This is a genomic window from Alitabrizicola rongguiensis (assembly GCF_021491355.1).
In the GTDB taxonomy this organism is placed as follows: Bacteria; Pseudomonadota; Alphaproteobacteria; order Rhodobacterales; family Rhodobacteraceae; genus Aliitabrizicola; species Aliitabrizicola rongguiensis.
In genome coordinates this window covers 843661-898702 of record NZ_JAKENF010000002.1, presented here as the reverse complement: position 1 = coordinate 898702, position 55042 = coordinate 843661, and the positions used below count along the sequence as shown (strand labels likewise).

At 63.9% G+C, this 55042-nt stretch carries 59 protein-coding genes (1 of these 59 cut by a window edge); 28 read left to right on the top strand and 31 right to left on the bottom strand.

Annotation, left to right across the window (positions count from 1 at the left end):
* The 6 genes from odhB to mdh form a co-directional block, all read right to left on the bottom strand.
* Positions 1-897 carry the 5' portion of a 2-oxoglutarate dehydrogenase complex dihydrolipoyllysine-residue succinyltransferase gene (gene odhB, locus L0V05_RS10305; RefSeq protein WP_234870122.1) on the bottom strand. 624 nt of this gene lie to the left of the window's left edge, so the window shows 897 of its 1521 coding nt (coding positions 1-897); its start codon is at positions 895-897; its stop codon lies beyond the left edge, outside the window.
* 1 nt (position 898) lies between these two features.
* The gene (locus L0V05_RS10300; protein ID WP_234870120.1) at positions 899-3865 is read right to left on the bottom strand and encodes a 2-oxoglutarate dehydrogenase E1 component; all 2967 of its coding nucleotides are present in this window, start codon (positions 3863-3865) and stop codon (positions 899-901) included.
* An 82-nt stretch (positions 3866-3947) separates the two neighbouring features.
* A complete protein-coding gene (sucD, locus tag L0V05_RS10295; RefSeq protein WP_234870118.1) occupies positions 3948-4832 on the bottom strand; it encodes a succinate--CoA ligase subunit alpha in 885 nt (294 codons plus the stop codon).
* A 45-nt stretch (positions 4833-4877) separates the two neighbouring features.
* Positions 4878-5426 (bottom strand): hypothetical protein, encoded by a 549-nt coding sequence (locus L0V05_RS10290; protein ID WP_234870116.1) that lies wholly within the window; start codon positions 5424-5426, stop codon positions 4878-4880.
* Positions 5427-5430: 4 nt separating this feature from the next.
* Positions 5431-6624: an ADP-forming succinate--CoA ligase subunit beta gene (gene sucC / locus L0V05_RS10285; RefSeq protein ID WP_234870114.1), complete on the bottom strand. Its 1194-nt coding sequence runs from the start codon at positions 6622-6624 to the stop codon at positions 5431-5433.
* A 269-nt stretch (positions 6625-6893) separates the two neighbouring features.
* The gene (mdh, locus tag L0V05_RS10280; RefSeq protein WP_234870112.1) at positions 6894-7856 is read right to left on the bottom strand and encodes a malate dehydrogenase; all 963 of its coding nucleotides are present in this window, start codon (positions 7854-7856) and stop codon (positions 6894-6896) included.
* A 192-nt stretch (positions 7857-8048) separates the two neighbouring features.
* Between mdh and L0V05_RS10275 the strand changes: the two genes are divergently transcribed.
* Positions 8049-8798 (top strand): sulfite exporter TauE/SafE family protein, encoded by a 750-nt coding sequence (locus L0V05_RS10275; RefSeq protein ID WP_234870110.1) that lies wholly within the window; start codon positions 8049-8051, stop codon positions 8796-8798.
* Between the two features lie 3 nt (positions 8799-8801).
* Here L0V05_RS10275 and L0V05_RS10270 read toward each other — a convergent pair whose 3' ends face one another.
* On the bottom strand, positions 8802-9089 hold the full coding sequence (locus L0V05_RS10270; RefSeq protein WP_234870108.1) for a hypothetical protein: 288 nt from the start codon (positions 9087-9089) through the stop codon (positions 8802-8804).
* Positions 9090-9264: 175 nt separating this feature from the next.
* On the opposite strand from L0V05_RS10270, the gene L0V05_RS10265 reads away from it, so the two are divergent.
* The 15 genes from L0V05_RS10265 to L0V05_RS10195 all read left to right on the top strand — a co-directional run bounded on the left by L0V05_RS10265 (position 9265) and on the right by L0V05_RS10195 (position 19146).
* A complete protein-coding gene (locus L0V05_RS10265) occupies positions 9265-10119 on the top strand; it encodes an HpcH/HpaI aldolase/citrate lyase family protein (protein ID WP_234870106.1) in 855 nt (284 codons plus the stop codon).
* Positions 10120-10157: 38 nt separating this feature from the next.
* Positions 10158-10715 (top strand): NnrU family protein, encoded by a 558-nt coding sequence (locus L0V05_RS10260; RefSeq protein WP_234870104.1) that lies wholly within the window; start codon positions 10158-10160, stop codon positions 10713-10715.
* Entirely contained in the window at positions 10712-10915 is a 204-nt protein-coding gene (locus tag L0V05_RS10255; RefSeq protein ID WP_234870102.1) for a DUF1737 domain-containing protein, read from the top strand. The genes L0V05_RS10260 and L0V05_RS10255 overlap by 4 nt, the downstream gene beginning before the upstream one ends.
* A 1-nt stretch (position 10916) precedes the next feature.
* A complete protein-coding gene (locus L0V05_RS10250; RefSeq protein WP_234870101.1) occupies positions 10917-11948 on the top strand; it encodes a MaoC family dehydratase in 1032 nt (343 codons plus the stop codon).
* A 228-nt stretch (positions 11949-12176) separates the two neighbouring features.
* Positions 12177-12560, top strand: a complete 384-nt coding sequence (sdhC, locus tag L0V05_RS10245) for a succinate dehydrogenase, cytochrome b556 subunit (RefSeq protein ID WP_234870099.1) — start codon at positions 12177-12179, stop codon at positions 12558-12560.
* Between the two features lie 11 nt (positions 12561-12571).
* Positions 12572-12943: a succinate dehydrogenase, hydrophobic membrane anchor protein gene (sdhD, locus tag L0V05_RS10240; protein ID WP_234870097.1), complete on the top strand. Its 372-nt coding sequence runs from the start codon at positions 12572-12574 to the stop codon at positions 12941-12943.
* 13 nt (positions 12944-12956) lie between these two features.
* On the top strand, positions 12957-14765 hold the full coding sequence (sdhA, locus tag L0V05_RS10235; protein WP_234870095.1) for a succinate dehydrogenase flavoprotein subunit: 1809 nt from the start codon (positions 12957-12959) through the stop codon (positions 14763-14765).
* Positions 14765-15094, top strand: a complete 330-nt coding sequence (locus L0V05_RS10230) for a hypothetical protein (RefSeq protein WP_234870093.1) — start codon at positions 14765-14767, stop codon at positions 15092-15094. The genes sdhA and L0V05_RS10230 overlap by 1 nt, the downstream gene beginning before the upstream one ends.
* Positions 15091-15411, top strand: coding sequence for a hypothetical protein (locus L0V05_RS10225; RefSeq protein WP_234870091.1), 321 nt, complete (start codon positions 15091-15093; stop codon positions 15409-15411). The genes L0V05_RS10230 and L0V05_RS10225 overlap by 4 nt, the downstream gene beginning before the upstream one ends.
* 7 nt (positions 15412-15418) lie before the next feature.
* A complete protein-coding gene (locus L0V05_RS10220) occupies positions 15419-15778 on the top strand; it encodes a hypothetical protein (RefSeq protein ID WP_234870090.1) in 360 nt (119 codons plus the stop codon).
* Positions 15779-15781: 3 nt separating this feature from the next.
* The gene (locus L0V05_RS10215) at positions 15782-16561 is read left to right on the top strand and encodes a succinate dehydrogenase iron-sulfur subunit (protein WP_234870088.1); all 780 of its coding nucleotides are present in this window, start codon (positions 15782-15784) and stop codon (positions 16559-16561) included.
* 263 nt (positions 16562-16824) lie between these two features.
* Entirely contained in the window at positions 16825-17592 is a 768-nt protein-coding gene (locus tag L0V05_RS10210) for an SDR family NAD(P)-dependent oxidoreductase (protein WP_234870086.1), read from the top strand.
* A 74-nt stretch (positions 17593-17666) separates the two neighbouring features.
* Complete coding sequence (locus L0V05_RS10205; protein WP_234870084.1) at positions 17667-18146, top strand: hypothetical protein; 480 nt, start codon at positions 17667-17669, stop codon at positions 18144-18146.
* Positions 18147-18188: 42 nt separating this feature from the next.
* A complete protein-coding gene (locus L0V05_RS10200) occupies positions 18189-18395 on the top strand; it encodes a hypothetical protein (protein ID WP_234870082.1) in 207 nt (68 codons plus the stop codon).
* 34 nt (positions 18396-18429) lie between these two features.
* Positions 18430-19146, top strand: a complete 717-nt coding sequence (locus tag L0V05_RS10195; RefSeq protein WP_234870080.1) for a gamma-glutamylcyclotransferase — start codon at positions 18430-18432, stop codon at positions 19144-19146.
* A 3-nt stretch (positions 19147-19149) separates the two neighbouring features.
* On the opposite strand, the gene L0V05_RS10190 is transcribed toward L0V05_RS10195, so the two are convergent.
* The 6 genes from L0V05_RS10190 to L0V05_RS10165 form a co-directional block, all read right to left on the bottom strand.
* Positions 19150-20127, bottom strand: coding sequence for an aldo/keto reductase (locus tag L0V05_RS10190; protein ID WP_234870078.1), 978 nt, complete (start codon positions 20125-20127; stop codon positions 19150-19152).
* 76 nt (positions 20128-20203) lie between these two features.
* Entirely contained in the window at positions 20204-20908 is a 705-nt protein-coding gene (gene deoD, locus L0V05_RS10185) for a purine-nucleoside phosphorylase (protein ID WP_234870076.1), read from the bottom strand.
* A gap of 167 nt (positions 20909-21075) precedes the next feature.
* Complete coding sequence (locus L0V05_RS10180; protein WP_234870075.1) at positions 21076-21609, bottom strand: SRPBCC family protein; 534 nt, start codon at positions 21607-21609, stop codon at positions 21076-21078.
* On the bottom strand, positions 21606-22028 hold the full coding sequence (locus tag L0V05_RS10175; RefSeq protein WP_234870073.1) for an ArsR/SmtB family transcription factor: 423 nt from the start codon (positions 22026-22028) through the stop codon (positions 21606-21608). Before L0V05_RS10175 ends, L0V05_RS10180 begins: the two co-directional genes overlap by 4 nt.
* 93 nt (positions 22029-22121) lie before the next feature.
* Entirely contained in the window at positions 22122-22481 is a 360-nt protein-coding gene (locus tag L0V05_RS10170) for a DUF1127 domain-containing protein (RefSeq protein ID WP_234870071.1), read from the bottom strand.
* 75 nt (positions 22482-22556) lie between these two features.
* Positions 22557-24524 carry a protein meaA gene (locus tag L0V05_RS10165; RefSeq protein ID WP_234870070.1) on the bottom strand — a complete coding sequence of 656 codons (1968 nt, stop codon included), beginning with the start codon at positions 24522-24524 and terminating at the stop codon, positions 22557-22559.
* Positions 24525-24739: 215 nt separating this feature from the next.
* Here L0V05_RS10165 and L0V05_RS10160 point away from each other — a divergent pair, with 215 nt between their 5' ends.
* From L0V05_RS10160 to L0V05_RS10130, 7 genes are all read left to right on the top strand, one after another.
* Positions 24740-25072, top strand: a complete 333-nt coding sequence (locus tag L0V05_RS10160; RefSeq protein WP_234870068.1) for a hypothetical protein — start codon at positions 24740-24742, stop codon at positions 25070-25072.
* 90 nt (positions 25073-25162) lie between these two features.
* Positions 25163-25588: a hypothetical protein gene (locus L0V05_RS10155; protein ID WP_234870066.1), complete on the top strand. Its 426-nt coding sequence runs from the start codon at positions 25163-25165 to the stop codon at positions 25586-25588.
* Positions 25589-25633: 45 nt separating this feature from the next.
* The gene (locus tag L0V05_RS10150; RefSeq protein WP_234870064.1) at positions 25634-27031 is read left to right on the top strand and encodes a 1-acyl-sn-glycerol-3-phosphate acyltransferase; all 1398 of its coding nucleotides are present in this window, start codon (positions 25634-25636) and stop codon (positions 27029-27031) included.
* 116 nt (positions 27032-27147) lie between these two features.
* Entirely contained in the window at positions 27148-28437 is a 1290-nt protein-coding gene (gene ccrA / locus L0V05_RS10145; protein WP_234870062.1) for a crotonyl-CoA carboxylase/reductase, read from the top strand.
* A gap of 143 nt (positions 28438-28580) precedes the next feature.
* On the top strand, positions 28581-28772 hold the full coding sequence (locus L0V05_RS10140) for a hypothetical protein (RefSeq protein WP_234870060.1): 192 nt from the start codon (positions 28581-28583) through the stop codon (positions 28770-28772).
* A gap of 40 nt (positions 28773-28812) precedes the next feature.
* Complete coding sequence (locus L0V05_RS10135; RefSeq protein WP_234870059.1) at positions 28813-30339, top strand: ATP-dependent DNA helicase; 1527 nt, start codon at positions 28813-28815, stop codon at positions 30337-30339.
* Between the two features lie 143 nt (positions 30340-30482).
* Positions 30483-30719: an Lrp/AsnC family transcriptional regulator gene (locus L0V05_RS10130; protein WP_234870057.1), complete on the top strand. Its 237-nt coding sequence runs from the start codon at positions 30483-30485 to the stop codon at positions 30717-30719.
* A 4-nt stretch (positions 30720-30723) separates the two neighbouring features.
* Here the strand turns inward: L0V05_RS10130 and L0V05_RS10125 are convergent, their stop codons facing one another.
* From L0V05_RS10125 to trpS, 14 genes are all read right to left on the bottom strand, one after another.
* Complete coding sequence (locus L0V05_RS10125) at positions 30724-31500, bottom strand: TIGR02186 family protein (RefSeq protein ID WP_234870056.1); 777 nt, start codon at positions 31498-31500, stop codon at positions 30724-30726.
* Complete coding sequence (locus tag L0V05_RS10120; RefSeq protein ID WP_234870054.1) at positions 31497-32426, bottom strand: sulfite exporter TauE/SafE family protein; 930 nt, start codon at positions 32424-32426, stop codon at positions 31497-31499. The genes L0V05_RS10125 and L0V05_RS10120 overlap by 4 nt, the downstream gene beginning before the upstream one ends.
* Positions 32427-32532: 106 nt before the next feature.
* On the bottom strand, positions 32533-33336 hold the full coding sequence (locus L0V05_RS10115) for a purine-nucleoside phosphorylase (RefSeq protein ID WP_234870595.1): 804 nt from the start codon (positions 33334-33336) through the stop codon (positions 32533-32535).
* 2 nt (positions 33337-33338) lie between these two features.
* Positions 33339-33701, bottom strand: coding sequence for a hypothetical protein (locus tag L0V05_RS10110; protein WP_234870052.1), 363 nt, complete (start codon positions 33699-33701; stop codon positions 33339-33341).
* Entirely contained in the window at positions 33701-34669 is a 969-nt protein-coding gene (locus L0V05_RS10105; protein WP_234870050.1) for an ABC transporter permease, read from the bottom strand. Before L0V05_RS10105 ends, L0V05_RS10110 begins: the two co-directional genes overlap by 1 nt.
* Positions 34669-35763 carry an ABC transporter permease gene (locus L0V05_RS10100; protein ID WP_234870048.1) on the bottom strand — a complete coding sequence of 365 codons (1095 nt, stop codon included), beginning with the start codon at positions 35761-35763 and terminating at the stop codon, positions 34669-34671. Before L0V05_RS10100 ends, L0V05_RS10105 begins: the two co-directional genes overlap by 1 nt.
* Positions 35764-35824: 61 nt before the next feature.
* Entirely contained in the window at positions 35825-37405 is a 1581-nt protein-coding gene (locus L0V05_RS10095) for an ABC transporter ATP-binding protein (protein WP_234870046.1), read from the bottom strand.
* A 1-nt stretch (position 37406) separates the two neighbouring features.
* On the bottom strand, positions 37407-38402 hold the full coding sequence (locus tag L0V05_RS10090; protein WP_234870045.1) for a BMP family lipoprotein: 996 nt from the start codon (positions 38400-38402) through the stop codon (positions 37407-37409).
* 136 nt (positions 38403-38538) lie between these two features.
* Entirely contained in the window at positions 38539-38970 is a 432-nt protein-coding gene (gene rimI / locus L0V05_RS10085) for a ribosomal protein S18-alanine N-acetyltransferase (RefSeq protein WP_234870043.1), read from the bottom strand.
* Entirely contained in the window at positions 38967-39599 is a 633-nt protein-coding gene (gene tsaB, locus L0V05_RS10080; protein WP_234870041.1) for a tRNA (adenosine(37)-N6)-threonylcarbamoyltransferase complex dimerization subunit type 1 TsaB, read from the bottom strand. Before tsaB ends, rimI begins: the two co-directional genes overlap by 4 nt.
* Before the next feature lie 7 nt (positions 39600-39606).
* Positions 39607-40167 (bottom strand): NifU family protein, encoded by a 561-nt coding sequence (locus L0V05_RS10075; RefSeq protein WP_234870039.1) that lies wholly within the window; start codon positions 40165-40167, stop codon positions 39607-39609.
* A gap of 128 nt (positions 40168-40295) precedes the next feature.
* Positions 40296-40751 carry a universal stress protein gene (locus L0V05_RS10070; protein ID WP_234870037.1) on the bottom strand — a complete coding sequence of 152 codons (456 nt, stop codon included), beginning with the start codon at positions 40749-40751 and terminating at the stop codon, positions 40296-40298.
* A 228-nt stretch (positions 40752-40979) separates the two neighbouring features.
* Complete coding sequence (locus tag L0V05_RS10065; protein ID WP_234870035.1) at positions 40980-42011, bottom strand: hypothetical protein; 1032 nt, start codon at positions 42009-42011, stop codon at positions 40980-40982.
* Between the two features lie 40 nt (positions 42012-42051).
* Positions 42052-43098 (bottom strand): tryptophan--tRNA ligase, encoded by a 1047-nt coding sequence (gene trpS, locus L0V05_RS10060; RefSeq protein WP_234870033.1) that lies wholly within the window; start codon positions 43096-43098, stop codon positions 42052-42054.
* A 112-nt stretch (positions 43099-43210) separates the two neighbouring features.
* On the opposite strand from trpS, the gene L0V05_RS10055 reads away from it, so the two are divergent.
* Entirely contained in the window at positions 43211-43897 is a 687-nt protein-coding gene (locus L0V05_RS10055; RefSeq protein ID WP_234870031.1) for a rhomboid family intramembrane serine protease, read from the top strand.
* Between the two features lie 101 nt (positions 43898-43998).
* Here the strand turns inward: L0V05_RS10055 and murJ are convergent, their stop codons facing one another.
* The 3 genes from murJ to L0V05_RS10040 are packed head-to-tail and all read right to left on the bottom strand — an operon-like array spanning position 43999 to position 49473.
* Positions 43999-45546, bottom strand: coding sequence for a murein biosynthesis integral membrane protein MurJ (gene murJ, locus L0V05_RS10050; protein ID WP_234870029.1), 1548 nt, complete (start codon positions 45544-45546; stop codon positions 43999-44001).
* Positions 45546-48344 (bottom strand): [protein-PII] uridylyltransferase, encoded by a 2799-nt coding sequence (locus tag L0V05_RS10045; RefSeq protein WP_406565965.1) that lies wholly within the window; start codon positions 48342-48344, stop codon positions 45546-45548. The genes murJ and L0V05_RS10045 overlap by 1 nt, the downstream gene beginning before the upstream one ends.
* Positions 48304-49473 (bottom strand): penicillin-binding protein activator, encoded by a 1170-nt coding sequence (locus tag L0V05_RS10040; protein WP_234870026.1) that lies wholly within the window; start codon positions 49471-49473, stop codon positions 48304-48306. Before L0V05_RS10040 ends, L0V05_RS10045 begins: the two co-directional genes overlap by 41 nt.
* Before the next feature lie 89 nt (positions 49474-49562).
* Between L0V05_RS10040 and rsmI the strand changes: the two genes are divergently transcribed.
* The 3 genes from rsmI (at position 49563) to gshB (ending at position 51794) form a co-directional block, all read left to right on the top strand.
* Entirely contained in the window at positions 49563-50429 is an 867-nt protein-coding gene (gene rsmI, locus L0V05_RS10035) for a 16S rRNA (cytidine(1402)-2'-O)-methyltransferase (RefSeq protein ID WP_234870024.1), read from the top strand.
* Positions 50426-50779 carry a YraN family protein gene (locus L0V05_RS10030; RefSeq protein WP_234870022.1) on the top strand — a complete coding sequence of 118 codons (354 nt, stop codon included), beginning with the start codon at positions 50426-50428 and terminating at the stop codon, positions 50777-50779. Before rsmI ends, L0V05_RS10030 begins: the two co-directional genes overlap by 4 nt.
* 70 nt (positions 50780-50849) lie before the next feature.
* On the top strand, positions 50850-51794 hold the full coding sequence (gshB, locus tag L0V05_RS10025; RefSeq protein WP_234870020.1) for a glutathione synthase: 945 nt from the start codon (positions 50850-50852) through the stop codon (positions 51792-51794).
* Here the strand turns inward: gshB and L0V05_RS10020 are convergent, their stop codons facing one another.
* Positions 51795-53309, bottom strand: coding sequence for a YifB family Mg chelatase-like AAA ATPase (locus tag L0V05_RS10020; protein ID WP_234870018.1), 1515 nt, complete (start codon positions 53307-53309; stop codon positions 51795-51797).
* Between the two features lie 206 nt (positions 53310-53515).
* Between L0V05_RS10020 and L0V05_RS10015 the strand changes: the two genes are divergently transcribed.
* Positions 53516-54691: a porin gene (locus L0V05_RS10015; protein WP_234870016.1), complete on the top strand. Its 1176-nt coding sequence runs from the start codon at positions 53516-53518 to the stop codon at positions 54689-54691.
* The last annotated feature ends 351 nt before the right edge of the window (positions 54692-55042 follow it).

Here is a 55042-nt window from a genome sequence, read left to right as displayed (position 1 = left end):
GGTGTTCTGCGCATCCTTCAGGCGGCGGGCGATGGTCTGGCGCAGGCGGGTCATCTTGACCCGTTCTTCCCGCGCCGCGTCTTCGGCGGCCACGGCGCCGCGCGGCACCACGACAGGCGCGGGCGCGGCGGCAGGGGCCGGGGCTGCATTGCCGGCGGCGACGGCGCGGGCGACGTCTTCCTTCATCACGCGGCCATCGCGGCCGGTGCCGGTAACGGCGTCACGCGACACGCCAGCCTCGGCCATCGCCTTTTTCGCCGAAGGCGCATCCTCGACGTCCTTCACCGCAGGAGCGGCGGCGGGCGCCGGTGCGGCAGCCGGGGCTTCGGCGGCCGGAGCGGGCGCGGCGGCCTTTGCATCGGTCGAGATCACCGCAAGCTTGGCGTTGGCGGCGACGGTCGTGCCTTCTGGGGCAAGTATTTCGGCCAGCACGCCGGCTGCGGGCGACGGAACCTCGACCGAGACCTTGTCGGTCTCGAGTTCGCACAACATCTCATCCTGCGCCACGGCATCGCCGGGCTTCTTGAACCAGGTGGAGACGGTCGCTTCGGACACGCTTTCACCCAGGGTCGGAACCATCACGTCGATCATCTTGCCCTCTCCCGCGCTGGCCGTGGCCGCTGCGCCTTTGTCAATCTGTGCCGGGGCGGGTTCGCCCGCACCCTCGGCGATCTGCGCCAGCAAGGCGGCGACCCCGACGGTCGTTCCTTCCGGCGCCACGATTTCAACAAGGCGCCCGGCCGCGGGGGCGGGCACCTCTACCGTCACCTTGTCGGTCTCCAGCTCGCACAGCATCTCGTCCTGCGCGACCGCGTCCCCCAGCTTCTTGTACCAGGTGGCGACCGTCGCCTCGCTGACGCTTTCGCCAAGCGTGGGAACCCGAACTTCGACTGCCATCTCAGCCGCCAATCGTCAGCGCATCGTTCACCAGGGCCTCCTGCTCGGCCTTGTGGCGCGAGGCAAGGCCCGTGGCGGGCGAGGCGCTGGCCGCGCGGCCGGCATAGCTCGGCCGGCCGTTCTTTGCGCCGACCTTGCCGAGCACCCATTCGATGTTCGGCTCGACGAAGCTCCACGCTCCCTGGTTCTTGGGTTCTTCCTGGCACCAGACGATCTCGGCCTGCTTGAAACGTTCGAGTTCCTTGACCAGAGACAGGGCCGGGAAGGGATAGAACTGCTCTAGACGCAGCAGATAGACGTCGCTCAGCCCACGCGCATCGCGCTCGGCGAGAAGGTCGTAGTAGACCTTGCCCGAGCAGATCACGACACGGCGGATCTTGGCATCGGGCTTCAGTTTCAGCTCGGAATGACCCTTCTGCGCATCGTCCCAGAGGACGCGGTGGAAGCTGGAGCCTGTGGTGAAATCCTCGACATCCGAGACGCAGAGCGGATGGCGTAGAAGCGATTTCGGCGTCATCAGGATCAGCGGCTTGCGGAAGCTGCGATGGATCTGGCGGCGCAGGATGTGGAAGTAGTTCGACGGGGTCGAGACGTTCGCCACGATCCAGTTGTCATTGGCCGACATCTGGAGGAAGCGCTCGAGACGGGCAGAGGAATGTTCCGGCCCCTGACCTTCGAAGCCATGGGGCAGAAGGCAGACGAGCCCTGACATGCGCAGCCATTTCGACTCGCCCGAGTTGATGAACTGGTCGAACATGATCTGCGCGCCATTGGCGAAATCGCCGAACTGGGCTTCCCAGAGAGTCAGCGCGTTCGGTTCCGCCAGCGAATAGCCGTATTCGAAGCCGAGCACGGCATATTCCGACAGCATCGAGTCTGTGACCTCGTAGCGCGCCTGACCCGCCTTGATGTGGTTCAGCGGGTAGTAGCGGTCCTCGGTCGCCTGGTCGATGAAGGCCGAATGACGCTGGCTGAAGGTGCCGCGGGTTGAGTCCTGGCCCGAGAGGCGCACAGGGAATCCTTCGGAGAGGAGGCTGCCGAAGGCGAGTGCCTCGGCAGTGGCCCAGTCGAAGCCGCGTCCGGTTTCGAACATCTTGGCTTTCGCCTCGAGTTGGCGGGCGACTGTCTTGTGGATGTCGAAACCTTCGGGCACGCGGGTCAGCGCCGCTCCGACCTCGGCAAGCCTCTCGGGCGGGATCGCTGTATCGCCGCGCTGGTAGCTTTCGGCATCTTCGCGGGCGAGGTTCTTCCAGCGGCCATCAAGCCAGTCGGCCTTGTTCGGGCGATAGTCCTTGCCCGCTTCCATCTCGGCATTCAGGGTGGCCTGGAAGGCCGCCTTCATGTCCTCGATTTCGCCTTCGGGGATCAACCCGTCGCGGACCAGACGCTCGGTATAGAGCTGGAGCGTCGTCTTCTGCTTGCGGATGCGGGTGTACATCGCCGGGTTGGTGAACATCGGCTCGTCGCCTTCGTTGTGACCGAAGCGGCGGTAGCAGAAGATGTCGATCACCACGTCCTTGTGGAACGTCTGGCGGAACTCGGTCGCGACCTTGGCCGCGTGTACCACGGCCTCTGGGTCGTCGCCGTTGACGTGGAAGATCGGCGCCTCGACCATCAGCGCGATGTCGGTCGGGTAGGGCGAGGTCCGGCTGAAGGACGGGGCGGTGGTGAAGCCGATCTGGTTGTTGACGACCAGATGGATGGTCCCGCCGGTGCGGTGGCCGCGGATGCCCGAGAGCTGGAAGCATTCCGCCACGACGCCCTGGCCGGCAAAGGCCGCGTCGCCGTGCAGCAGGATCGGCAGGACCTCGTGCCGGTCGGTGTCGTGGAGCTGGTCCTGCTTGGCGCGGACCTTGCCGAGGACGACCGGGTTTACCGCCTCGAGGTGGCTGGGGTTGGCGGTCAGCGACAGGTGGACGGTGTTGCCGTCGAAGGTCCGGTCGGACGAGGCGCCGAGGTGGTATTTCACGTCGCCAGAGCCATCCACGTCTTCGGGCTTGTAGGAGCCGCCCTGGAATTCGTGGAAGATGGCGCGGTAGGGCTTGCCCATCACGTTGGCGAGCACGTTAAGGCGACCGCGGTGCGGCATGCCGATGACGATTTCCTTCACCCCAAGCGCGCCGCCGCGCTTGATGATCTGCTCCATCGCCGGGATCAGCGCCTCACCACCGTCCAGGCCGAAACGCTTGGTACCCATGTACTTGACATGCAGGAACTTCTCGTAGCCCTCGGCCTCGACCAGCTTGTTGAGGATGGCCTTGCGGCCCTCGCGGGTGAAGGCGATTTCCTTGCCGTAGCCTTCGATCCGTTCCTTGAGCCAGGCGGCCTGCTCGGGGTCGGAGATGTGCATGTACTGGAGTGCGAAGGTGCCGCAATAGGTGCGCTTCACGATCTCGATGATCTGGCGCATCGACGCGACCTGAAGACCAAGCACGTTGTCGATGAAGATCGGCCGGTCCATGTCGGCATCGGAGAAACCGTAGGATTTCGGGTCGAGCTCGGGGTGGTTCGAGCGGTCGCGGATGCCAAGCGGGTCGAGGTCTGCGGCGAGGTGGCCGCGGATCCGGTAGGCGCGGATGATCATCAGCGCGCGGATCGAGTCGAGCACGGCGCGCTGCACCTGCGCGTCGGTCAGGCTCACGCCCTGTTCGGTCGCCTTCTCGACGATCTTCTGCGCCGCGGCCTTCGCCTCTTTCGGAGAGGATTGCGGCCATTCGCCGGTCAGCGCCGAGGTCAGGTCGTCGGCGGGCTGCGGCGGCCAGTCGGTGCGGGCCCAGGACGGACCAGCTGCGGCGCGCTTGGCGTCAAGCTCGCTGTCGCCGAGCGCCTTGAAGAACTCGGCCCATCCGGCATCGACGCTTGCCGGGTCAGAGGCAAAGCGGGCCTGGAGCTGGTCGATGTAGTCGGCATTCGCGCCGTCCATGAAGGCCGAAGCGCGGAATTGGTTGTTGGGGGATTGTTCGGTCATCAGTGCCTCCGTGCGGCGGTGTGCACCCCGCCAAGATGACGTAAGTCTTGAGTAGGGCGGGGTTAACCCCGCCCTACGAAAATCACTTGCCGATCGCCTTCATCACGGCTTCGCCCAGATGGGCCGGGCTGTCGGCCACGATGATGCCGGCGGCCTTCATCGCCTCAATCTTCGATTCCGCATCGCCCTTGCCGCCCGCGACGATCGCGCCAGCATGACCCATGCGGCGGCCCTTCGGCGCCGTGCGTCCGGCGATGAAGCCGGCGGTCGGTTTCCAGCGGCCACGCTTCTTTTCGTCGGCCAGGAACTGCGCGGCATCTTCTTCGGCCGAGCCGCCGATCTCGCCGATCATGATGATCGACTGGGTTTCGGGGTCGGCCAGGAACATCTCGAGCACGTCGATATGTTCGGTGCCCTTGATCGGGTCGCCGCCGATGCCCACGGCCGAGGACTGGCCAAGGCCGAGGTCGGAGGTCTGCTTCACCGCCTCATAGGTCAGCGTACCCGAGCGCGACACGACGCCGACCGAGCCGCGCTTATGGATGTGGCCGGGCATGATGCCGATCTTGCAGGCTCCGGGGGTGATTACGCCGGGGCAGTTCGGCCCGATCAGGCGGGATTTCGAGCCTTCCAGTGCGCGCTTGACCTTCATCATGTCCAGCACCGGGATGCCCTCGGTGATCGCCACGATCAGTTCCATCTCGGCGTCGATCGCTTCGAGGATCGAGTCGGCCGCGAAGGGCGGGGGAACATAGATCACCGTGGCATTGGCCTGGGTCTTTTCCTTGGCGTCGTGGACCGAGTTGAACACGGGCAGGCCCAGATGCTCGGTCCCGCCTTTGCCGGGGGTGACGCCGCCGACCATCTTGGTGCCGTAGGCGATCGCCTGTTCGGTGTGGAACGTGCCCTGGCTGCCGGTGATGCCCTGGCAGATGACACGGGTGTTTTCGTTGACGAGTACGGCCATTTGATTCTCAACCTTTGTTGAACAGCCTGCAGCGACAGGCGGTCGTCATTTCACATCCCTGATCAAAGACGCATTCAAAGTCGTCAGAAGCCCGAATTCTTTGGAGTCTTTTGTTTCGACCAAGACATGAAAATTCATTCCATTCACGCTGTACGCCTTCTGAAAGACGACCTTCTCGCGGGAATTGGGAGGGGTATAGGACATGTCTGATTTGCTCTTCAGGGGAAACGCGCCAGACGCGAGGTAGGACTTGATGCTTCGCTTCGCCTGATTGCCGGCGTCTCCGGCTATGACGACTGCGCAGTCAGCGACGACAGGACCGCCGATATTCTTGGACACGATTTTGGGGTCAGTGATTGCGTCCCCGGCTGGGAATGTGGAAGGCATCCCAAGTTTGTTTCGGTTAAGGGACACTATCCCCGCAGCCTTGAATATCGCTTTCCAGTCGCCGTAGGCTGGCGCGCTTGAAAGACATGCCTGCTGGAAAGCAGCAATCGCCCGTGAAGGGTCGACGCCTGCAGCATTCGCAAACCCGCTTCCAGCGCATGCGACCAGAATGATCCCGGCGCAAGCGATCTTGGAGAACTTGCGCAACGAACTACCCCTTCACCGCCTTGACGATTTTCTGTGCCGCGTCGCTGAGGTTGTCGGCCGCGATCACGTTCAGGCCGGAGTTCTGGATGATCTCCTTGCCCAGTTCGACGTTGGTCCCTTCGAGGCGCACGACCAGCGGCACCTGCAGGCCCACTTCCTTGACGGCGGCGATGATGCCTTCCGCGATGATGTCGCAGCGCATGATGCCGCCGAAGATGTTGACGAGGATGCCCTTCACGTTCGGGTCGGAGGTGATGATCTTGAAGGCCTCGGTGACCTTCTCCTTGGTGGCGCCGCCGCCCACGTCGAGGAAGTTCGCCGGTTCCGCGCCGTAAAGCTTGATGATGTCCATCGTCGCCATGGCAAGGCCGGCGCCGTTCACCATGCAGCCGATCTCGCCGTCGAGGGCGATGTAGTTGAGGTCGAACTTGGAGGCCGCGAGTTCCTTGGGGTCTTCCTCGGTCTCGTCACGCAGCGCCAGGATGTCGGGCTGGCGGAAGAGCGCGTTGTTGTCGAAGCCGATCTTGGCGTCCAGCACCTTGAGGTTGCCGTTAGGCATCACGATCAGCGGGTTGATCTCGAGCATCTCCATGTCCTTCTCGACGAAGGCCTTGTAGAGCGTCCTGATGAGGGTGACGCATTGCTTGACCTGGTTGCCTTCGAGGCCCAGGGCGAAGGCCACGCGGCGGCCGTGGAAATCAGACAGGCCCGAAGCGGGATCGACCGAGAAGGACAGGATTTTCTCGGGCGTATGGGCCGCTACCTCTTCGATGTCCATGCCGCCTTCGGTCGAGCAGACGAAGGAAATGCGGCTGGTCTTCCGATCGATCAGCAGCGCGAGATACAGCTCGCGGGCGATGTCGCTGCCATCCTCGATATAGATGCGGTTCACCTGCTTGCCAGCCGGGCCGGTCTGGTGGGTGACAAGCGTGCGGCCCAGCATCTGGCGGGCGAGCGTCGCCGCCTCTTCCACTGACTTGGCAAGGCGGACGCCGCCCTTTTCGCCGGCTTCGGCTTCCTTGAACTTGCCCTTGCCGCGACCGCCAGCATGGATCTGGGCCTTGACCACCCAAAGCGGCCCATCGAGTTCGCCTGCTGCGGTCTTGGCCTCTTCCGCCTTCAGGACGGCGCGGCCGTCGGAAACCGGGGCGCCGTAGCTGCGAAGGAGCGCCTTGGCCTGGTATTCGTGGATGTTCATGGAACCGTCCCGCTACTTGGTTGTGTCGAAATCGCCGTTCGGGGGCCTGATGCCACAGATGTAGGCAGTTTCAAAACGCGATCTGCGGGAAAAGCGCCTTAAATCGCAGAAAAATGAGGTTTGTGATCACAGTTTGGAAAAGTGTGATCACATTTCGCAATTCTGTTATCGCAAACGGTGTTGCGGGTCGCTGCGACTCAGCCCGCGAACGAAAACGGGGCGACCGGATCGCTCCGGTCGCCCCGTGATGGCTGCGCGATCTGCGCGGATCAGGCCAGCGTCGGATCGATGCCCTTGCAGGCCTCGACCAGGCCTTTTACCGCGTCGACCGACTTGGTGAACATGACTTGCTCGTCCTTGTTCAGCTTGATCTCGATGACCTTCTCGATGCCGTTCGCACCGATCACGGTCGGCACGCCGACATAGAGGCCCTTCAGGCCGTAGGCGCCATCGACATAGGCGGCGCAGGGCAGGACGCGCTTCTGGTCCTTGAGATAGGCTTCCGCCATCTCGATGGCACTTTGCGCCGGGGCGTAGAAGGCCGAGCCGGTCTTCAGCAGGCCGACGATCTCGGCGCCACCGTCGCGGGTGCGCTGCACGATCGCATCGAGCCGCTCCTGCGTGGTCCAGCCCATTTCGACCAGGTCGGGCAGAGGGATGCCGCCGACGGTGGAGTAGCGGGGCAGCGGAACCATCGTGTCGCCGTGGCCGCCGAGCACGAAGGCCGAGACGTCCTTCATCGAGACGCCGAATTCGACCGAGAGGAAGTGGCGGAACCGGGCGGAGTCGAGAACGCCCGCCATGCCGACGACTTTGTGGTGCGGCAGGCCGGAGAATTCACGCAGCGCCCAGACCATGGCGTCGAGTGGGTTGGTGATGCAGATCACGAAGGCGTCGGGGCAGTGCTTTTTGATGCCTTCGCCGACAGACTTCATCACCTTGAGGTTGATGCCCAGCAGGTCGTCGCGGCTCATGCCCGGCTTGCGCGGCACGCCAGCGGTGACGATGCAGACATCGGCGCGGCGCAGGAAGGCATAGTCGTTGGTGCCCGACATGTCCGCATCGAAGCCTGCCGACGGACCCGACTGGGCGATGTCCAGGGCCTTGCCCTGCGGCGTTCCCTCGGCGATGTCGAACAGGACGACGTCGCCGAGTTCCTTGAGCGCGGCGAGATGGGCAAGGGTTCCGCCGATCTGACCTGCGCCGATCAGCGCAATCTTGGGTCTGGCCATGGGTGCTGTCTCCGGGTCCGGTTGATTGACGCCGCGATGGGTAGTCCTTCGCAACCCGTCACGCAAGCCTGCCGCGCAGCAGCGAGGCCATAGGGCTGTTTTGCCGCTGTTGTTTGCGCTAAACCTCGCTGCGCTGCCGCGATTTCGGCATGCAGATGTATGCAGAGGCGATTCGCGAGGAGGGGATTCGCGATGGAAGGCCCGCTTTTCTGGTCGCTCGCCGTCCTTGCGGCTGTGCTTGTGGGCATGAGCAAGGGCGGTCTCCCCGTGGTCGGAATGCTCGGGGTCCCGGTGCTGTCGCTGGTCCTCTCGCCGGTCACGGCTGCGGGGTTGCTGCTTCCGGTCTTTGTGGTTTCCGACTGGTTCGGGCTTTATGCCTACCGCCGGGAATTCGACGCCCGGGTACTCAAGCTGATGATCCCCGCAACCACCCTTGGTGTCGGGTTGGGCTGGGCGACAGCGACCGTCGTGCCGGAATGGCTGGTGACCGGCATCATCGGCCTGATCGGTGCCGCCTTTGCCCTGAACGCGATCCTGCAGCGCAACTCGCAACCGCCGGCCCGGCCCCTGAACCGGGGCGCGGGCTGGTTCTGGGGAACTGTGACCGGATTCACCAGCTTCGTCAGCCACTCGGGCGCGCCGCCCTATCAGGTGTTCGTCCTGCCCCTGCGGCTGCCAAAGATGGTCTTTGCCGGAACCTCGACCATCCTGTTTGCCTACGTGAATGCAATCAAACTGGTGCCCTACTGGTTTCTCGGCCAGCTCTCGACCGAGAACCTGCACGTTGCGGCGATGCTGTTGGTTCCGGCGGCAATTGCGGTGTTTCTGGGGGTCAAGCTGGTGCGGATCGTGCCGACCCAGCTGTTCTTCAAGATCGTCGTCTGGGCGCTGCTGCTGATCTCGCTGCGGCTGATCTGGGAAGCGGCGAAGCAGGCCTTGTGACCTTCAGCCCCGCGCCGGAAGGGCGATGGCTGCTTCTCTCCAGTCCCGGCCGCTGGCAACCGGGCAGGCGATCCCGCTTGGCGTCGTGGCGATGAGGGTCCATCCGCCATCTTCCGCCGCGAAAAGCTCCAGAACCGTATGCTCCTGAGTGACCCCAAGGCCCCGCCGCGTCTGGCCGAGCCGCGTTCCGAGATCGGCGACGATGTCCGGGCGCAGGTCGCAGCCACCACTTGCGGCAGCGGGCTGGCCGGCAAGGAAAATCGGGAAGAGGCAAGGCAGGGTTCGCCACATCGTCCAACCTTTCTGGCAGATAACGGCAACAGCCTGCCCAAGGTTCCTGCATCATCGGTTAATTGCTCGGTGCTGCAGTGCGCGACCGAGAATTTCTGCGATGCGGCAAATCAGCCCTTGCCGAAAATGCCAAACCTGCCATTCGTTGCGCAATAAAGTTGCGAAGGTGCGAATCATGATTCAGCAAACGCGTCCCTGGCGTTCGGTGCTTTACATTCCGGGCTCGAAGGAGCGGGCGCTTGAAAAGGCGCGTGAACTGCCGGCAGATGCGATCATTTTCGATCTGGAGGACGCCGTTGCGCCCGATGAGAAACCTGCAGCGCGCGAGCTTCTCGCCAAGGTGTTGGCGGAAGACGACTATGGCGGCCGGGCGAAGATCGTGCGCATCAATGGCTTCGATACCGAATGGGGCCGGGACGACGCTGCCGCCTTCGCAACGGCAAAGATCGATGCGCTGCTTGTGCCCAAGGTCTCCTCTCCAGCCGATCTGGATGCCGTGGCGGCTGTTGCGCCCAACGTCGATCTTTGGGCGATGATGGAGACGGCGGCTGGGATGTTGAACGCCGCCGCGATCGGCGCTCATCCCCGGCTGAAAGGCATGGTGATGGGCACCAACGATCTCGCCAAGGAGCTTGGCAGCCGCTTCCGCCCAGACCGTCTGGCGCTGCAGACCGGCCTCGGGCTGTGCCTGCTGGCGGCCAAGGCAAACAGTCTGATCATTGTCGATGGCGTCTACAACGCCTTCAAGGACGAAGAGGGCCTGAAGGCGGAGTGCGAGCAGGGGCGCGACATGGGGTTCGACGGCAAGACGCTGATCCACCCGGCGCAACTGGCCGTTGCCAACGAGGCTTTCGCGCCGTCGCAGTCTGAAATCGAACTCGCCCGCCGGCAGATAGATGCCTTTCATGCGGCGAAGGCGGCGGGGCAGGGGGTTGCCGTGGTCGATGGTCGGATCGTGGAGAACCTGCATATCGTTACCGCAGAAGCGACCCTTGCCCGCGCGGCGGCGATTGCAGCCATGGCGGAATAGGTGCAGGTCTGGAGCGAGCAACCTGACCGGAGGCAGCAATGACGCTTCTCATTTTCGGCATAATACTGTGGTGGGCGGCCCACCTGTTCAAGCGGATCGCGCCCGCGCAGCGCGCGGCGATGGGAGACCGGGGCAAGGGCCTCGTCGCGCTTGTCCTGATCGTGTCGGTCGTCCTGATGGTGATCGGCTATCGCTCGGCGGATTACGTGCCGGTCTATACGCCAGTCCCCGGCATCGGCCATCTGAACAATCTCTTGATGCTGATCTCGATCTTCCTTTTCGGCGTCGGGGGAACAAAGGGCACGCTGTACACGCGGATGCGTCATCCGATGCTGACCGGCACTGTGCTATGGTCGATCGCGCATCTTCTGGTGAACGGCGACCTTGCCTCGATCCTTCTGTTCGGGGGGCTCGGACTTTGGGCGCTGACCGCAATGGCGGCGATCAATCGCGCCGGTCCCTGGACCCGACCGACCAGCGGCCGGGGCGTGAAGGGCGACGTTATGAACTTCGTGGGGACAGTCGTCCTTTACGCGATCATTGCCGGACTCCACTCCTGGCTTGGCCACAATCCATTTCTGGGAACCTACGCATGAGACTCTACCGTTTCCTGACCGAGGATGACACGTCGGCCTTCTGCCACAAGGTCACCAAGGCGCTGAACGCCGGGTGGGAGCTCTATGGCGGGCCAACCTATGCCTATGACGCTGCGCACAACGTCATGCGCTGCGGGCAGGCCGTCGTGAAAGATGCGCCGGGCGACTACCACCCCGATCTCAAGCTGGGCGAACTGTGACATGAAGACCAATCCCGGCCGTTTCTTCGAGGACTACCGTCTGGGCGAGACCATCGTCCATGCGGTGCCGCGCACGTTGTCGGGGGGCGAGCGGGCGCTTTATCACGCGCTCTATCCAGCACGGCACGCGGTCTATTCCTCGGATGAATTCGCCCGGTCCTGTGGACTTGCGGCCTCGCCCCTGGATGACCTGATCGCCTTTCACACCGTTTTCGGCAAGACGGTGCCCGACATCAGCCTGAATGCGGTGGCGAACCTTGGCTACGCCGAGGGCCGCTGGCTGGCCCCGGTCTGGTCGGGCGACACGCTTCGGTCGGAGTCGACGGTGATCGGCCTCAAGGAGAATTCGAACGGCAAGTCGGGCGTTGTCTACGTGCGCACGCGCGGACTGAACCAGCGTGGCGAGGTCGTGCTCGACTACGTCCGCTGGGTGATGGTGCGGAAGAAGCGGCTCGACGTGGCGGCGCCCGAGGCGGTGGTGCCCAAACTGGCGCCTGCGCTGGCCCCTGAGGCGTTGGTGGTGCCCGAGGGCCTCGACTTCAGCCGCTACGACTTCACCCTAGCGGGCGAGCCGCATCGCTGGGGCGACTATGCGGTTGGCGAGATGATCGATCATGTCGATGGCGTCACGGTGGAAGAGGCCGAGCACATGCTGGCGACCCGCCTGTGGCAGAACACTGCCAAGGTGCATTTCGACGCGACACAGCGCGAGGATGGCAAGCGGCTGATCTATGGGGGCCATGTCATCAGCCTTGCGCGCGCGCTGAGCTTCAACGGGCTGGCCAACGCGCAGATGATCATTGCGCTGAACGGCGGTGCTCATGCCAATCCGTGCTTCGCTGGCGACACGGTGCGCGCCTGGTCAGAGGTGTTGGACAAGGCGGAGACTGCCGCGCCTGGTGTTGGCGCGATCCGTCTGCGACTGGTCGCCGTCAAGCAGGGGGCCGCGCCCTTCGCCCTGAAGGGAGAGGACGGCAAATACCTGCCAGAGGTGCTTCTGGATCTCGACTACTGGGCCTTGATGCCCCGCTAGCGCTAACCGAGTCGCGCAAATCGACCATGGTGTGATCACGGGTTTGAAAATCGTGATCACAAAACGAAAAATCTTGCGAATTTGCGCTGCCTTGCAGCATCCGCGTCGCTCGTGAGGCGTGACATGCCGCAAAAATCCGCTATTCACAGCTTTGAAATCTATCCAGCCCGCCACAGGCCCGCCGCAGCTCTGCAACTGGGTCGGCGCGCCAGAACGAGGGAGCCGATCATGGCTGACGTGAACCGGGGCAATCGGCCGCTTTCCCCCCACCTTCAGATCTACCGCAAGCAATTGACCTCGGTGACGTCGATCCTGACCCGGATCACGGGCAATGGGCTGATCGTAGCGGCTGTCCTGATCGTCTGGTGGCTTCTGGCTGCTGCAACCGGCCCGGAATACTTCGCCTTTGCCGACGCCGTCCTGCGGTCCTGGTTCGGCAAGCTCGTGTTCTTCGGCTCGATCTGGGCGGTCTGGTATCACTTCCTCGCCGGGCTGCGGCACCTCTACTACGACAGCGGCCGCGGGCTCGACATCCCGACGGCGGAAAAGCTGGGCTGGGGTGTCATAATCGGTTCGGCCGTTCTGACGGTTCTCACCGTCATCATTCTGTGAAGGGGGCGAAGATGGCCTATCTTACCGATCGCAAGCGCGCGGAAGGTCTGGGATCGTCAAAGACCGGCACCGAGCATTTCTGGCACATGCAGGTCAGCGCGGTTGCCCTGGCGATCCTGGTCCCTGTGTTCATCTTCACCTTCGGCGGCATCCTTGGCGCGCCTTACCCCGAGGTGCTTGAGTATTTCGGCCGTCCGTTCCCGGCGATCGTGACCGGGCTGACGCTGTTCGTGTCCTTTATCCACTTCAAGAACGGCGCGCAGGTGGCGATCGAGGACTACGCCCACGGTCTGACCCGCAAGGCGCTCATCATCGGCGTGACCTGCCTGTGCTACGCCTGCATCGCGGTTGGTCTGTTCGCCCTGGTCCGCCTGGCGCTCTGAAGGAAGAAACGAAATGGCTGCTTACCCTTACGAGACGCATGTCTATGACGTCGTGGTCGTCGGCGCCGGTGGCGCGGGCCTGCGCGCGACGCTCGGCATGGCCGAGCAGGGCCTGCGCACGGCCTGCATCACCAAGGTCTTCCCGACCCGCTCGCACACTGTCGCCGCGCAGGGCGGCATCGCGGCGAGCCTGGGCAACATGGGCCCCGACAGTTGGCAGTGGCACATGTACGATACCGTGAAGGGGTCGGACTGGCTGGGTGACACCGACGCGATGGAATACCTCGCCCGCGAGGCCCCCAAGGCGGTTTACGAGCTTGAGCATTACGGCGTGCCCTTTAGCCGCACCGAGCAGGGCAAGATCTACCAGCGGCCCTTCGGCGGCCACACGACCGAATTCGGCGAAGGCCCGCCCGTGCAGCGCACCTGCGCCGCCGCCGACCGCACCGGCCACGCCATCCTGCACACGCTTTATGGTCAGAGCCTCAAGAACAACGCCGAGTTCTACATCGAATACTTCGCGCTCGACCTGATCCTGTCCGAGGACGGCAAGCGTTGCGTCGGCGTCGTCGCGTGGAAGCTTGACGACGGCACGATGCATGTCTTCTCGGCCAAGATGGTGGTGCTCGCGACGGGTGGCTATGGCCGGGCCTATTTCAGCGCGACCTCGGCCCATACCTGCACCGGTGACGGCGGCGGGATGGTGGCCCGCGCCGGCCTGCCGCTGCAGGACATGGAGTTCGTCCAGTTCCACCCGACCGGCATCTACGGCTCGGGTTGCCTAATCACCGAAGGCGCACGCGGCGAGGGTGGCTACCTGACCAACTCGAACGGCGAGCGGTTCATGGAGCGCTATGCCCCCACCTACAAGGACCTTGCCAGCCGCGACGTGGTTTCACGCTGCATGACGCTCGAAATCCGCGAAGGCCGCGGCGTGGGTGAGCACAAGGACCACATCCACCTGCACCTGAACCACCTGCCGAAAGAGACGCTGGAGCTGCGGCTGCCCGGCATCTCGGAAAGCGCGCGGATCTTCGCGGGTGTGGACCTGACGAAGGAGCCGATCCCGGTCCTGCCGACCGTACACTACAACATGGGCGGCATTCCGACGAACTACTGGGGTGAGGTGCTGAACCCGACCGCCGACAACCCCGATGCGATCTTCCCCGGCCTGATGGCCGTGGGCGAGGCCGGCTGCGCCAGTGTTCACGGAGCGAACCGGCTCGGGTCGAACAGCCTCATCGACCTCGTGGTCTTTGGCCGCGCTGCGGCAATCCGCGCGGGCGAAATCCTGACGCCCGGCGCGCCGAACCACCCGCTGAACAAGGCCGGCGTGGACAAGGCCTTCGACCGTTTCGACACGTTGCGCAATGCCAAGGGCGGCACGCCCACGGCGGACCTGCGGCTTGAGATGCAGCGCACGATGCAGGCCGATGCGGCGGTGTTCCGCACCGACAAGACGCTGGCCGAAGGTGTGAAGAAGATGGAGGCAATCGCCGCCAAGATGGGCGACATCCAGGTCACCGACCGCAGCCTTGTCTGGAACTCGGACCTGATGGAGACGCTGGAACTCACCAACCTCATGCCGAACGCGCTGGCTACCATCGTGGCGGCCGAGGCACGGAAGGAAAGCCGCGGCGCTCACGCCCACGAGGACTATCCGAACCGCGACGACGCAAACTGGCGAAAGCATTCGCTGGCCTGGATCGAGGGCGATCATGTAAAGCTCGCCTACCGCCCGGTGCATCTGGAACCATTGACCAAGGAAGACGAAGGCGGGATCTCACTCAAGAAGATCGCGCCTAAAGCCAGGGTGTATTGATGTTGATGATCCGCCTGGCGGCTTTGGGTCTTGCCTTGTTCAGCCAGAGCGGCTGCATCGCGGTTGGGGCCGGGATCTATGGCGGTTCGCGGACCGAGGCGCTTGATGGTGTGTCGCGGGTGATGACGGGCGAGCGGCCTGACATTCCAGCCGATCAGGCTGCTGCCTGCGTGGTCAAGGGGATGAAACCGCTGGAGGTCGTCAAGTTCGGGACTTCGTACCAAGGCAAGCTGACGCAGGACCATGTCATCACGGTCAAGGAAGTCGCGCAGAGAAAGCCAGTTGCGGCCTGTCTGCAGGCCCTGCCAAAAGCGGCGGTGGCAAATTGAAGCGCCTTGCCATCCTGCTGTCGCTGCTTCTTCCCCTCGCCGCCTGTGTCGGAGGCAAGTCATCCGACAAGGCGGAAGTCGAGACGGCCGAAAAGGTCTTGATTCAGGTTGTCACCACGGCAGCTCCTGCCAGCTCGGCCAAGTACATCGCGGTCTGTGCCATGACCTATACCAGCCAGGAAGAGGTGAAGACGCTTTCGGCGAACGAGGCAAACCCCGTCAACCGCGAGACGGTCGAGATCGTGCGCCAGATCATTTCGCGCCCGAATGTCATTTCCTGCATCGACGGGCTCGGCTTCGGGGTTCCGGAATTGTGAGGTCATCTTGCGCCTAACATCCGCCATCACCTCTTCAGCGATCGGTGCCGCTGCCGCCCTGGCAGGATGCGCGCCGCCCAAGCCCGTTCCGGTCGAACTGGCCGAGGCGCAGTGTGTGCAGCAGGTGCTGTCCGGCAATACCGGCAACTCGTCTGTCACCTTCGGGGTTGGCACCGGCTATGGCGGCTGGGGCTGGGACGGTGGCCCCGGCTATGGCGGTTGGGGCGGCACCGGCGTTGCCGTGTCGACCACTGTCCCTGTGGCATCGCGGGTGAACCCCGCTCAGCAGTATAATGACTGTGTGATCCGCAGATCCGGCCAGCCGCCGGTCACACCGTTCGCGAAACGCCCGGAACTGAAAGGGTAAGAGATGGTCCAGTTCACGCTTCCCAAGAACTCCAAGGTCCGCACCGGCAAGACCTGGCCGAAGCCCACGGGTGCGAAGAACGTGCGCGCCTTCCACATCTATCGCTGGAACCCCGATGACGGTGAAAATCCGCGGGTCGACACCTATTTCCTCGACATGGACAAGTGCGGTCCGATGGTTCTGGACGCGCTCATCAAGATCAAGAACGAGGTCGATCCGACCCTGACCTTCCGCCGGTCCTGCCGCGAGGGGATTTGCGGCTCTTGCGCGATGAACATCGACGGGATCAATACGCTTGCCTGCATCTATGGTCTCGACGAGATCAAGGGCGACGTGAAGATCTATCCGCTGCCGCACATGCCGGTGATCAAGGACCTGATCCCCGATCTGACCCATTTCTATGCCCAGCATGCCTCGATCATGCCCTGGCTTGAAACCAAGACGAACCGCCCCGAGAAGGAATGGCGGCAGTCGATCGAGGATCGCAAGAAACTCGACGGGCTGTACGAGTGCGTCATGTGCGCCTCCTGCTCCACCTCCTGCCCGAGCTATTGGTGGAACGGCGACAAGTATCTTGGCCCGGCGGCGCTGCTTCATGCCTATCGCTGGATCATCGACAGCCGCGACGAAGCGACGGGCGAACGGCTCGACAACCTTGAGGATCCGTTCAAGCTTTACCGCTGCCACACGATCATGAACTGCGCCAAGACCTGCCCGAAGGGGCTGAACCCGGCCAAGGCGATTGCCGAGATCAAGAAGATGATGGTCGAGCGGATCGTCTGATCCGCCCGATCCCGGGGCCACTCCGGTGACCGCGGGGGCCGGTATTGCGCCATGGCAGAGTGGGATCCGGCCACCCCGCCGCATCGCAAGACCAAGACAGGCTGGCGGCCGCTGCAGGCGAGCATCGATCGTCTGGGTAAGCGATGTCATCGTCCGGATAGCCCGGGAACGATCCGCAACGTCTGGATTTGTCCGGTATTCAAGGGCTCGTTGATGCGGGCCTTTTCCTGCTGCTAGGCTGGCTTCGGACAAGGAGGTGCATCATGGCACAACGGCTGGCGGGCAAGGTGGCGATCGTATCCGGTGGTGCCGGGGGCTGCGGGGCAGCTGCGGTACGGCTCTTCGCGCAGGAAGGGGCCGCTGTTGGCATCATCGACCGCGACGTCACGCGGGGCGAAGCGCTGGCGGCGGAACTGGTCGCGGCGGGGCATCGCGTTGTCTTCGCCGGGGCGAATGTCGCCGATGGGGCCGAGGTCAGGGCGGCAGTCGCAAAGGTGGTGGCGGCACTTGGTCCGGTGACGGTGCTTTTCAACCATGCCGGCACCATCGTCATCAAGCCGTTCCTCGAGACCGAGGAGGCGGACTGGGACTTTCTCTTCGATGTCAACGTGAAGTCGATGTATCTCATGACCAGGGCCGTTCTTCCCCACATGCTGGAGGCGGGGGGAGGTTCGATCGTCTGCACCTCGTCGATCTCGGCCGTCTATGCCACGCCGATGGAGGTACTCTACGACGCGACGAAGGGCGCGTGCCACATGTTCACCCGTGCCATCGCCGTCGAATTCCGTGACCGTGGCATCCGCTGCAATGCCGTCTGTCCGGGCTTCATCGAGACTCCACATGGCTTGCGCGAAGTGCGGGAGCTTCGGGCCTTGGGCGTAGACGTATCGGAAGAAGCGATCCGGGCTGCGCAAGGTCGGATGGGTCGTCCCGAGGATATTGCGAGGGCGGCCCTGTATCTCGCTTCGGATGACGCCGAATTCGTGAATGGGGCACAGCTTTTCGTGGACAATGGGTTCAGCGCTGTCTGATTGCCACTGATTTCGACACAGTTTGGCCCTATCGTCATGCAATACGGGTCTGATTTCTTGGGCATGGTGTGACCATGGCAGACGAAAAGCATGTTGCGGAAGGGTCCCGTTGGATCGTGGTTGCCGATCAGCAGCACGAGCAAAGCGGGCTGACCGGATTCATCTATGCGCTTGGTCTCGATAATGCACAGGATCAGGCCATTGCCCTGTTCGGTGTGATATTGCTCAGTTGGGGCCTGATGCGCCTCGCTCGGTGGGGGCTTGACCGGCACACGGTCGCCAAGGCGCCGCCTGCGCCCGCACGGGTTGGGCATGCGGTGGCGGCCTCGGTCGCGAAGGCGCCGCGGGGCGCGCCCGGCAAGGTGCGGATAAAGACCCGAAAGTATGCCGAACCTGGCCGGAGCTTTGCGACGTCCCTTACCCGGCGATGTGCCTGGAAGCAGCTTCAGGCTGCGGCGGACGGAACCGGAACCGAATGGTTCTGCACACGTTGCAGCGCAACTTGCACAACCGAACATGAGGTCTCGCCTGGCATCTGCCTGCGCACTGCCTGAGTTGCCCTTGCATGGTTGTCTTTCTCCGGGCACTTCTGCCGCATGTTCCTACTGCCACTCGGCCTCATCGCGGTCTTTCTTGCCCTCTGGCTTATGCGGCGTAATTCGTCGCTGACCCGCGGTTGTCTTTGGCGTCTCGACCGGACCGTGGCGCCGAACCACTGGCGCTGCGCCGCCTGCGGCGCGGAAATCGATCTGCCGCCCGGAAAGGCACCGCGCGATTGCCTGAAACCATCTGCCGAAGATTGACAGCCGTGCAGCACGGCGCGAGGCTTGTCGCATCATGCCGCGCCAGCTTTCCCTGACCGAAGACCTTGTCGCGCGGGTCGAGCGCGAGGAAGTCGATCCCGGCCCCGACAAGAGCCTTGTCGAGTTGACGCCGGGGGAGCGGGAAGCCTTTGCTCGGTCCTTTCTGAAGCAGATTGACGGTCAGCCTTTCCGCGTCTTCGCCTACGGCTCGCTCATCTGGAAACCTGCCTTCGAGCATGTCGAGGCACGTCGCGTGGTGGCGCATGGCTGGCGACGATCGTTCTGTCTGGATATTGATCGCTGGCGTGCCAGTCCGGAACAGCCCGGCCTGATGCTGGCGCTGGAACAGGGCGGGTCGTGCAATGGCGTCGCCTACAGGATGCCAGAAGACGACCGGCTTGGTCGGATGCTGCGCCTGTTCGAACGCGAAGTCGCCTATCACGAGGATATGCCTTCGGTTCGCTGGTTGACCGTGCGCGACGGCGCCGAGCGTTTTCCTGCTCTGGCCTTCTACTGTGTGCCTCGCCGCGATCCCTATTACATTCATCTGCCGATCGAGGGCCAGGCCGCCCGGCTGGCGCGGGCCTGCGGCCATGTCGGGAGTGGAGCAGCCTATTTGCGCAACACCGTCGAGCATCTGGAACAACTCGGCATCCATGACGCCTATCTGTGGAAGCTGCAGGCGCTGGTTGCAGAGGAAATCGTTGCCATTCACCACGGCCCGCCGCATGGGCGAGCCGAGGAGGTCTGAGCCTCAGCAGTAGCGCTCGACATTGGCGGCTTGGTCGTCGCCATAGCGGTCGCCATGTGCCCAACCCACGGGCAACAGCCGGTCGATCTCGATGCGGTCGGACTCGGTCAGGCGAATTCGATCGGCGCCGGCCCAGGCGGCCAGATGATCTGCCGTCCGCGTGCCGGGGATCGGGATCAGGTGGTCACCGCGATCCAGGATCCATGCCAGGGCAGCGGCTGGAACCGACCACCCGCGCGCGGCGCAGAATGTGGAAAAGGCGGCGATGCGCTTACGGTTCTCGGACCAGTTGGGGTCATGGAAGCGCGGGATCGTTGCGCGGAAATCGTCCTTTGCGAACGCCGCCGGATCAGCCATCGGCGTTCCGAGCGCACCGCGGGCGAGGGGAGAGAAGGGCACGAAGGCCACACTCAGTTCGGCGCAGGTGCGGATCAGGCCAAGTTCGGGCAGGCGTGTCCATAGCGAGTATTCGTTCTGCACGGCCATGCAGGGATGGACAGCATGGGCCCGGCGCAGCGTCGTGGGGGAGATTTCGGACAGACCGTATCCGCCGATCTTTCCTTCTTTTATCAGGGATTTAAGTGTCTCAACCACCTCTTCGATCGGCCGGGCCTGCTCGCGGCGATGGATGTAGAACAGCTCCACCCGGTCCACGCCCAGGCGCTTGAGCGAGCCCTCTAGTTCCGCGCGCAGGTGGGCCTCGGAATTGTCGAAACCGCCTCCGCGCACGATCGAGGCCTTTGTCGCGATCACCACCTGCGGTTTGCGCGAGGCCAGCCAGCGGCCCATCACGGTTTCAGAGACGCCGCTGCCGTAGATGTTGGCGGTGTCGAGGAAGTCGATGCCGTGGTCGAGCGCGGCATCAAGGCAGGCAAAGCTCTCTGCCTCGGTCGTGGGGCCGAAGATGCCGCCAAAGCTCATGCAGCCAAGACCGATCGCCGAAACCTCGGGTCCGCCTGCACCCAGTCGCCGTTTGCGCATGTCCTGCTCCTTGTCCTTGGGGGGAGCCGAGCAAACGTCCGCGAATCGATCTGGTCAAGGGCGAAAGCGCCGGTCCTCAGGCAAATGCGGCGGTGAGCGCGATCTCGACCATGTCGCCGAAGCTTTTCTCCCTGTCGGCGGCGGGCAGCGCTTCGTGCGTGAGAAGGTGGTCGGAAATGGTCAGTACGGCCAGGGCGCGGCGGTTGTAGCGGGCGGCGAGCGTGTAGAGCTCGGCCGCTTCCATCTCGACGCAGAGCACACCATGGCGGCGCAATTGTTCATTCAGATCGGGGCGTTCGTCGTAGAACACGTCTGAGGAGTATATGGTGCCGGCATGCAGGCCAACGCCAGTGCCGCTGCCCGCCTCCCACGCGGCCTTGAGCAGCCCGAAATCCGCCGTGGGGGCGAAGTTCAGCTCGCGGAAAATGCCGCGCGACGGGGTGGAAAGGGTCGAGGCCGACATGGCCAGCACCACGTCGCGGACCTTCACATGCTCCTGCATTCCGCCGGCAGAACCGATGCGGATCAGGGTCTTTGCGCCATAGTCGCGGATCAGTTCGTTGACGTAGATCGAGAGCGACGGCATGCCCATACCGGTGCCGTGGATCGTGACCGGACGGCCTTTCCAGGTGCCGGTAAAGCCAAGCATGCCGCGCACCTCGTTGACCAGCCTTGCGTCCTTGAGAAAGGTTTCGGCCGCCCACCGCGCACGGTAAGGGTCGCCCGGCAGGAGGACGGTTTCGGCGATGTCGCCGGGTTTCGCACCGATATGGACGGTCATTCTGGGGCTCCCTGACGCCCTGATCCGGCAGGCTGCTCGGAATCGGGGTTAACGCCATGGGATAGCGGGGAAAAGCGCGACAGGAAAGCGTCTGGAAGCCGTATAGCTTGCGTCTGGCACTTGAAGCAGCCGGGGCGAGGGTACGTGGCACCCGCCCCGGCAAGACCCTATTCGGGAATGCGGCAGGTATACTCTTCCTTCAGCGCCCGCCACTTGTCCCAGAAGGTGCCGAAGGGAACGCCATTCAGGCGGGCCATCAGAACATCGAGATGCGCGTGCCAGCCGGCAGAAACGCTCAGGAGGCCCGAACGACCGGAGAGGCGGCGATGCGTCAGGGTCAGGAGCACGTCCTCACCGTCTGGGACGAGTTCAATCGTCACCTCCCCGGTCTCGAACCACGAAAAGACCAGCTTGCGCGGAGGATCGACCAGAAGGATCCGGCTTGCCATCCGATGCTCTTCACCGAACTCCTCGGGGCGCTGGCCGGGATCGTCGGTCAGGCGGTCGTTCCGCCAGACGAGTTCGAAGGGCGCGCCGACCTTGAGTTCCATTTTGCCCGAGGCGAGCCAGAGCTGCCGCAGGTCGCTGTCAGTCAGGTAGGACCAGACCCGCTCGATCGGGCCGGGCAGGCGCCGTTCAATGCGGAACGTGGTGGGTTCAATGAGCGTGCCGTAGGGGCTGCGTTCGGCGAGTCGGGTCATGTCTTTTCTCCGGGTTTCGGGTTCGGACTTGGGGACGCGGGTGGTTGGGGTCTTGCGTCTTCCTCGCGCAGGATCTGATCGAGCAGGTCGAGACGGTCGGTCCAGAAGCGTTGATAGAAGGCAAGCCAATTCTGCGCAGCTGAGAGCGGTTCGGCATTCAGTCGGCAGTAATGGGTGCGCCAGCGCACTTCGCGGCGGATCAGGCCGGCACTTTCCAGAACCTTGACGTGGCGAGAGGCCGCCGCCAGCGACATGTCGTAGGGCGCGGCGAGTTCGGTGACTGTTCGTTCGCGCTCGGCCAACTGGCGCAGCATGCCGCGCCGCGTCGGATCACCCAAGGCGTTGAACAGCGTATCGAGTTGGAGCGATTCTGATTCAACCATAATGTTGAACGATAGCACGGACAGGCTGTCGTTCAACAACTTTGTTTAATAATGGGCAGCCAAGCGCAGCTAAACGTCATCAAGGGCGTCTGGCAGACTTCTACAAAGAGTTTCGCGGTTTCGCGCCGGTCAGGCGGCGAGGCCGGCCTTCTGGGCGTAGGTGCCCGCATTCGGACAGAAACCGCAGGCTTCAGGCCTGGCTGTCGCGAAAGAGTCCAGCGTCTCGGCGCATTGGCGTCGCGCGCCGCAATGGGCGCACACCTCTAGCAACTCGAGGTAGTCCGCATAGTTCTGCTTCAGGTCGGCTTCGGACAATCCAAATATGGCAGCCATCGCCGTCAGCCGCTCGGGGACATCCATCGGCAGACGGGCAAAGGCGCGGAGCTGGTCACGGGTCACGCCCAGATCCTCGACTTCGCGGTCACTCAGGGCTTCGATCTCGCGCTGGTCGCGCCAGAGATCGAACATCATGCGCAAGCGTTCAAACACCGGTTCTCTCCATTCCAGTTCCCCCGAAGCGGGCGATACCGGAAAGAAGGCGATCCGACCTTGACGCGGATCAAGTCATTCAGCGGCGATGGGACGGGCGTCTACCAATGCGACGATGTCGAGCATGATGCGGTTCAACTCGAAGTCCTTCGGCGTGTAGACGGCGGCGACACCCATGGCGCGAAGCTGGGCTGCATCCTCTTCAGGAATGATGCCACCGACGACAACTGGCACATCCGATAGGCCCGAAGCGCGCATGCGGTCCATGACTTCGGCGATCAGCGGCAGGTGGCTGCCCGACAGGATCGACAGGCCCACGACATGCGCCTGCTGGTCGGCGGCGGCCGAGACGATCTCGGCCGGGGTCAGGCGGATGCCCTCGTAATGGATGTCCATGCCGCAGTCGCGGGCGCGGGCGGCGATCTGTTCGGCGCCGTTCGAATGGCCGTCGAGGCCGGGCTTGCCGACGAGGAACTTGAGCTTGCGGCCGAGCTTGGCCGAGACGGCATCGACCGCCTCGCGGATCGGGTCGAGGCCCTCGGTGCGGTTCGAGGGGTTCTTCGAGACCCCGGTCGGCCCGCGATACTGGCCGAAGGCCTTGCGCACCACGTCGCCCCATTCGCCGGTGGTCGCGCCGGCCTTGGCCGCGGCGATCGAGGGCGGCATGATGTTGGCGCCAGACGCGGCAGCTTGGCGGACGGCTTCGAGCGCGGCCTTGACCTTGCTTTCGTCACGCGCGGCACGCCAGGAGGTCAGGCGGTCGAGTTGGTCACGCTCCGCTGCCTCGTCCACAACCATGATTGCGCCGTCGCCGGCTGTGAGAGGGGAGGGGGCCGCCTCGGTCCAGCGGTTGACGCCGACCACGACCGTCTCTTTCGCTTCAATGCGGGCAAGGCGTTCGGAGTTCGACTCCACCAGTCGCGACTTCATGTATTCGATCGCGGCCACAGCGCCGCCCATCGCATCGATCTGGGCAAGCTCGGCGCGGGCGCCATCCTGCAGTTCGGCAACCTTGCGGTCCACGGCCGGATTGCCGTCGAACAGGTCATCGTATTCCAGAAGGTCGGTCTCGTAGGCGAGGATCTGCTGCATCCGGAGCGACCATTGCTGATCCCACGGGCGCGGAAGGCCAAGTGCCTCGTTCCAGGCGGGAAGCTGGACGGCGCGGGCGCGGGCCTTTTTCGAGAGAGTGACAGCCAGCATCTCGAGCAGGATGCGGTAGACGTTGTTTTCCGGCTGCTGCTCGGTCAGGCCGAGCGAGTTGACCTGGACGCCGTAGCGGAAGCGGCGGTACTTGGCGTCGGTGATGCCATAGCGCTCCTGCAGGATCTCGTCCCAAAGGTCGACGAACGCCCGCATCTTGCACATCTCGGTCACGAAGCGGATTCCCGCGTTCACGAAGAACGAGATGCGGCCGACCATGTTGGGGAAATCTACCCCCGGAACTTTCCCTTTCAGATCATCGAGCACCGCGCAGGCGGTCGCGAGGGCAAAGGCCAACTCCTGCTCGGGCGTCGCGCCTGCCTCTTGCAGGTGGTAGGAGCAGACGTTCATTGGGTTCCACTTGGGTAGGTGGGTCGCGGTATAGGCCGCGACATCGGTGATCATGCGCAAGCTGGGTTTCGGCGGGCAGATATAGGTCCCGCGCGACAGGTATTCCTTGATGATGTCGTTCTGGACGGTGCCCTGCAGCTTGGCGACGTCTGCGCCCTGTTCCTCGGCCACAGCGATGTAGAGCGCAAGCAGCCACGGCGCGGTCGCGTTGATCGTCATCGAGGTGTTCATCTGCTCCAGTGGAATGTCCTGGAACAGGGTCCGCATGTCACCCAGATGGCTGATCGGAACGCCGACCTTGCCGACCTCGCCCCTGGCGAGTTCGTGGTCGCTGTCATAGCCGGTTTGTGTCGGCAGGTCGAAGGCGACGGAAAGGCCCGTCTGCCCCTTGGCAAGATTGGTGCGGTAGAGTGCGTTCGAGGCCGCAGCAGTCGAATGGCCGGCATAGGTGCGGAAGAGCCAGGGCTGTTCCTTTGCGGCTGCGGTCATCGGGGCCTCCGGATTCGGGCGCGTAATTTTCTTTCACGGAAGAATTCACAGGCGACATAAACTGTCAACTCAAAATGTGCTGCACTGCGGCGCGGCCGGGTCGCCGCCACAAAGTCTTGCAAAAATTCGCAAGTCTCCATCATTTTGCCCCGGATCACGACGACGTTACCTCCTGCCGGCGGATTTCCGGCACTTACAGAGAATGAGGGAATTTGATGCTGAAGAATGCCATGCGCGCCACCCTGGCAGTCGCTGTAACGCTCACTCTTGCCTCTCCGGCTCTTGCTGTCGACCGCAATGTCCGGATCCACAACGAAACCGGCCTGACGCTGTACCGCTTCTATTCGACGAACTCTGGCTCGCCCAAATGGGGCAAGGACGTCATGGGGTCCTCGACCCTGCCGCCGGGCGGCGTGATGAACATGAATTTCGACAACAAGTACGGCTATTGCGAGTTCGACTTTAGGGCGATCTTCGAGGATGGCACCGAACTGACCCGCGGCAATGTCAATGTCTGCGAGATCGGCGACTATTACTATCAGCCCTGATTAAGGCATGCACGCTACGCCGCCGGGCCTTCCCAATCAGCCTGAAATTTGAAAGGCTACCCCCGTGGGCCATGTCCGCGGGGGAGGTTCATGGATCTGTTGGTGAAGATTGCGCTCTGGTCGCACTTTCTGGCCATTGGTGTCGGAGGAAGCGCGACTTTCGGCATTCCCGTCGTGGGGCGGATGATGCTACAGGGCCCGCCCGAGGCGCGGCCCTCCTTCGGCGGAACCATCGACAGGCTGTCGAAGATGGGGCGCGCGGCAATCGGAGTGCTGATCGTTTCCGGGCTTTTCCTTGTCTGGGCGCGCTACGATGCGGCGGAAATGCCGGCCACTTTCTGGGCCAAGATGCTGCTCGTGGTCCTCCTGATCGCGCTTGTGATCTACACTGTCCGCAACGGCGCAAGAGCGCGGGCAGGGGATATGGCGGCTGCAGCGCGCGGGCCGGTGCTGGGCAGGGTCGGGATGGGCATGTTCGCACTGATCGTGCTCATGGCGACGCTGGCTTTCCAGTGACGGGCTTCCCCTCCGCCAGCCCCGCGGCCCACCGAGACGGGGGCCATGTTCTCAACCGTTGAGCTGCCGCTGTGGCTGTTCGTGCTGATCGTCGCCTTCGCGGCGGTGGCATTCCTGTCGCATTTCCTGTTCCCTTCGGTGCGCTGGTTCTTCCGCCGGAGGATGGAACGGGCCGTTGCCCGGCTGAATGCCCGGCTGGTGCGGCCGATCTCTCCCTTCAAGTTCATGCGGAGGCAGGATGTTGTCGTACGCCTTGCCTACGATCCCAAGGTCATGGCTGCGGTCGTCGAGGAGGCGACCGAGACCGGCAAGCCCGAGAACGTCGTCTTCGACGAGGCGCGCAGCTACGCGCGCGAGATTGCGCCCGCATTTTCGGCCACGCTCTATTTCGGCTTCGCCACCTCGGCGGCGCGCTGGCTGAGCCAGCTCTTCTACCGGGTCAAGGTGGGCAAGGTCGATGACGCGATCGCCGAGATCGATCCGCGCGCGACGGTGGTCTTCGTCATGAACCACCGCAGCAACATGGATTACGTGCTGGTCACGTGGCTGGTTGCAGACCGCTCTGCCATTTCCTACGCCGTGGGCGAATGGGCGCGCATCTGGCCCCTGTCGGCGCTGATCCGGTCGACCGGCGCCTACTTTATCCGCCGCAATTCACGCAACCATCTCTATCGTCAGGTCCTGGCGCGCTATGTGCAGATGGCCACCGCCGAAGGAACGACGCAGGCAATCTTCCCGGAAGGGGGCCTCTCTCTGGATGGACGGGTTGGCGCAGCCAAACTTGGGCTTTTGTCCTACATGGTGCAGGGCTTCGAGCACGAGCCGTCGCGCGATGTCGTCTTCGTGCCGGTGGGGCTGGCCTATGACCGGGTGCTGGAGGATCGCCTGCTGACCGAGGCACATCAGACAGGCATCAGGCGGTTTCGTGCCCGGCCTCTGGCGATCCTCGGTTTCATCTGGCGCATGATCTGGCGCAAGCTGACCGGACGCTTTCCGGGCTTTGGCACGGCCACCGTGGCCTTTGGCGCCCCGCTCAGCCTTCGCGAATTCGTGGGCGACAGGACTGAGGGACTTTCGTTCGAGCGGGTAACTGTCGGACTTGGCGTGCGACTCATGGAAGAGGTTCAGAAAAGCGTGCCCGTCCTGCCCGTGCCGCTGGTCGCCGCGGCCATCGGGACCTCGCCTGTGCCCCGCGCCGAATTGCCGGGGCGGGTGGCAGATATTGTCGAGCGGCTGGAGGCTGCGGGCCAGCCGCTTGAACTGCCGGAGGGGGGCGCACTTGGTGCGATTGTCGAAGGGTTGGGCGCTCTGATCCAGCGCGACATGATCCTGGAGCTGGAAAACGCGCTCTGTCCGGCCCCCGGCAAGGAAGCGCTTCTGGCCTACTACGCCAGCCCGATCCTGCAGATGCTCGAGCGCGTTGCTGCAACGCCGCAGACATAAAATTACAAAATTGATCTTAAACCTATTGCGATATTGCTTCCTCGATTCTAATTCTCTCCCCAGAAAGCGGTGCGATTCTGCGTCGCGGCACAGGTTTCCCGAGGGAGAGCAAAGTGATGGCATTGGACGCGCAAGAAGGCATCGCAACTTACGACGCGCCGCAGAAAGACCTCTACGAGATTGGAGAGATGCCTCCGCTCGGCTACGTGCCGCCGAAAATGTACGCCTGGGCGATCCGGCGCGAGCGGCATGGCGAGCCTGAAAAGGCCATGCAGGTCGAGGTGGTCGATACCTGGAAGATCGACAGCCACGAGGTCCTTGTGCTCGTTATGGCCGCTGGCGTGAACTACAATGGCGTTTGGGCTGGCCTCGGCCAGCCGATCAGCCCGTTCGACGGCCACAAGCAGCCCTATCACATCGCCGGCTCGGACGCGTCGGGGATCGTCTGGGCGGTGGGCGACAAGGTCAAGCGCTGGAAGGTCGGCGACGAGGTGGTCATTCACTGCAACCAGGACGATGGTGACGACGAGGAGTGCAACGGCGGCGACCCGATGTTCAGCCCGACGCAGCGCATCTGGGGTTATGAGACGCCGGACGGTTCCTTTGCCCAGTTCACCCGCGTGCAGGCCCAGCAGTTGATGCCGCGGCCGAAGCACCTGACCTGGGAAGAGTCGGCCTGCTACACGCTGACGCTTGCTACCGCCTACCGGATGCTTTTCGGCCATCCGCCGCATGACCTGCAGCCGGGCCAGAACGTGCTGGTCTGGGGTGCCTCGGGCGGCCTTGGCTCCTATGCGATCCAGCTCATCAACACCGCGGGCGCGAACGCGATCGGCGTCATCAGCGAAGAGGACAAGCGCGACTTCGTGATGGGGCTGGGCGCGAAGGGCGTCATCAACCGCAAGGAGTTCAAGTGCTGGGGGCAGCTGCCCAAGGTCAACTCGGCCGAATACAACGAGTGGCTGAAGGAAGCCCGCAAGTTCGGAAAGGCGATCTGGGACATCACCGGCAAGGGCGTGAACGTCGACATGGTGTTCGAGCATCCGGGCGAGGCGACCTTCCCGGTCTCGTCGCTGGTCTGCAAGAAGGGCGGCATGGTGGTGATCTGCGCCGGGACGACCGGCTTCAACTGCACCTTCGACGTGCGCTACATGTGGATGCACCAGAAGCGCCTGCAGGGCAGCCACTTCGCCCATCTCAAGCAGGCCGCGGCGGCCAACCGGCTGATGTGCGAACGCCGTCTCGACCCCTGCATGTCGGAGGTCTTCGCCTGGAACGAGATCCCGCAGGCCCATACCAAGATGTACAAGAACCAGCACAAGCCGGGGAACATGGCGGTGCTGGTGCAAGCTCCGCGGACCGGCCTGCGCACCTTCGAAGACGCGCTGGACGCCGGGCAGCGCTGAAATTCCAGCCCCGGCGCCCAATCTGGGCGCCGGGGTTCGTTGTTTAGGGCCCGACAACGGTCTGTTGCTTGGCTACGAACAATAAAATCCTTTGAATTTGTGTTATGATTTTCCGAGTTGGTTTTTTGCTCGGGTCGTTTCACATGGCTCACGATTGGATTTTTGACGTATTGGCAGACCTTCGTCTCTATGCCTTGTCCAACGACATGCCGGGCCTGGCCGGCAAGGTCGAAGAGGCGATGAGGATTGCAAGGCGAGAGCTTGCCACGACCCGCCGCCCCGATCGGGAAGAAGAAGACGGCGAGGTTCAGCCGCATCGGTCCCGTCCAAACTGACCGCTGGCACTGCTCTTCGGCAGCGTCTAAGGTCCGCGCCATGCAGGCCCCCGCGCTGACCTTTTCCGACGACCAGGCCGAGGCCTGGGATCGCGTCGCTGACCAGCTTCGCGGCATGGGTGTCGATCTGGTCGAGGGCACGCTGACCCCGCAGGCCGATGGCAAGGCCTCTGTCCTCGCCGTTCTGGGCAAGGCCGGGTCGGGAAAGACCATGCTGCTCGCAAGCCTCTACCACGCCCTAAAGTCAGCCGGGGTCGAGATCGTCACGGGTGATTACGAGGGGCGCCGCCGCAAGGATCGTCGAACCCTTGCCATCCTGGCCCCCACGAACAAGGCCGCGTCGGTCCTGCGCATGCGGGGGGTTCCGGCCACCACGATCCACCGCATCCTCTATACCCCGGTCTATGACCCGCAATACGAGAAGATCGCCGACTGGCTGGCTGGTCAGGCCACGCGTCCCGTGGTCGAAGGCCTGACCGAGACGCAGCTTGATCGAGCCAAGGCATTCTACGACAGCCTGCCCTCGATCCCAGGCGCGCTGGCGGCGGCGGGGCTGAGGGGCAGCGACTTTATCAAGGGCTGGAAGCGGCGGGAAGAACCACTCGACATCGGTTTTGTCGATGAAAGCTCGATGCTCGACGAACGCCAGTTCGATGACCTGCGCGAGATCTTCCCGACACTGGTGCTGTTTGGCGACCCGGCGCAGTTGGCCCCGGTCGGCCAATCAGGCGAGATGGTGTTCAACAAGCTCGGCGACACCCGAAAGCTGATCCTCGATCGCATCCACCGGCAGGTCGAGGGCAATCCTATCCTCGACCTGGCCCATGCGCTCGCCGACCCGGCACTGAGCTTCGAGGATTTCGAGCGGATGGTCGAGGAGGTGGCTCGGCATGACGACCGTGTGGTGCTGGCGCAAAGGGTCGACTCCGACCTGATGGCACGCTCGCCGGTTCTTGTCTGGCGCAACGCAACACGCGTGCGGCTCATCACCGCCTTCCGGACCGCCCATGGCGCGCCAGATTTCGAACTTCTGCCCGGCGAGCCCCTTATCTGCGACGGGATCGAACTTCCGCTGAAGCACCGCAAGAAGCGCATCGACCTCGAGGCGCGCGGCCTCATCAAGGGGGCCCAGGTCATCTACCTTGGCGCAGGCAACCGCAGCGGCTTTGCCAAGCTGCACGTGATTGGCGCCGAAGAGCCGCAGCTCTCGGCCGCGGCGATCATCAAGATCGAGAAGCCCGACGAGGAAGAGCCCTTCATCCCCCATGCCGCCACGATGGGCGCGGCCTTCCTGCACGGCGCCGCGGTGACGATTCACAAGGCGCAGGGCTCGCAATGGGAAGAGGTCCAGGTCTTTGCGCCTGACCTCTACGCCGCGGCGCAATCCGGACGGATGGAGGCGGGCCTGCCGCTGTGGAAGCGCCTGGCCTATGTGGCGATCACCCGCGCCGAGCACCGCTTGCACTGGGTCGTGCGCAACCGTCTTGCCATGCCGCAGCGCGCGCTTTCGACCGACGACCTGCCGACACGGGCCGCGCCGCTGGCACTCGAGGCCGAGGCAGAATGAGACACACTGCCAGCTTCTTCTGTTTCGAAGTATCCTCGGGAGAGAGCCCCGCAGAGTCGATGGGACGTAAAGCCCCCTGCATCGCTTCCGCTAGAGACTGAAGCCGACTATTCTCCGTGGCGTCACCCGAGAAGGATTCCTTCATGCACTGCGTCTTCGTCCAGTTCCGCTGCGCACCCGGCAAGACCTATGAGGTCGCCGACGCGATTTATGACCGCGAACTCGTGTCGGAGCTTTACTCGACCTCGGGCGAATACGATCTCATCGCCAAGGTCTACATCCCCGAGGAAGAGGATGTGGGCCGCTATCTGAACGAACGGCTGTTCGACATTCCGGGCGTCGTGCGCACGCTCACGACCATGACCTTCAAGGCCTTCTGAGCATTCAGGTGCGGCGGACGCGGAACGCCTCGGAGGCGGCCCATCCGGCCAGCGCCGCGATGGCCAGCGACAGAAGGCCATAGGCCAGCGGCTGGTTATGGGCGAGGTTGGTCAGCCAGCGTTCGAGACCTTCCTTGCGCACGTCGATCTCGTTCTCGCTGACGTCGATGACACGCCCGCCGCGCGTCAGAAAGATGCGGACCTTGTAGATGCCCTCGATAAGGTTGGCCGGCAGGGCGACATCGGTGCGGATCAGGGTTTCCTGAGTCAGGCTGACCGCGTTCTGGTTCAGGATGTAGGCACCCTGTTCCGCCCTCACCCGGATCAGCGCATCGGTGAAGCTCGAAGCGTCCTCGGCCTCGCCGGCGATTCCCACGGCGCGGATGGCACGGGGAATGGTCACCTTGTAGCGCAGGTCGTCGGTGTCGGACAGGACATCGCGCAGGAGGCCGGTCGTCGCGACGGCGTAAAAGCTGGGCGCGGCGTCGATCTCGACTGACTCGGTATTGATCCACAGCCCGTAGCGGCGGTTTTTCTTGCGCACGACGACCGGGGTCAGCGGGCCTTCGACCGTAACGATCACATCGAGCGCCGGCGAGGCGGGCGGAGGCGCGTCGCGCTTGACCGCGCCATAGACCATGATCTCGGAGCCCGAGAAGCGCGCAGTGATCGAGACCTCGTTCTGGCTCAGCCCCGCCACCACAGTTTCGCCGTCGCCCTGAGCATTGGAGGGCAGCGGAGCGATCAGGGCGAGCGCAAGGAGAAGGGGGCGGAGCCTCATGACCGTGGCACCGACAGCGAATAGAACTCGGTGGGAGTGAGGACGAGCTCAAGTGCAATCTTGGCCGCGACGGCAAGAACCAGCAGCGCCAGCAGGATGCGCAGCTGCTCTGCCTTCAGTCGCAGCGCCACCTGCGCGCCAAGCTGAGCGCCGATCACGCCCCCGACGATCAGCAGAAGCGCCAGTGCCATGTCGACCGAGAAACTGGTCGTCGCATGGGCTACGGTCGTATAGGCCGAGGTGAAGATGATCTGGAACAGCGACGTCCCCACCACGACCTTTGTCGGCATGCCGAGCAGATAGATCATCGCCGGGACCATGATGAACCCGCCGCCAACCCCCATGACTGCCGAAAGGAAGCCGACGAAGGCTCCGACCGCGATCGGGGGGATCACGCTGATGTAGAGGCCCGAGGTCCGGAACTTCATCTTCAGCGGCAGACGGTGGACCAGCAGATGCTCGTGCGCCCGCCGCGGAACTGTCGCCCCGGCCTTGGCCATCTTGCGGCTGCGGTTCAGCGCCCGCAGGCTTTCCTGCAGCATCAGCAGGCCGATGAAGCCCAGGAACACGACATAGGACAGCTGGATCAAGAGATCGACCTGCCCGAGGGAACTGAGCAACGAGAAGACGTAGATGCCGATCGTCGAACCGACGAGGCCGCTGATCGTAAGCACGATCCCCATGCGGAAATCGACGGTCCGGCGCCTCAGGTGTGCCAGCACGCCCGAGATCGAGGAGGCGACAACCTGGTTCGCGCCCGTGGCCACGGCGATGGGGGGAGGGATACCGATGAAGAACAGCAGCGGCGTGATGAGGAACCCGCCACCCACGCCGAACATGCCGGACATGAAGCCCACGATTCCGCCAAGCCCGAGAAGGACGAAGGCGTTGACCGAAACTTCGGCGATGGGCAGGTAAATCTGCATCTTTTGGCGCTGGAAGGATTTTCTCTACTCAATCCCTGCCGTCGGGCATTGTCAAACCGCCTGCTCCCCGCAGTAACGCTTTCTTGCAGGGGCTTGCGGAAATGACTCAGTCGAGGTCGCGCAGCATCTTGCGGATCAACCGTTCGAGCTTCGCGGCACCAAGGGGGGCCATGGCCTTGGTATGTTCGTGGCTGATCTTTTCATCCGAAAGGCCGGCGGCCATGTTGGTGATGGTCGAGATCGCCGCAGCATTCAGCCCGAGGAAGCGGGCAAGGATGATCTCGGGCACGGTGGACATGCCGACTGCATCGGCGCCCAGAATGCGGATGGCACGGATCTCGGCCGGGGTTTCGAAAGAGGGGCCGGAATACCAGGCATAGACACCCTCGGGCAGGGCAATGCCTTCCGCCTCGGCCGCCGCTTTCAGCCGCGTGCGCAGTCTGGGATCATGGGCGTCGGTCATCGGTACGAAACGGCGGTCGGTCGGTTCGCCGATCAGCGGGTTCAGCCCCGAGAAATTGATGTGATCCGACAGAAGCATCACGTCGCCAGGCCGGATGTCGGGGCGCAGCGACCCGGCCGCATTCGTGGCAATCAGGGCCTCGGCTCCCAGACCCGACAGCACTTCCAGCGGCAGGCGCATCACTGCGGGGTCGCCGCTTTCATAGTAATGGGCGCGTCCTCCGAACACGGCGACACGTACGCCTTCCAGATCGCCAATCACCAGCTTCGGATAGTGGCCGGAGACGCCCGCATGAGGAAAGCCAGGCAAATCGGCATAATCGATGGCAACGCCGCTGACGGTTTCAGCCAGATGGCCAAGACCCGATCCGAGGATCAGGCCCAGCTTCACGGGCTCGGCCCCGGCACGGGATTGGATCAGGCGGGTCAGGCTGGCGGCATCGGTCATGGTCATTCTCTTATCCAGGCGGGCGGTTCGATGGATTGCACGCGGTACACGATCATCACCAGCCGCTTTCCATCCCTGACCGCGCCGGCCCGCAGAATGGCACGGCAGGGATGACCGCCGCCGCCGATGAAGAAATCGCAGCCCTTGAGGACTTCCTTCGGCCCGGCAGCCTCGTCCCAGATGACCGGCAGCATCGTGCCATCCTCCATCCTGAACAGGATGCCCTCGAGATTGCGGGGATTGGTCCCGATATGGCCCCCGGCCCAGGACTCCTGCACGACCCATTCCGCCGTGCGCGGGGTTTCCTCTGCCGAGGCGGGCGGCACCAGCACGAGGCAGATAAGGCCCGCGGCGAGCCTTCGCATCACCGTTCCTTGACGTAGGGCTCTCCGCCCGCCCGGGGCGGGATCGCCTTGCCGACAAGGCCGGCGAGGACGACAACGGTCAGGATGTAGGGCAGGGCGTCGAGTGCCGGAACCGGGATCGAGATGCCGATGGTATTCTCGATCACGTCGGGACGCAGCGCGATGGCCTGGAAGAAGCCGAAGAGCAGCGTCGCCCAGAGGCAGTACCAGGGCCTCCACTTAGCGAAGATCAGCGCGGCCAGTGCGATGTAGCCGCGGCCCGCGGTCATCTCCTTGCCGAAGCCAGCTTGCAGGCCTGTCGACATATAGGCCCCTGCGAGGCCGCAGAGGATTCCGGTGATGGCGACAGCGGTGTAGCGCAGTCGCACGACCGAAATGCCTGCGGTATCGACCGAGGCCGGGTTCTCGCCCACTGCGCGCAGGCGCAGGCCAAACCGCGTCCGGTAAAGCACCCACCAGCTCAGCGGCACCATCAGCAGGCCTACATAGACAAGGAAGGTGTGGCCAGAAACGACCTCGGCATAGAAGGGGCCGATGATCGGCACCCCCGCCAGCTCGTCTGCCAGCGGCAGTTTGATCGGGTTGAAACGCGCCGCACCCTCCAGCGGCGGTGTCCGACCGCCCTGGCCGAACAGCGACTGCGCGATAAGCACGGTGATGCCCGAGGCCACGAAGTTCAACGCCACGCCCGAGATGAGCTGGTTGCCACGGAAGGTGATCGAGGCCAGGCCATGCACCGCCGCGAAGAGGAGCGATCCGACGATCGCCGCCAGAAGCCCGAGCCAGACAGAGCCGGTCAGATAGGCCACCGCTCCGGCCGACATCGCGGCCATCAGCATCTTGCCTTCAAGGCCGATGTCGAAGATGCCGGCCCGTTCGGAGTAAAGGCCGGCAAGGCAGGCCAGAAGCAGGGGCGTCGCCAGTCGCAGCGTCGTGTCGAGAACCTGCAGGAGCGTCGCGTAGTCCATCACGCTGCCCTCGCCTGCGGGCGGGGGCGGAAGAACACGCCCAGCATCATCCGCACCATCTGGTCCAGCGCGCCGGTAAACAGGATCACCAGGCCCTGCACGACGGTTCGCAACTCGATCGGGATTGTGGTCCAGAGGCCCAACTCCGCCCCGCCCTGGTAGAGGAAGCCGAACAGGATCGCCGCGAGCAAGACGCCCAACGGGTGGTTTCGTCCCATCAGCGCCACCGCGATCCCGATGAAACCCGCGCCTTCCGAGGCGTTCTGCACGAGGCGCCCGCTTTCCCCCATGACGTTGTTGATCGCCATAAGCCCGGACAGCGCACCCGAGATCAGCATGGCGATCATGATGATCTTGAATGAGGAAATCCCAGCATAGGTCGCGGCCTTTTCCGACTTGCCGAAGGCGCGGATCTCGTAGCCGAGGCGCGTCCGCCACATCAGCAGCCAGACAAGCCAGCAGCAGATCAGCGCAACGAAGAGCGAGATGTTCGCCGGGACCTTCTTGGTGAAGATCAGGTTCAGGATCGGGATCTCGTTCAGCGTCGGCAGATGCGTGCCGGGCGGGAAATTCGCCGTCGCCGGATCCATCTGGCCGGCGGGGCGCAGCACGTTGACCAGCAGGTAGATCAGCAGCGCCGACGCGATGTAGTTGAACATGATCGTGGTGATCACGATATGGCTGCCGCGCTTGGCCTGCAGCAAGGCAGGGATCGCCGCCCAGGCAGCCCCGAACAGGGCCGCGCCGACCATCGCCGCCGGCAGCGCCATCGTCCAGTGCGGCCAGGGCAGCGCCAGGCAGACGAGAGCGACACCGAGACCACCCAACTGGGCCTGTCCTTCACCGCCGATGTTGAACAGGCTGCCGTGGAAGGCCACTGTCACCGCGAGGCCGGTGAAGATGAAGCTCGTCGCGTAGTAGAGCGTATAGCCCCAGCCATAGGCCGAGCCGAGCGCGCCATCGACCATGACCCAGAAGGCCTCGGTCGGGCTTTGTCCGATACCGAGCAGCACGAAAGCCGAGATGATGGCGGCCAGTGCCAGACTGATGAGCGGCACCAGCACGACATCGGCCCAGGTTGGAAGCTTGGTCATGCGTCGCCCCTTTCCCGAAATTTCTGCGAAATTTCCGGGATCTCGTGGAAAGTTCGTGCGCTCATGCCGCGTCCCCCGACACGCCGGCCATCAGGAGGCCAAGTTCCCGCTCATTGGTCGTCTCCGGGTCGCGGAAGCCCATGATGCGCCCGTCGAACATCACGGCGATACGGTCGGACAGGCTCATGATTTCGTCCAGTTCGACCGACACCAGAAGGATCGCCTTTCCCGCGTCGCGCAGGGCGACGATCTGCTTGTGGATGAACTCGATCGCGCCGATGTCGACTCCGCGCGTCGGCTGGCCGATCAGCAGCAGGTCCGGATCACTTTCGATCTCACGCGCGACCACGATCTTCTGCTGGTTGCCGCCCGAGAAATTCTTGGCGGCCAATGTCGGGATCGGAGGGCGCACGTCGAAGGTGGCCATCTTTTTTTCCGTGTCCGCCCGGATCGCGTCGTTGTCCATCAGAAGCGAGTTCTTCTGGTACTTCGGCTCATTGTGATAGCCGAAGGCGACGTTCTCCCAGGCGGTGAAGTCCATGATAAGGCCGAGGGTCTGCCGGTCTTCTGGCACGTGTCCGATGCCAGCCTCGCGCCGGGCGCGGCCATTGGCATCAGCCCCGACCAATGGCAGGACGGCGCCGTTCATCGTGACCGTGCCCGCTGCCCGCTGAATGCCCCCCAGAGCAGCGAGCAGTTCGGACTGGCCGTTGCCCGCAACCCCCGCGATGCCAAGAATCTCGCCGGCGCGGATCTCGAAGCTCACGCCCTTCAGCCGCTCGACCCCGATCTCGTCCTTGACGCGCAGGTCCTGAACCGAAAGGACGACCTTCCCGGGATGCGCGGGTTTCTTCTCGACCTCGAGCAGCACCTTGCGGCCAACCATCAGTTCGGCCAGTTCCTCGGGCGAGGTCTGGGCCGTCTTCACCGTGCCGACCATTGTGCCGCGCCGCATGACGCTGACATTGTCGGTCGCCTCCATGATCTCACGCAGCTTGTGGGTGATGAGGATCACCGTCTTGCCCTGGTCGCGCAGACCCTTGAGGATGCGGAACAGGTGATCGGCCTCGGCGGGCGTCAGCACGCCGGTCGGCTCGTCGAGGATCAGGATCTCGGCCTGACGGTAGAGCGCCTTGAGGATCTCGACCCGTTGCTGGTGGCCGACCGACAGGTCCTCGACCAGGGCATCGGGATCGACGTCAAGCTCGTATTCCTGCGCCAGATCCTGCAGCGACTTGCGCGCCTTGGCCAGCGACGGGCGCAGCAGGGCGCCGTCTTCCGCGCCGAGAACCACGTTCTCGAGCACGGTGAAATTCTGAACCAGCTTGAAATGCTGGAACACCATGCCGATGCCGGCGCGGATGGCGCTCTGGCTGTCGGGTATGGCGGTCAGATTGCCATTTACGAAGATCTCGCCCGCATCGGCCTTGTAGAAGCCGTAGAGGATCGACATGAGCGTGGATTTCCCCGCTCCGTTTTCGCCGATGATCCCGTGGATGGTGCCCTTCGGCACAGCGATGTTGATGTCCTTGTTGGCCTGAACCGGGCCAAAGGACTTCGAGATGCCCTTCAGCTCGATGGCGAAGGGCCTGGAAGACGGGGCGGCCGATGTCGGCCGCCCCCCGCCCATGTCAGCGGTCATCTCAGAACTTGAGCGCCGGGCAGCTGTCGTCCGTCATGTAGTCGTGGACCTTCAGCTCGCCTGCCTTGATCTTGCCGGCCGCTGCGTTGACAGCGGCTTCCATGTCGGCGGTGATGAGCGGACGGTTGTTGTCGTCCAGCGCATAGCCGACACCTTCAGCCTTGAGGTCCATCACCACGATGCCCGTCTTCAGCTCGGTGCCTTCCTTGAAGGCCTCGTAGACGGCGTTGTCGACGCGCTTCAGCATCGAGGTCAGCACCTTGCCCGGGTGCAGGTAGTTCTGGTTGCTGTCGACGCCGATCGACAGGATGCCTTCGTCAGCGGCGGCTTGAAGCACACCGATGCCGGTCCCGCCGGCAGCGGCATAGATCACGTCAGCGCCCTGCGCCTTCTGGCCCTTCGCCAACTCTGCGCCCTTGACCGGGTCGTTCCAGGCGGCCGGGGTGGTTCCGGTGAAGTTCACGACGATCTTGGCATCCGGGTTCACCGCCTTCACGCCCTCGGCATAGCCGCAGGCAAACTTGCGGATCAGCGGGATGTCCATGCCGCCGATAAAGCCGACCGTGCCAGTCTTGGAGGCCTGCGCGGCCAGCATGCCGACCAGATAGCTGCCTTCGTTTTCGGTAAAGACCACCGAACGCACGTTCGGCTGCTCGACGACCATGTCGACGATTGCGAACTTGGTTTCCGGGAAGTCCGGAGCGACCTTGTTCAGCACGTCCCCGAAGGCAAAACCGGTCATCACGACCGGGTTGGCGCCCGATTCCGCCAGACGTCGAAGCGCCTGCTCGCGCTGCGCTTCCGACTGCATCTCGAGCTCCTTGAAGGTGCCGCCGGTTTCCTGCGCCCAACGCTGCGCGCCGTTGAAGGCGGCTTCGTTGAAGGATTTGTCGAACTTGCCGCCCAGGTCGAAAATGATGGCCGGATCGGCAAGCGACACACCTGCCGTAAGCGCAAGCGTCGCTGCCGCGCCGAGAAGCGTTTTCATAAGGGTCATGGATCTCTCCCGGTTGATAATTCTTGCCGTCGACCGTTGCGACGGATCGCGGTGATTTAGGGGCCGAACCGCTTTGGTGGTCAAGGGAGATTCTGACGCGTCCCCGGGCAGGCCGATCGAATGTTTGACTTTTCGATCAAACTCCGCCGCCGCCTGGCAAGGCTGACCGGCGCATCACCAGCGCGTCGATGCGCTGGCCGTCAGGGCGCAGATAGTAACCCTTTCGGCGACCTGCTTCGGCAAAGCCCGCCGACGCATAAAGAGCAAGGGCGGCACTGTTGTCGGCGGCGACTTCCAGATGGACCGTGGTCGCGCCGGCAAGCGCCATTTCATCCAGCAGGTTCGCCAGAAGGAGCGAACCGATCCCATTGCGGCGGGCAGCGGGATTGACGGCGATGGTCAGCACCTCGGCCTCGTCAAGCACCACACGGCCGAGGGCAAATCCGTCCGGCAGTTCCACTGACAGGATGGATGGCTCGGCCAGAAGCGCCGCGAATTCCGGTTCGTTCCAGGGGCGCGGGGTGACGAAGCTGGCTGCGTGGATTTCTGCCATCCGCGACGGGGTCATGGCAGGATGACCGGCGGCGGATCGGAGGATGGCGCGGCGTCTGCGGCGCGAAGATAAAGTGGAGCGGGACGCGGCTGCGGCGTGCCTCTCCGCGCCTCAGCGATCAGGGCAATGGCAACCGCAAGCGGGTGGGCGGGCGCAACTGCGGTGCCTCCTAGCGCAGTTGCAGCGGCCTCGGCGACGTGACCGACGAAGTGGCGCCCGCGAAGATTGTCGGGCAACGCGGACAGGTCCGCTTGCATCGGCGACAGGTCTTGGGCAGCGAGCCAGACCGCGTCACGGCGGGCGTCTACCAAGGTGACCACCGGCGCGGAAAGACCGAATGAGAGCGCATCGAAGGTAGTGACGCCGATCGCGGGGATGCCGAGCGAAAGGGCCAGACCGCGCGCGGCAGCAACAGATATGCGCACACCGGTGAAGTTGCCGGGCCCAGTTCCCACGCCGATCGCGGAGAGGTCGCGCCAGGTCAGCCCGGCTTCGGCCAACACTTCCTCCAGCATCGGCATGAGGCGTTCGGCTTGCCCCTTTTCCATCGCCTCGGTGCGGGAGGCGAGAATTTGACCGTCCGATACGACAGCGGCCGCGCAATGCGCGGCCGACGTATCGAAGCCGAGGACAGCATCCGTCATGTCGATCTCAGGCGGCGACGGGGCGGACCTCGATCACTTCCGGGATGTAGTGCCGCAGGAGGTTCTCGATCCCCATCTTCAGCGTGAGCGTCGAGGACGGGCAGCCAGCACAAGCCCCCTGCATGTGCAGATAGACGATACCGCGATCGAAGCCGTGGAAGGTGATGTCGCCGCCATCCTGAGCAACGGCCGGGCGCACGCGGGTATCGAGCAGTTCCTTGATCTGCAGGACGATCTCTTCGTCTGGTCCACCGTCATGCGCCGTGTGCCCCGAGGCCGCCTCGCCTTCCATGACTGGCGCGCCGGACTGGTAGTGTTCCATGATCGCCCCAAGGATCGCGGGCTTCACATGGTCCCAATTCGCGGCTTCGGCCTTGGTCACGGTCACGAAGTCGCTTCCGAAGAACACGCCGGTGACGTTGCCGGTCGCGAAGATTCGGTTGGCAAGGGGCGAGGCCTTTGCCGCTTCTGCGGTCGGGAAATCGGCAGTGCCGATTTCGAGCACGGTCTGCCCGGGCAGGAACTTCAGGGTGGCCGGGTTCGGGGTGGACTCGGTCTGGATGAACATGGCGCTTCTCCGACTATTCCAGTCGGATATGCGCCCCGGGAGGGCAGGAGTCAAGATTTGGAACTATTCTAGTTCGGCGCCGAACAGACTTAGAAGGAGTTTGCGGCGCCCCTCGTGGGTACCCTCGATCAGGTGATCGCCTCGAGCCGTTCTTTCGACATATCGCCCGGCACGATCGTGATCGGCACCGGCAGGCTGCCAGAGTTCTTCGACATCTGCGTCACCAGCGGGCCGGGGCCGGATTTCTCGAGGCTCGCGCCAAGAACCAGCACGCCGATTGCCGGGTCCTCGTGTATCTGCGCGAGGATCTCGGTCACAGGATCGCCTTCGCGGATCACCAGTTCCGGGTCGACCCCTTGCTTGTCGCGCATCCATTTGGCGAAGACCTCGAAATGGGCGACGATCCTTTCGCGCGCTTCCTCGCGCATCAGGTCGGCGACGCCCATCCAGGTGCCGAACTCCTCGGGTTCGATGATCGACAGAATCTGCACACCGCCGCCCGTGTGCGAGGCCCGAAGCGCGGCGAACCGCATGGCGTTCAGGCATTCTCGGCTATCGTCCAGTACGACAAGAAACTTGCGCATGGCCCCTCTCTTCCGGGAGGGATCATGGCGTGCAGGCGCGTGGCTGTCCAGCGTTCGTCAGGAGAAAAAGGCCCCCGGACCTGGCTCGTCCGGGGGCGAATTCGGGACACGGCAGCAAGGGCCGGGGTAGAGCCGCTGGCAGCAATCAAGAGCAAAGGCGCGGTCCCGAAGGGCGTGGGGCAGCCCCGGGTCACATTGGCAGGGATTTGACTCGATTCTGTGACGTCCTCACCGCGAAAGACGGCGGAGATGGCGGAACGCTGCCCCCTTGAGCGCCCCGATCAGCAGGAGGGTGATCGAACCGATCAGGCCCAAGAGACCGCTGATCAGTTCCCATGCCGTACCGGTCAGCCGCATGGTCGAACGCATCAGCCGGGCCGGGCCGAGCACCTCGGCCCGGGCGACCGCGCGGGGACCGAGCGCCTCGGCCGCGCGAGCCATCTGGCGAGCCTGCGGGGCGTCGTCCACATAGCGCACCAGGTGCAAAGCAGAAGTCGGCCCGGTCGCGGCTCCGATCCTGCCGATGTCCGAGGCGACGTCGGCAAGGGGCTGGAAGGCATCTAGCCGCACCGCCCCTGCCAGACTTTCGACCGAGCCGTCGATGCGGGTCAGCGCCTTCCAGTCCACGCCTGTCCGTACTGCGGTCAGCGCCATCCTTTCGATTCCTGGTGAGAGGATCTTCATCCCCCGCGCAAGTTTGGCTGCCGCAGCGCCGAGCTTGAGTGTTTCTGATGTGCCGCCGGTGAACAGGACCAGCGCCGTCGCGCCAAGGCCCACGACCGACAGCCCGAGATCGACCTCGTCCACGTCGTCGCCGGCAAGATAGTCCCGTCCCGCCTTGACCACGCCACGGACGTCCTCGACCGGGGTGACTAGGATTGGCAACTTGCAGATCATCGCGTTGGACAGCGAACAGCTGGAAATGTCCCATGCGCAAGAGGCGCAGTCGCCTGCCATGTTGGCCAGACTTCCATCCTCGGCCTTGGCAAGTTCATAGGCAGTGATCAGCACTGGCGGCAGGACCACACCCTGTTCCGTCGCCGCATCGCGCAGGGCGGTCAGTGTCGCCCAGTTGCGCGGGTCCTCGGCCAGCCGGGTCTCGATGAGCTCAGTCAGCCGCTCGGGCGTCGCCGCCCGGGCCATCATCACGTCCGTCACCGCTACGATTTCCTCGGCCGAGCGTTCGCGGAGCGGCGCAAGCTGGTCCGACATCGCGATCTGGCTGGCCGCGATCAGCGTGAGGATAAGCGACCCTGTCATGCAGGCCGTCAGGATCGCCCGCGCCAGCCGCTTCACCAGCTCAGACCGGGCGCGAACGGACCATCCCGACGATGTCGTAGACTTGCTCTAGGATCGGCCGGGCGATGGCATCGGCACGAACCGCACCTTCGCCGAGAATACGGTCGATTTCGGCGGGGTCCTGCATCAGCCGGTTCATCTCGGTCGTGATCGGTTCAAGCTTGGCCACGGCAAGATCGGCGAGCGCCGGCTTGAACGTGCCGAACTGCGCGCCTGCGAAGTCGTGGATCACCTTGGCCGCGCTGTGGCCAGACAGCGCGGCATAGATGTTCACGAGGTTGCGCGCCTCTGGCCGGTCCTTCAAACCGTCGAGGTGATCGGGCAGGGGTTCGGGGTCGGTCTTGGCCTTGCGGATCTTCTGGGCGATCACGTCGGCGGTGTCGGTCAGGTTGATGCGGCTCTGGTCCGAGGGGTCAGACTTCGACATCTTCTTGGTGCCGTCGCGCAGCGACATCACGCGGGTCGCCGCGCCCTCGATGATCGGCTCGACCACCGGGAAGAAGCTCACGCCGTAGTCATGGTTGAACTTGATAGCGATGTCGCGGGTCAGTTCCAGATGCTGCTTCTGGTCCTCGCCCACCGGCACCATGGTTGCCCTGTAAGCAAGGATGTCGGCCGCCATAAGCGACGGATAGGCGAACAGTCCCAGGCTTTCCGCTTCGGCGTTCTTGCCAGCGGTCTTGTCCTTCCACTGGGTCATGCGGCCCATCCAGCCCATGCGCGCGACGCAGTTGAAGATCCAGCCCAGTTCGGCATGGGCCGAAACCTGGCTCTGGTTGAAGAGGATCGAACGCTTCGGGTCGATGCCGGCGGCGATAAAGGCGGCGGCTGCTTCACGCGTCTGCTGGCGCAACTTCGCCGGGTCTTGCCAGACGGTGATCGCGTGCATGTCCACGAGGCAGTAGATCGTCTCGATCCCCTCGTCCTGCTTCTCCACGAAACGCTTCAGCGCCCCTAGATAGTTGCCGAGTGTCAGGCCGCCCGAGGGTTGGATCCCCGAGAAGATGCGCGGCGCGAAGGTCTGAGGCGTTTGGACCGGCTCAGTCATGGTGTGGCTCCGTTTCGTAGGACTGGCTTGCAACTCTGCTGGAAAGTCTGGCCGTCAGGGCTTATCGCTGAGGCCAAGGGCCGTCAATGAAGCCCGTCACCCGGAGGCACAGATGCAGCGCGACCCGAATGCCGCCCCCTTGAACCCGCTTCCTGCGGCAGTCTGGGCGATTGCCCTGCCGATGATCGCCATGGAGGTGGTGCTGAGCCTCGGTGCGGCCGGGCTGGTCGGCGGCCCCGATGCGATTGGCTGGCGACTCGACGCGGTACAGCGCTTTGCCTATTCGCCCGACTACATGCGGCAGATGATCGACCTGCATCAGTATCCGCTTCAGGGCGTGATGCGACTGGTCACCTATCCCTTCGTCCATCTGAGTTTCACCCATGCGCTGTTCGTGCTTGTGATCCTGCTGGCGCTTGGAAAGATGGTCGGCGACATCTTCCGCTGGTGGGCGGTGCTGGTCGTGTTCTTCGGTTCGGGCATCGTTGGGGCGCTGGTCTACACCGCCATTCCGACGATGAAGGCTCCGCTAATCGGAGGATATCCGCCAGTCTATGGCCTGATTGGCGCCTTTACCTTCCTGATCTGGATGAGGCTTGCCGCGCAGGGAGCGAACCGTTTTCGCGCGTTCACCATGATCGGCTTCCTTCTCGGCGCGCAGTTGCTGTTCGGGCTTCTGTTCGGGGGCGGCTGGGAATGGGTCGCAGACCTTGCTGGCTTCGCGACCGGGTTCCTGTTGTCCTTCATCGTCAGCCCGGGCGGCTGGCGGCAGGTCGTGGCCCGGCTGCGCCAGCGCTGAGACAGGCGTATATGGGCGCGGTTTGTTCGATCCTTGGCCGAGCCCAGGCAATGCGGCCAGCAGCGGAATGGCCGAACCGCCCTTGGATCGGGTTCTTCGGATCAGGCACGGCGCCGGCGCAGAAGGGCGCGGAACTCGGCCAGGCGGAAGGCGCCCAAGAGGGTGCCAAATCCGAAATAGGCCACTGCGCCGATCAGGACGAGTGCAAGCAGCGCGAAATAGCGGACGAAGGGCATGCCAAGCGCCGGGCCCAGCAGGATAGTCGCCCCCCAGAGTGCTGCCCCCATAATCAGCGATGCCGCGACAAGGCGCGGAAGACGGTGCCGGAACCGGGCATCTGTCTGGGCTGCTTCGCCCATCGGACGGGCGCCGCGCCAAAGCTGCCAAACCATGACCCAGCCCGAGACGGTCGTCGCAAGTGCGGCGGCCATGAAACCGATGACCGGCATCATGCCGACAGCGAAGGCGACGTTCACGATCATCGAGATGACGGCATAGCGAAATGGCCGGCGGGTATCTTCACGCGCGTAGAACAGCGGTTGCAACACCTTGTGCAGCACAAAGGCGGGCAGCCCGATCCCGTAGGCTGCAAGTGCGATGGCGGTATTGGCCGCGTCGTCCGAGGTGAAGGCGCCGCGCTGGAACAGCACGGTTGATAGCGGCATGGCGATGACGACAAGCGCCACAGCGGCGGGCAGCGTCAGGGCAAGTCCGAATTCGAGCCCCCGGTTGAAACTGTCGCGGCCCCCTTCGATGTCGCCCGCCCGCAACCGTCGCGAGAGGTCGGGCAAAAGAACGGTGCCGATGGCGATCCCGACCACGCCAAGCGGCAACTGGTAAAGCCGGTCGGCATAGGACAGCCAGGCGACGGCCCCCTCGGTAAAGGAGGCGACCTGCCGCCCCACAAGGAGATTGATCTGCACGACGCCGCCCGCCAACACGGCAGGGCCTGCAATGATCGCCAGCCGTTTCAGATCGGGCGTCCAACGCGGGATTCCAGGCGTCAACCGCAGGCCGGCGCGATGCGCGGTGACCCAGGTGAAGGCCAACTGAGCGATGCCGGTGATCGGCACCGTCCAGGACAGGGTCAGGCCCATGTCCCAGCCAAGCCACTGCGCCAGCAGCATCGCGGCGATGAAGATCAGGTTCAGCAAGACCGGCACGAAACCGGCCTCGGTGAAATGGCCAAAAGTAGTCAGAACCCCGGACAGAAGGGCGACCAGCGACACGAAGAGGATGTAGGAGAACGAGATCCTCCCGAACTCGACCGCAAGGTCGAACCGTGCATCGCCGGCAAAGCCGGAGGCCATCGCCCAGACCAGCCATGGCATCAGGATGGTGCCGATCACGGTGAAGGGAATGAGGATCCCCGCAAGTCCGTTGAACGCATCGCGGGCGAAGCCGTTCGCATCCTCGCCCGCCTCGAGTTTCTTGGCATAGAGCGGCACGAAAGCGAAGTTGAAGGCGCCCTCGGCGAAAAAGCGACGGAACATGTTGGGCAGCGAGAAGGCAACGAGAAACGCCTCCGCGACGGGACCGGCGCCAAGATAGGCTGCCATCATCACGTCGCGCAGAAACCCCGCGCCCCGGCTGACAAGCGTCCAGCCTCCGAGGGTCAGGAAGCCTGAGATCAGGCGTTTCTCGGACATCAGCTCCGCGCCCGTTCGGCGCCCTCGGCGATCGCCTGGCGCAGCTTCTTCTCCAGCGCCTCTTGGCGGGATTTCGTATGCAGCTTCAAACCGAACATGTCCTTCACGTAGAAGCTGTCCACCACCTGCGCCCCGAAGGTCGCGATCACGGCGGAGGCGATGTAGATGTTGTTGGCGGCCAGCGTTCGGGTCAGATCGTAGAGCAGCCCCGGCCGGTCACGCGTATCGACTTCGATGATCGTGTAAATTTCCGAACCGTCGTTGTCGAAGGAGATATGGGTCGGGAAGCGGAACTGGCTTTCCCGACGTTTGATCTTGTCGCGGTCCTTCAGCGCCTCGCGCGCGACGACCTCGCCCTTCAACGTCTTGTCGATCATGTTGCGCAGGCGGGGCAGGCGGCTTGCCTCGTAGGGTCGGCCCTCGGCATCCTGCACCCAGAAGACGGCGGTCGCGTAGCCATCCTTCGAGGTATAGGTCCGCGCATCGACGACGTTCGCCCCAACAAGGGCCAGGGCGCCCGCAAGGCGCGAAAAGATGCCGGGATGGTCGGCCAGGGCAAAGCAGGCGCGTGTGGCGTCGCGGGCCACGTCCGGATGCAGGTCGATGCGGATTTCATCGTCCGGCAGGTCGCGCAGCAGCCGGGCGAAAATCACCTGCGTGTCGGTCGAGAGCCCCTGCCAGTAGGGCGCATAGTGGCGGGACACTTCGGCGCGAACATCTCGTCCGTCCCAGTCTGCGAGGGCCTCGCGCAGCGCACGCTTGGCCTCGCCCTCGCGCCGGTCGCGGTTGACAGACTCCAGACCGCCTTGCAGCGCCTCCAGCGTGTCACCGTAAAGCTGGCGCAGCAGCATGGCTTTCCAGTTGTTCCAGGTGTTCGGCCCGACGCCGCGGATGTCGCACACCGTCAGGACCGTCAGAAGGTCGAGCCGTTCGCGCGTCTTCACCGCCTTGGCGAAGTCCCGCACCGTCCGCGGGTCGCTCAGGTCGCGTTTCTGGGCAATGTCCGACATCAGCAGATGATAGCGCACCAGCCATTCGACCGTCTCGGCCTCGTCCACAGGCAGACCGAGACGCTGCGATACCCGCCGCGCGATCTGGGCGCCAAGGATCGAATGATCCTCGGGGCGGCCCTTGCCGATGTCGTGCAACAACAGCGCCAGATACAGGACCCTGCGATTGACTCCTTCGGACAGGATTCTGCTGGCGACGGGCAGTTCCTCGACCAATTCGCCCCGCTCGATCTGCGCCAGGGTCGAGATGCACTGGATCGTGTGCTCGTCCACCGTGTAGTGGTGATAGACGTTGAACTGCATCATCGCCACGATCGGCTCGAATTCCGGGATGAAGGCGGCGAGCACACCGAGTTCGTTCATTCGCCGCAGCGACCGCTCGGGGTTTCCGTGCTTCAGCAGAAGGTCGATGAAGATCCGCACAGCCTCCGGGTCTGAGCGCATCTCGTCGTCGATCAGCTCAAGATTCGAGGCAATCAGGCGCATCGCCTCGGGATGCAAGAGGTACCCCGTGCGCAGCCCTTCCTCGAAGATGCGCAGGATGTTCAGCTTGTCGGCGAGGAAGCCCTTGGGATCCTCGATGTCGATCCGCCCCTGGACCAGCTTCAGGCCCGCCTTCAGTCGTTTGCGCCGGGTCAGCAGGCCACGCAAGGATGAGGCCGGCTTGGCATGGCGCGCCTCGAGTTCGGTCAGGAAGATGCGGGTCAGATCGCCCACCCGCGTCGCCTGACGGAAGTAGTCCTGCATGAAGATCTCGACCGCCCTGCGCCCGCCGGCATCGACGTAGCCCATGCGTTCGGCCACCAGAACCTGCAGGTCGAATGTCAGCTGGTCGGTGGCGCGACCGGTGATGTAGTGCATGTGGCAGCGGACGGTCCACAGGAACTCTTCCGCCCGGGCGAAGCTGTCATATTCATCGCGCGTGAACAGACCGGCGCTGACCAGACCCTCCGCCGAGTCCACCCGGTTGAGGTACTTGCCGATCCAGTAGAGTGTCTGAAGGTCGCGCAGCCCGCCCTTGCCCTCCTTGACGTTGGGTTCAAGGACATAGCGCTGTCCGCCCTGCCGCTTGTGCCGCTCGGCGCGTTCCTGAAGCTTGGCCTCGATGAATTCGGGGCCGGAATTGTGGAAAAGCTCGGCCCAAAGCCGATCTCCAAGCTCGTCCGCAAGCGGCTTGTGCCCGATCAGAAACCGGTGTTCGAGCAGGGCAGTGCGAATTGTGATGTCGTCCCGCCCCAGGCGCAGACAGTCCTTCACGGTGCGGGTAGAGTGTCCGACCTTCAGTTTCAGGTCCCACAGGATGTAAAGCAGGCTTTCGACCACGCTTTCGGCCCAGGGGGTGGTCTTCCACGGGGTTAGGAACAGCAGATCTACGTCCGAGAACGGGGCCATCTCCGCCCGGCCATAACCGCCGACGGCAAGCACGGCGACGCGCTCGGATTCAGTCGGATTGGCCAGGGGATGGATCCGCCGTAGGACCACGTTGAAGGCGGTTTGCACCAGCACGTCGGTCAGGTCGGACTGGGCCTTGACCAGCTTTCGGGCTGCGCGCGGTTCCTCGCGAAAGGCAGCGGCCAGCGCCGCGTTGCCTTCGGAGCGGGTCTGGGCCAGATGCCGAACGGTCGCCGCGCGCACGGTGCGCTGGTCGGCATCGGCCGGAATGTTTTCCGAAATCGCGCGGAAAAGCGCGTCCTTATCGGGAATCGCGGAGTGCATCGCCAGAGGTCGGGGCGCCAGAGCCGCCGGCTCAGAGGCCGGCGCCTCCGAAGGCACGGGGAGCGGGGTCAATGACGACGACCTGACTGTTCTGGATCTGGGCTACGGCAAGGCCGCGCTGGTTTGAGCCATTCGGAAGAAGGCGGAAGATGCCGCCGACGCCAACGAATCCGGACCCTTGTGTGAGCCGCTGAGGCGACAGGGGATTGCTGCCCCCCTGCCGGATCAGCGCGCCGATGGCTGCGATGCCATCATAGGCCAGGCCCGAAACCGGGGGCGGCGCGGCGCCGTAGGCCGCCGAATAGCGCGAGACATATTGCTGGTACAGAGCCGGGTCAGGCAGCGCGAACCAGCCGCCCTGAACGCCCGGCAGCGACACGGTCTGTGGCGGAATATCCCACCGGGTCAGGCCGATGAACTGGCTTGAGGCCGGGTCAAGCCCGTTGTCGCGCAGAAGTTGGGTCAGAAGCGGCAGCGCCCCGGCGGTATCGGCGGTCAGGAACAGCGCGTCGGCCGTGCCACGCGCCGCGGCGGCAATGCCGGGAACCGCACTCACAAGTCCGTTCTGGGAGAATTCGTAGCCCGTTTGCCCGACCACCGTTCCACCCGAACCGCGGACAGCCGTCTCGATCGCCGAACGGCCGATTTCGCCCGCGGCGGTCCTGTCATAGACGACCATCACACGCGGACGGCCATGGGTGACGGCATAGCGTGCCAGGCGGTCGGCCGTGTTGGCGAAGGTCGGACCCAGGACAAAGACGTTGCCACCTGCGATCGCCGGGTTGTTCGAGAAGCTGAGTACGCTCACGCCACTGCCCTTGACGGCAATGCCGGCAGCATTGGCCTCTTCGGCGAAGACGGGTCCGAGGATGATCTTGGCGCCTTCGTTCACAGCCTGTGTCGCTGCTGCTGCGGCAGCCGAAGGTTGCCCACCGGTCGGATAGACCCGCAGGTCGATCTTGGTCGTGCCGAGGTCGGCGATTGCCAGCCGCGCGCCGTTCTCGAGGCTGCGCGCAAGGAAATCGTCGCTGCCCTGCCCGGATCCGGAGGGCACAAGAAGCGCCACTTGCACCGGCGCACCCGGCTCGATCGACGGACCGGTTCCGGATGTGGGGGCGACGCAACCCGCAAGGCCAAGAGCCGTCAGGGCGGGCGCCAGCCTGGCCAGACCCTTGCGGGCGAAAGACAGAACGGACAACATTGAAAATTCCTTCTTCCCCTGAGGCGCCATGACAGCAAAGCCTAAGCGCATAGGCCGGGGAAGGCAACGCATCAAGGAGAGCGACAGACATGCCCGAGACCGCGCCGGCGCGCAGCGTGCCGAAGGGCCTTCATTTCGTCGCAACACCGATCGGTGCCGCCCGCGACATCACTCTTCGCGCGCTTGACATCCTTGCTGGGGCGGATGTGCTCGCCGCCGAGGATACACGCACCCTGCGCCATCTGATGGAGATTCATGGCGTGGCGCTTGGGGACCGGCCATTGATTGCCTATCATGACCACAACGGTGAAGCGGTGCGCCCGAGGTTGCTGCGCGCGCTGGAGGAGGGGCGCTCTGTCGCCTATGCCTCCGAAGCCGGCACCCCGCTGGTCGCCGACCCGGGGTACCAGCTTGCGCGCGCCGCGATCGCGTCCGGCTACCCGGTGCTGGCTGCACCCGGTCCCTCGGCCGTGCTGGCTGCGCTGACGGTTTCGGGCCTTCCAACCGACCGCTTCCTGTTCGCAGGCTTTCCCCCGACCGGCGCAGGCGACCGGTCGCGGTTCCTCACGGAACTGGCTGCCGTTCCTGCGACTCTGGTCCTCTACGAATCGCCGAAGCGCATTAGTCGCTTGTTAGGGGAACTGGCCCAAACCTTGGGAGGCGAAAGGCAGGCGGCTGTGTGCCGCGAGCTGACCAAAAGATTCGAAGAAGTTAGCCGCGGATCACTGGCGAACCTGACCGAACAATTCGCGGACCGGGACGTGAAGGGCGAGATCGTCGTGGTGATCGATCGGGGGACCGCAGTCGTGGCGACGAAATCGGATATTGAAGCGGCCCTGCGCCGGGCCTTGCGCGGCGCATCGGTCCGCGATGCTGCGGCCGAGGTGGCCGAAGCCTTCGGCCTGCCCCGCAAGGAAGTCTATCGGATGGCACTCGGGTTGGCGGAGGACGAATGACGGGTGCAGTTTCCTATCAGGCCGGACTTGCTGCCGAAGATATCGTGGCGCGGTTCTACGAGGCACGGGGGCGGCGGGTGGCCGCCCGCCGCTGGCGATGCAGTGCGGGCGAAATAGACCTGATCGCCCGCGACGGTGCCGAGGTCATCTTTATTGAGGTCAAGCACAGCCGCAGCCATTCAAAGGCGGCGCAAAGTCTTTCGACGGGTCAGATGGCAAGAATTGCCGAGGCTGCTTCCATGTTTCTGGCGGGCGAACCGGCGGGCCAGATGACACTGTCACGCTTCGATGTGGCGTTGGTCGATGGGCAGGGCCGGGTCGAACTCCTGGAGAACGCTTTCTCGGCCTGAGGTCCCAAGGCGGCGATTGCATCCGCCATCGTCCCGCGCGATGTAGGGGCATCAATCGCGGAGGATGACGATGGCGCTCAAGGTGGCCCTGCAGATGGATCCGATCGGGGCCGTGAACATTGACGCGGACAGCACCTTCCGTATCGGACTGGAAGCGCAGGCGCGCGGTCATTCGCTGTTCTTCTACACGCCGGACCGCCTCGCCTTTCAGGAGGGCCGCGTGACAGCTCGGGGATGGCCCGTCGAACTGCGCCGCGAGAAGGGCAACCACGTTTCCTACGGGGACGAGACCGAAGTCGATCTGGGCGAGTTCGACGTTGTCTGGCTCCGCCAGGATCCGCCCTTCGACATGGGCTACATCACGACGACCCATCTGCTGGAGATGATTCACCCCAGGACGCTCGTGGTGAACGATCCCTTCTGGGTTCGCAATTCGCCCGAAAAGTTGCTGGTGCTCCAGTTCCCGCACCTCATTCCCCCGACAGCCATCGCCCGCGACCTCGCGACGATCCGGGCGTTCAAGGCGAAGCACGGCGACATCATCCTGAAGCCCCTCTACGGGAATGGCGGGGCGGGGGTGTTCCGCCTTGATCCCAATGACCGCAACCTGTCGTCGCTGCACGAGCTTTTCACCTCGATGAGCCGCGAGCCCCTGATCGTGCAGAAGTTCCTGCCGGATGTCGCCAAGGGGGACAAGCGGGTGATCCTCGTCGATGGCGAGCCGGTCGGCGCGATAAACCGGGTGCCGCAGGCGGGCGAGACACGGTCGAACATGCATGTCGGCGGCCGACCGGAGAAGATCGGCCTGACGCCGCGCGATCTGGAAATCTGCGCGACCGTCGGCCCGGTCCTGCGCGAGAAGGGCCAGATCTTTGTGGGCATCGACGTGATCGGAGACTATCTGACCGAGATCAACGTGACCTCTCCGACCGGGATCCAGGAACTGGAGCGATTCGACGGCACTAACGCTGCTGCCCGGATCTGGGAAGTGATCGAGGCAAAGCGCCGCGCCTGACTAGCCCTTGCTCAGCGCAGAAAGCCGGTAGCTGATCGCTTCGGCGCAATGCGGATGGCGGACGGCGGCTGAGCCGTCTAGATCGGCGATGGTTCTGGCAACCCGCAGGATGCGGTGATAGGCGCGGGCCGACAGGCCGAACCGCTCCGCCACGCGCGACAGCAGCGCCCGGCCTTCGGCATCGGGACAGGCGACCTCGTCAAGGAGTTCGCCCTGAGCATCTGCGTTGACCCGCATCCCGGGATGGGCCGAAAACCGTTCGGCTTGAATCGCCCTGGCCTTGGCCACCCGCTCCGCGACAGTCGCAGAACTTTCGCCGTTCGCCGGCAGGTCCAGGTCAGTGTAGGCGACCGGCGGCACGTCGATCCGCAAGTCGAACCGGTCCATCAGAGGGCCAGAGATGCGGCCAAGATAGTCGTCGCCACAGCCTGGCGCGCGGCTGCAGGCGCGCTCCGCTTCCGCAAGGTAACCGCAGCGGCACGGATTCGCGGCGGCGACGAGCAGGAACCGGCAGGGGTAGCGGATATGGGCATTGGCGCGTGCCACCATCACCTCGCCCGTCTCGATCGGCTGCCGCAGGGTTTCGAGCACCGGCCGCGGAAACTCCGGGAGTTCATCCAGAAACAGGACACCGTTATGGGCCAGGCTGATTTCTCCGGGCTTGGCACCCTTGCCGCCGCCGACGATGGCGGCCATCGACGCGGTATGATGCGGCTCGCGGAACGGGCGCTGGCGTGAGATGCCGCCATCGCTCAGAAGGCCTGCGAGCGAGTGGATCATCGAGGTTTCGAGCGCTTCGACGGCTGTAAGCGGGGGAAGGATACCCGGAAGACGGGCCGCCAGCATCGATTTGCCCGAACCGGGCGAGCCGATCATCAGCAGGTGGTGGCGGCCGGCCGCCGCGATTTCCAGCGCCCGTTTCGCCCGCTCCTGTCCCCTGACTTCGCGCAGGTCGCGGCCCGAGGCGGGAGGAAGAACCTCTCCTGCCTCGGAGGGGGGCATGACCGACTGACCAGTGAAATGGCGAACGACCTCGTCCAGCGAGGCGGCGGCAAAGACCGGCGTCGCGCCGACCCATGCGGCTTCTGCGCCGCAGGCGCGTGGGCAGATGAGACTGCGGTCCTGTTCGGCTGCTGCAAGTGCTGCAGGCAAGGCGCCGATCACCGGCACGATCCGCCCGTCAAGCGACAACTCCCCCAAGGCCACGGTGCCCTCGACGGCATCCCGGGGCAGGATTTCCAGCGCCGAAAGAACCGCGAGGGCGATCGGCAGATCGAAATGCGATCCCTCCTTTGGCAGATCGGCCGGAGACAGGTTGATGGTGATGCGCTTTGATGGCAGGGCGATCGACATAGACGACAGTGCCGCTCGCACCCTTTCCTTGGCTTCCGAAACCGCCTTGTCCGGCAGGCCGACAAGGGTGAATCCGGGAAGGCCCGGGGCGACGGCACATTGCACCTCGACCGGGCGCGCTTCGACGCCTTCGAATGCGACAGTGTGGGCGCGTGCGGCCACCGAACTCTCCCGTGTTGGAACAGGCGTCGCGCAGAAGTGTTCACGAAAGGTTAATTGACGCGGGCTAAAGCCACGGGTCCTGTACCTTTGGCCGTCACGGGCGGTCCGAAGGGGACTTTCCCCGTATACAGCCGGAACGGGGAGTGCTTCTTATGGCCATGTTCGAGGATTGGATGACGCCGCATGAAAAGTATGGATACCAAGAAATGTTTCACGGTTTGAAGCGCGCGGACCTTCTGACTGTCGCGGTTTCCTCCCTCGGTCTGGCTTTCTGCGGCTCCGCGGCGGCCGATCCGAAGCCGTTGCCGAAGGTCGAGAAGTCCTTTGTCGACGGAAGCGTCCTGCGCTTCTACGGACAGATCAACAAAGGTTTCCTGAGATATGACGACGGGTTGGTGAGCGAGTCCTACGGACTCATCGACAACGACAACTCCAATACCCGTCTAGGCCTGACCTACAGTTCCGCGCTCGGAACTTCCTGGACCTATCTAGGAACGATCGAAATTCAGTATGCGCCCTTCTCGACCTCGAACACCAGCATTCTGCAGCCTTCGCCGCCGTCAGACGCCTATATGTTCACCAATGCCAATATCCGCCTGATCGACAACAGGCTGACCCATGACTCATTCGGGTCTTTCTCCCTCGGTCAGGGCAACATGGCGTCGTATGACACGGTAAAGGTGGATCTGTCCGGCACGACGGTTACGCAAGGGGTCGAAGTGCAGGATCTGGCAGGCGGACAACTCCTGCGGGAAGAAGGCGGTACTCTGTCGAAGATCAAGATTTCGACAGCCTTCAATGATTACAACGGATTGGGTCGGGCCGTGCGCGTGCGCTACGATACGCCCGCGTTCAACGGCTTCACGTTTCGCACCTCCTACGGCCAAGACCAGCTCTCGTCCAACCCGGCAGAGCAAAATGATCCGCTGTACGATGTCGCGGTTGCCTATGAAGGTGAGGCGGGCGAGTTCGAGTATGCCGCGCAAGCGGCCTATTCTTGGAACGTCGAAGACAGCGCCACTGTCACCACTCTGGACGGCTCCGCCTCTGTGCTGCACAAGCCGACCGGCCTCAACCTGACGCTGGCAGCCGCCAGTTCGGATAATGAGACGCTGACCGGTACCTATTGGTATGTCAAAGCCGGCTGGCTTGCCGATCTCGTGAGTTGGGGCAAGACGGCCTTCGCCATCGACTACTACCAGGGAAATGACATCTTCGCGACGGGTTCCGACAGCAGTTCGGCCTCGATTTCGGTCGTTCAGAGCGTCGTCAGCTGGAACACCGAGATCTATGCGGCATACCGGACCTATTCGGCCTCGACCCCGACGGTCGCCTATGACGACTCGAACGCCTTCTTCTTCGGTGCCCGCTTCAAGTGGTGAAGGTGCGAACCTTTCGCGACTCCGGTTTCGCACCTGGTTCGCTGCGTTGTCGGGCCGGCCAGAGTAAAGCCGGGAAGGTCGAGTGCGGCGTTGCGTAGCACCTCGACGCCTTCGGATGCGGAACGAGCGCGCTCCGCCGCTGGTTGTTGCCGCAAGATCAAGGTGGGGTGAAGATCCCTTGTTGATGCCCAAAGCGCGCTGGAGAAGAAGGGCGCGCTGTGTCGAAGCTGCAGGGCCGGCAACGGTGGCCTAACTGTCACGGGCGGTTCAAGGGTTCGTCAAAATACGTCTCTAGTCTCAACTCTGGCGGGTTTGTCCGGCTTCGCATGCGAGCCGGTGTGCGCCTTCAGA

Bases quoted from the DNA above. Each gene is read 5' to 3' on its own strand.
- L0V05_RS10215 (WP_234870088.1), top strand. From the start codon at position 15,782: ATGGTCCAGTTCACGCTTCCCAAGAACTCCAAGGTCCGCACCGGCAAG.
- L0V05_RS10105 (WP_234870050.1), bottom strand. From the start codon at position 34,669: ATGGACTACGCGACGCTCCTGCAGGTTCTCGACACGACGCTGCGACTG.
- L0V05_RS10195 (WP_234870080.1), top strand. From the start codon at position 18,430: ATGCCGCGCCAGCTTTCCCTGACCGAAGACCTTGTCGCGCGGGTCGAG.
- L0V05_RS10190 (WP_234870078.1), bottom strand. From the start codon at position 20,127: ATGCGCAAACGGCGACTGGGTGCAGGCGGACCCGAGGTTTCGGCGATC.
- ccrA (WP_234870062.1), top strand. From the start codon at position 27,148: ATGGCATTGGACGCGCAAGAAGGCATCGCAACTTACGACGCGCCGCAG.
- L0V05_RS10260 (WP_234870104.1), top strand. From the start codon at position 10,158: ATGACGCTTCTCATTTTCGGCATAATACTGTGGTGGGCGGCCCACCTG.
- L0V05_RS10015 (WP_234870016.1), top strand. From the start codon at position 53,516: ATGTTTCACGGTTTGAAGCGCGCGGACCTTCTGACTGTCGCGGTTTCC.
- tsaB (WP_234870041.1), bottom strand. From the start codon at position 39,599: ATGACGGATGCTGTCCTCGGCTTCGATACGTCGGCCGCGCATTGCGCG.
- L0V05_RS10055 (WP_234870031.1), top strand. From the start codon at position 43,211: ATGCAGCGCGACCCGAATGCCGCCCCCTTGAACCCGCTTCCTGCGGCA.
- rsmI (WP_234870024.1), top strand. From the start codon at position 49,563: ATGCCCGAGACCGCGCCGGCGCGCAGCGTGCCGAAGGGCCTTCATTTC.
- L0V05_RS10180 (WP_234870075.1), bottom strand. From the start codon at position 21,609: ATGACCCGACTCGCCGAACGCAGCCCCTACGGCACGCTCATTGAACCC.
- sdhD (WP_234870097.1), top strand. From the start codon at position 12,572: ATGGCCTATCTTACCGATCGCAAGCGCGCGGAAGGTCTGGGATCGTCA.
- L0V05_RS10230 (WP_234870093.1), top strand. From the start codon at position 14,765: ATGTTGATGATCCGCCTGGCGGCTTTGGGTCTTGCCTTGTTCAGCCAG.
- L0V05_RS10125 (WP_234870056.1), bottom strand. From the start codon at position 31,500: ATGAGGCTCCGCCCCCTTCTCCTTGCGCTCGCCCTGATCGCTCCGCTG.
- trpS (WP_234870033.1), bottom strand. From the start codon at position 43,098: ATGACTGAGCCGGTCCAAACGCCTCAGACCTTCGCGCCGCGCATCTTC.
- L0V05_RS10150 (WP_234870064.1), top strand. From the start codon at position 25,634: ATGTTCTCAACCGTTGAGCTGCCGCTGTGGCTGTTCGTGCTGATCGTC.
- L0V05_RS10200 (WP_234870082.1), top strand. From the start codon at position 18,189: ATGTTCCTACTGCCACTCGGCCTCATCGCGGTCTTTCTTGCCCTCTGG.
- rimI (WP_234870043.1), bottom strand. From the start codon at position 38,970: ATGACCCCGTCGCGGATGGCAGAAATCCACGCAGCCAGCTTCGTCACC.
- L0V05_RS10120 (WP_234870054.1), bottom strand. From the start codon at position 32,426: ATGCAGATTTACCTGCCCATCGCCGAAGTTTCGGTCAACGCCTTCGTC.
- sucD (WP_234870118.1), bottom strand. From the start codon at position 4,832: ATGGCCGTACTCGTCAACGAAAACACCCGTGTCATCTGCCAGGGCATC.
- L0V05_RS10210 (WP_234870086.1), top strand. From the start codon at position 16,825: ATGGCACAACGGCTGGCGGGCAAGGTGGCGATCGTATCCGGTGGTGCC.
- L0V05_RS10275 (WP_234870110.1), top strand. From the start codon at position 8,049: ATGGAAGGCCCGCTTTTCTGGTCGCTCGCCGTCCTTGCGGCTGTGCTT.
- murJ (WP_234870029.1), bottom strand. From the start codon at position 45,546: ATGTCCGAGAAACGCCTGATCTCAGGCTTCCTGACCCTCGGAGGCTGG.
- L0V05_RS10100 (WP_234870048.1), bottom strand. From the start codon at position 35,763: ATGACCAAGCTTCCAACCTGGGCCGATGTCGTGCTGGTGCCGCTCATC.
- mdh (WP_234870112.1), bottom strand. From the start codon at position 7,856: ATGGCCAGACCCAAGATTGCGCTGATCGGCGCAGGTCAGATCGGCGGA.
- L0V05_RS10300 (WP_234870120.1), bottom strand. From the start codon at position 3,865: ATGACCGAACAATCCCCCAACAACCAATTCCGCGCTTCGGCCTTCATG.
- L0V05_RS10265 (WP_234870106.1), top strand. From the start codon at position 9,265: ATGATTCAGCAAACGCGTCCCTGGCGTTCGGTGCTTTACATTCCGGGC.
- sdhA (WP_234870095.1), top strand. From the start codon at position 12,957: ATGGCTGCTTACCCTTACGAGACGCATGTCTATGACGTCGTGGTCGTC.
- L0V05_RS10040 (WP_234870026.1), bottom strand. From the start codon at position 49,473: ATGTTGTCCGTTCTGTCTTTCGCCCGCAAGGGTCTGGCCAGGCTGGCG.
- deoD (WP_234870076.1), bottom strand. From the start codon at position 20,908: ATGACCGTCCATATCGGTGCGAAACCCGGCGACATCGCCGAAACCGTC.
- L0V05_RS10270 (WP_234870108.1), bottom strand. From the start codon at position 9,089: ATGTGGCGAACCCTGCCTTGCCTCTTCCCGATTTTCCTTGCCGGCCAG.
- L0V05_RS10110 (WP_234870052.1), bottom strand. From the start codon at position 33,701: ATGCGAAGGCTCGCCGCGGGCCTTATCTGCCTCGTGCTGGTGCCGCCC.
- sucC (WP_234870114.1), bottom strand. From the start codon at position 6,624: ATGAACATCCACGAATACCAGGCCAAGGCGCTCCTTCGCAGCTACGGC.
- sdhC (WP_234870099.1), top strand. From the start codon at position 12,177: ATGGCTGACGTGAACCGGGGCAATCGGCCGCTTTCCCCCCACCTTCAG.
- L0V05_RS10165 (WP_234870070.1), bottom strand. From the start codon at position 24,524: ATGACCGCAGCCGCAAAGGAACAGCCCTGGCTCTTCCGCACCTATGCC.
- L0V05_RS10030 (WP_234870022.1), top strand. From the start codon at position 50,426: ATGACGGGTGCAGTTTCCTATCAGGCCGGACTTGCTGCCGAAGATATC.
- L0V05_RS10115 (WP_234870595.1), bottom strand. From the start codon at position 33,336: ATGACCGATGCCGCCAGCCTGACCCGCCTGATCCAATCCCGTGCCGGG.
- L0V05_RS10160 (WP_234870068.1), top strand. From the start codon at position 24,740: ATGCTGAAGAATGCCATGCGCGCCACCCTGGCAGTCGCTGTAACGCTC.
- L0V05_RS10075 (WP_234870039.1), bottom strand. From the start codon at position 40,167: ATGTTCATCCAGACCGAGTCCACCCCGAACCCGGCCACCCTGAAGTTC.
- L0V05_RS10095 (WP_234870046.1), bottom strand. From the start codon at position 37,405: ATGACCGCTGACATGGGCGGGGGGCGGCCGACATCGGCCGCCCCGTCT.
- L0V05_RS10065 (WP_234870035.1), bottom strand. From the start codon at position 42,011: ATGACAGGGTCGCTTATCCTCACGCTGATCGCGGCCAGCCAGATCGCG.
- L0V05_RS10090 (WP_234870045.1), bottom strand. From the start codon at position 38,402: ATGACCCTTATGAAAACGCTTCTCGGCGCGGCAGCGACGCTTGCGCTT.
- L0V05_RS10205 (WP_234870084.1), top strand. From the start codon at position 17,667: ATGGCAGACGAAAAGCATGTTGCGGAAGGGTCCCGTTGGATCGTGGTT.
- L0V05_RS10155 (WP_234870066.1), top strand. From the start codon at position 25,163: ATGGATCTGTTGGTGAAGATTGCGCTCTGGTCGCACTTTCTGGCCATT.
- L0V05_RS10140 (WP_234870060.1), top strand. From the start codon at position 28,581: ATGGCTCACGATTGGATTTTTGACGTATTGGCAGACCTTCGTCTCTAT.
- L0V05_RS10070 (WP_234870037.1), bottom strand. From the start codon at position 40,751: ATGCGCAAGTTTCTTGTCGTACTGGACGATAGCCGAGAATGCCTGAAC.
- L0V05_RS10135 (WP_234870059.1), top strand. From the start codon at position 28,813: ATGCAGGCCCCCGCGCTGACCTTTTCCGACGACCAGGCCGAGGCCTGG.
- gshB (WP_234870020.1), top strand. From the start codon at position 50,850: ATGGCGCTCAAGGTGGCCCTGCAGATGGATCCGATCGGGGCCGTGAAC.
- L0V05_RS10130 (WP_234870057.1), top strand. From the start codon at position 30,483: ATGCACTGCGTCTTCGTCCAGTTCCGCTGCGCACCCGGCAAGACCTAT.
- L0V05_RS10255 (WP_234870102.1), top strand. From the start codon at position 10,712: ATGAGACTCTACCGTTTCCTGACCGAGGATGACACGTCGGCCTTCTGC.
- L0V05_RS10250 (WP_234870101.1), top strand. From the start codon at position 10,917: ATGAAGACCAATCCCGGCCGTTTCTTCGAGGACTACCGTCTGGGCGAG.